This window comes from Xanthomonas vesicatoria ATCC 35937 (genome assembly GCF_001908725.1).
GTDB lineage: Bacteria > Pseudomonadota > Gammaproteobacteria > Xanthomonadales > Xanthomonadaceae > Xanthomonas > Xanthomonas vesicatoria.
In genome coordinates this window covers 1,839,506-1,897,176 of record NZ_CP018725.1, presented here as the reverse complement: position 1 = coordinate 1,897,176, position 57,671 = coordinate 1,839,506, and the positions used below count along the sequence as shown (strand labels likewise).

The 57,671-nt window shown below is 63.6% G+C and carries 40 protein-coding genes, 1 other RNA gene and 5 pseudogenes (2 of these 46 running past the window's edge); 33 read left to right on the top strand and 13 right to left on the bottom strand.

From position 1 onward, the window contains the following. The 3 genes from BJD12_RS08225 to BJD12_RS08215 all read left to right on the top strand — a co-directional run. On the top strand, positions 1-1,642 hold the 3' portion of the coding sequence (locus BJD12_RS08225) for a winged helix-turn-helix domain-containing protein (RefSeq protein ID WP_005990849.1). The gene continues 704 nt to the left of window position 1, outside the view; 1,642 of the gene's 2,346 nt are visible here — the last part of the coding sequence; the start codon falls outside the window, past its left edge; the stop codon is at positions 1,640-1,642. Between the two features lie 110 nt (positions 1,643-1,752). Next, complete coding sequence (locus tag BJD12_RS08220; protein WP_005990847.1) at positions 1,753-2,646, top strand: helix-turn-helix domain-containing protein; 894 nt, start codon at positions 1,753-1,755, stop codon at positions 2,644-2,646. Positions 2,647-2,694: 48 nt separating this feature from the next. After that, a complete protein-coding gene (locus BJD12_RS08215) occupies positions 2,695-5,583 on the top strand; it encodes a TonB-dependent receptor plug domain-containing protein (RefSeq protein WP_005990845.1) in 2,889 nt (962 codons plus the stop codon). A gap of 467 nt (positions 5,584-6,050) precedes the next feature. Here BJD12_RS08215 and BJD12_RS08210 read toward each other — a convergent pair whose 3' ends face one another. After that, positions 6,051-7,166, bottom strand: coding sequence for an HDOD domain-containing protein (locus BJD12_RS08210; RefSeq protein WP_005990843.1), 1,116 nt, complete (start codon positions 7,164-7,166; stop codon positions 6,051-6,053). 147 nt (positions 7,167-7,313) lie between these two features. Continuing rightward, positions 7,314-7,850, bottom strand: a complete 537-nt coding sequence (gene ppa / locus BJD12_RS08205) for an inorganic diphosphatase (protein WP_005990841.1) — start codon at positions 7,848-7,850, stop codon at positions 7,314-7,316. Positions 7,851-8,046: 196 nt separating this feature from the next. Here ppa and BJD12_RS08200 point away from each other — a divergent pair, with 196 nt between their 5' ends. Beyond that, positions 8,047-8,529 carry a hypothetical protein gene (locus tag BJD12_RS08200; protein ID WP_039422767.1) on the top strand — a complete coding sequence of 161 codons (483 nt, stop codon included), beginning with the start codon at positions 8,047-8,049 and terminating at the stop codon, positions 8,527-8,529. A 271-nt stretch (positions 8,530-8,800) separates the two neighbouring features. Here the strand turns inward: BJD12_RS08200 and BJD12_RS08195 are convergent, their stop codons facing one another. Continuing rightward, on the bottom strand, positions 8,801-10,828 hold the full coding sequence (locus BJD12_RS08195) for a sodium-translocating pyrophosphatase (RefSeq protein ID WP_005990837.1): 2,028 nt from the start codon (positions 10,826-10,828) through the stop codon (positions 8,801-8,803). A gap of 250 nt (positions 10,829-11,078) precedes the next feature. On the opposite strand from BJD12_RS08195, the gene BJD12_RS08190 reads away from it, so the two are divergent. Both BJD12_RS08190 and BJD12_RS08185 read left to right on the top strand, forming a co-directional pair. Continuing rightward, on the top strand, positions 11,079-11,603 hold the full coding sequence (locus tag BJD12_RS08190) for a hypothetical protein (protein ID WP_005990836.1): 525 nt from the start codon (positions 11,079-11,081) through the stop codon (positions 11,601-11,603). Between the two features lie 520 nt (positions 11,604-12,123). Then, the gene (locus tag BJD12_RS08185; protein ID WP_229006082.1) at positions 12,124-12,714 is read left to right on the top strand and encodes a hypothetical protein; all 591 of its coding nucleotides are present in this window, start codon (positions 12,124-12,126) and stop codon (positions 12,712-12,714) included. Between the two features lie 345 nt (positions 12,715-13,059). Here BJD12_RS08185 and BJD12_RS08180 read toward each other — a convergent pair whose 3' ends face one another. Beyond that, positions 13,060-14,316, bottom strand: coding sequence for a 6-phosphofructokinase (locus tag BJD12_RS08180; protein ID WP_005990832.1), 1,257 nt, complete (start codon positions 14,314-14,316; stop codon positions 13,060-13,062). Between the two features lie 159 nt (positions 14,317-14,475). Between BJD12_RS08180 and BJD12_RS08175 the strand changes: the two genes are divergently transcribed. From BJD12_RS08175 to BJD12_RS25230, 5 genes and pseudogenes are all read left to right on the top strand, one after another. After that, positions 14,476-15,039 carry an adenylate kinase gene (locus BJD12_RS08175; RefSeq protein WP_005990830.1) on the top strand — a complete coding sequence of 188 codons (564 nt, stop codon included), beginning with the start codon at positions 14,476-14,478 and terminating at the stop codon, positions 15,037-15,039. A gap of 341 nt (positions 15,040-15,380) precedes the next feature. Continuing rightward, entirely contained in the window at positions 15,381-16,748 is a 1,368-nt protein-coding gene (gene mpl, locus BJD12_RS08170; RefSeq protein ID WP_172797274.1) for a UDP-N-acetylmuramate:L-alanyl-gamma-D-glutamyl-meso-diaminopimelate ligase, read from the top strand. Continuing rightward, complete coding sequence (locus BJD12_RS08165) at positions 16,748-17,344, top strand: LON peptidase substrate-binding domain-containing protein (RefSeq protein WP_042827845.1); 597 nt, start codon at positions 16,748-16,750, stop codon at positions 17,342-17,344. Before mpl ends, BJD12_RS08165 begins: the two co-directional genes overlap by 1 nt. Before the next feature lie 284 nt (positions 17,345-17,628). Further along, positions 17,629-18,513 (top strand): bestrophin family protein, encoded by an 885-nt coding sequence (locus BJD12_RS08160; protein WP_005990822.1) that lies wholly within the window; start codon positions 17,629-17,631, stop codon positions 18,511-18,513. Between the two features lie 207 nt (positions 18,514-18,720). Further along, positions 18,721-18,973, top strand: a pseudogene (locus BJD12_RS25230) (hypothetical protein); the annotation flags it as partial. A 146-nt stretch (positions 18,974-19,119) separates the two neighbouring features. Here BJD12_RS25230 and BJD12_RS08155 read toward each other — a convergent pair. After that, positions 19,120-21,207 (bottom strand): bifunctional DedA family/phosphatase PAP2 family protein, encoded by a 2,088-nt coding sequence (locus BJD12_RS08155; RefSeq protein ID WP_005997201.1) that lies wholly within the window; start codon positions 21,205-21,207, stop codon positions 19,120-19,122. 162 nt (positions 21,208-21,369) lie between these two features. Here BJD12_RS08155 and BJD12_RS08150 point away from each other — a divergent pair, with 162 nt between their 5' ends. The 5 genes from BJD12_RS08150 (at position 21,370) to BJD12_RS08130 (ending at position 25,493) form a co-directional block, all read left to right on the top strand. After that, positions 21,370-22,029 carry a serine/threonine-protein kinase gene (locus tag BJD12_RS08150; RefSeq protein ID WP_039422453.1) on the top strand — a complete coding sequence of 220 codons (660 nt, stop codon included), beginning with the start codon at positions 21,370-21,372 and terminating at the stop codon, positions 22,027-22,029. Between the two features lie 138 nt (positions 22,030-22,167). Then, positions 22,168-22,983: an SDR family oxidoreductase gene (locus tag BJD12_RS08145; protein ID WP_005997198.1), complete on the top strand. Its 816-nt coding sequence runs from the start codon at positions 22,168-22,170 to the stop codon at positions 22,981-22,983. Between the two features lie 326 nt (positions 22,984-23,309). Then, entirely contained in the window at positions 23,310-24,296 is a 987-nt protein-coding gene (locus tag BJD12_RS08140) for a YiiG family protein (RefSeq protein ID WP_005997197.1), read from the top strand. 119 nt (positions 24,297-24,415) lie between these two features. Continuing rightward, positions 24,416-25,357 (top strand): YiiG family protein, encoded by a 942-nt coding sequence (locus BJD12_RS08135; protein WP_005997196.1) that lies wholly within the window; start codon positions 24,416-24,418, stop codon positions 25,355-25,357. Between the two features lie 60 nt (positions 25,358-25,417). Beyond that, a non-coding RNA gene (locus BJD12_RS08130) (sX9 sRNA) lies at positions 25,418-25,493 on the top strand. A gap of 43 nt (positions 25,494-25,536) precedes the next feature. Here the strand turns inward: BJD12_RS08130 and BJD12_RS08125 are convergent. Continuing rightward, positions 25,537-26,409: an ion transporter gene (locus BJD12_RS08125; protein ID WP_005997195.1), complete on the bottom strand. Its 873-nt coding sequence runs from the start codon at positions 26,407-26,409 to the stop codon at positions 25,537-25,539. Positions 26,410-26,481: 72 nt separating this feature from the next. Here BJD12_RS08125 and BJD12_RS08120 point away from each other — a divergent pair, with 72 nt between their 5' ends. After that, on the top strand, positions 26,482-27,708 hold the full coding sequence (locus BJD12_RS08120) for an acetylornithine transaminase (protein WP_005997194.1): 1,227 nt from the start codon (positions 26,482-26,484) through the stop codon (positions 27,706-27,708). A 653-nt stretch (positions 27,709-28,361) separates the two neighbouring features. On the opposite strand, the gene BJD12_RS08110 is transcribed toward BJD12_RS08120, so the two are convergent. Further along, positions 28,362-29,006, bottom strand: coding sequence for an HAD-IA family hydrolase (locus BJD12_RS08110; protein WP_074059534.1), 645 nt, complete (start codon positions 29,004-29,006; stop codon positions 28,362-28,364). A 364-nt stretch (positions 29,007-29,370) separates the two neighbouring features. On the opposite strand from BJD12_RS08110, the gene BJD12_RS08105 reads away from it, so the two are divergent. The 6 genes from BJD12_RS08105 to azu all read left to right on the top strand — a co-directional run bounded on the left by BJD12_RS08105 (position 29,371) and on the right by azu (position 36,176). Then, complete coding sequence (locus BJD12_RS08105; RefSeq protein ID WP_172797219.1) at positions 29,371-31,653, top strand: TonB-dependent receptor; 2,283 nt, start codon at positions 29,371-29,373, stop codon at positions 31,651-31,653. A 67-nt stretch (positions 31,654-31,720) separates the two neighbouring features. After that, on the top strand, positions 31,721-33,328 hold the full coding sequence (locus BJD12_RS08100; RefSeq protein ID WP_005997191.1) for a flavin monoamine oxidase family protein: 1,608 nt from the start codon (positions 31,721-31,723) through the stop codon (positions 33,326-33,328). Further along, complete coding sequence (locus tag BJD12_RS08095) at positions 33,325-33,750, top strand: c-type cytochrome (protein WP_005997190.1); 426 nt, start codon at positions 33,325-33,327, stop codon at positions 33,748-33,750. The genes BJD12_RS08100 and BJD12_RS08095 overlap by 4 nt, the downstream gene beginning before the upstream one ends. 22 nt (positions 33,751-33,772) lie before the next feature. After that, positions 33,773-34,276 carry a RidA family protein gene (locus BJD12_RS08090; RefSeq protein WP_005997189.1) on the top strand — a complete coding sequence of 168 codons (504 nt, stop codon included), beginning with the start codon at positions 33,773-33,775 and terminating at the stop codon, positions 34,274-34,276. A gap of 30 nt (positions 34,277-34,306) precedes the next feature. Next, a complete protein-coding gene (locus tag BJD12_RS08085; RefSeq protein WP_005997188.1) occupies positions 34,307-35,518 on the top strand; it encodes a pyridoxal phosphate-dependent aminotransferase in 1,212 nt (403 codons plus the stop codon). Between the two features lie 208 nt (positions 35,519-35,726). Beyond that, positions 35,727-36,176 carry an azurin gene (gene azu, locus BJD12_RS08080; RefSeq protein WP_005997187.1) on the top strand — a complete coding sequence of 150 codons (450 nt, stop codon included), beginning with the start codon at positions 35,727-35,729 and terminating at the stop codon, positions 36,174-36,176. Positions 36,177-36,324: 148 nt separating this feature from the next. On the opposite strand, the gene BJD12_RS08075 is transcribed toward azu, so the two are convergent. Then, positions 36,325-39,093 (bottom strand): winged helix-turn-helix domain-containing protein, encoded by a 2,769-nt coding sequence (locus tag BJD12_RS08075; protein ID WP_005997186.1) that lies wholly within the window; start codon positions 39,091-39,093, stop codon positions 36,325-36,327. A gap of 641 nt (positions 39,094-39,734) precedes the next feature. Next, complete coding sequence (gene hemL / locus BJD12_RS08070) at positions 39,735-41,024, bottom strand: glutamate-1-semialdehyde 2,1-aminomutase (RefSeq protein WP_005997185.1); 1,290 nt, start codon at positions 41,022-41,024, stop codon at positions 39,735-39,737. A 306-nt stretch (positions 41,025-41,330) separates the two neighbouring features. Here hemL and BJD12_RS25225 point away from each other — a divergent pair, with 306 nt between their 5' ends. The 7 genes and pseudogenes from BJD12_RS25225 to BJD12_RS08040 all read left to right on the top strand — a co-directional run bounded on the left by BJD12_RS25225 (position 41,331) and on the right by BJD12_RS08040 (position 49,875). After that, entirely contained in the window at positions 41,331-41,552 is a 222-nt protein-coding gene (locus BJD12_RS25225) for a hypothetical protein (RefSeq protein WP_162096973.1), read from the top strand. Beyond that, positions 41,489-41,977, top strand: a pseudogene (locus tag BJD12_RS25220) (carboxypeptidase-like regulatory domain-containing protein); the annotation flags it as partial. The gene BJD12_RS25225 and the pseudogene BJD12_RS25220, both read left to right, overlap by 64 nt. Positions 41,978-42,405: 428 nt before the next feature. Further along, a complete protein-coding gene (locus tag BJD12_RS25215) occupies positions 42,406-43,956 on the top strand; it encodes a TonB-dependent receptor domain-containing protein (RefSeq protein ID WP_324250516.1) in 1,551 nt (516 codons plus the stop codon). 48 nt (positions 43,957-44,004) lie between these two features. Beyond that, positions 44,005-44,316, top strand: a complete 312-nt coding sequence (locus tag BJD12_RS25210; protein WP_155759267.1) for a hypothetical protein — start codon at positions 44,005-44,007, stop codon at positions 44,314-44,316. Then, a complete protein-coding gene (locus BJD12_RS25205) occupies positions 44,307-44,510 on the top strand; it encodes a hypothetical protein (protein WP_074059349.1) in 204 nt (67 codons plus the stop codon). Before BJD12_RS25210 ends, BJD12_RS25205 begins: the two co-directional genes overlap by 10 nt. A gap of 493 nt (positions 44,511-45,003) precedes the next feature. Continuing rightward, positions 45,004-46,449 (top strand): hypothetical protein, encoded by a 1,446-nt coding sequence (locus BJD12_RS08045; RefSeq protein WP_228860943.1) that lies wholly within the window; start codon positions 45,004-45,006, stop codon positions 46,447-46,449. Between the two features lie 585 nt (positions 46,450-47,034). Beyond that, complete coding sequence (locus tag BJD12_RS08040; RefSeq protein WP_042828742.1) at positions 47,035-49,875, top strand: HrpF/NolX family T3SS translocon protein; 2,841 nt, start codon at positions 47,035-47,037, stop codon at positions 49,873-49,875. Between the two features lie 48 nt (positions 49,876-49,923). Here BJD12_RS08040 and BJD12_RS08035 read toward each other — a convergent pair whose 3' ends face one another. From BJD12_RS08035 to BJD12_RS23765, 4 genes and pseudogenes are all read right to left on the bottom strand, one after another. Next, positions 49,924-50,784 carry an IS3 family transposase gene (locus BJD12_RS08035; RefSeq protein ID WP_005992929.1) on the bottom strand — a complete coding sequence of 287 codons (861 nt, stop codon included), beginning with the start codon at positions 50,782-50,784 and terminating at the stop codon, positions 49,924-49,926. Beyond that, positions 50,781-51,074 (bottom strand): transposase, encoded by a 294-nt coding sequence (locus BJD12_RS08030; RefSeq protein ID WP_058562726.1) that lies wholly within the window; start codon positions 51,072-51,074, stop codon positions 50,781-50,783. The genes BJD12_RS08035 and BJD12_RS08030 overlap by 4 nt, the downstream gene beginning before the upstream one ends. A 146-nt stretch (positions 51,075-51,220) precedes the next feature. Continuing rightward, positions 51,221-52,083, bottom strand: a pseudogene (locus BJD12_RS08025) (IS1595 family transposase); the annotation flags it as partial. 20 nt (positions 52,084-52,103) lie between these two features. Next, positions 52,104-53,029: pseudogene (locus tag BJD12_RS23765) on the bottom strand (IS1595 family transposase). A 1,784-nt stretch (positions 53,030-54,813) separates the two neighbouring features. Here BJD12_RS23765 and BJD12_RS07995 point away from each other — a divergent pair. The 3 genes and pseudogenes from BJD12_RS07995 to xopF1 all read left to right on the top strand — a co-directional run. Continuing rightward, positions 54,814-55,767: pseudogene (locus BJD12_RS07995) on the top strand (IS30 family transposase). Between the two features lie 71 nt (positions 55,768-55,838). Next, positions 55,839-56,270 (top strand): Hpa3 family type III secretion system protein, encoded by a 432-nt coding sequence (gene hap3 / locus BJD12_RS07990; RefSeq protein WP_039424946.1) that lies wholly within the window; start codon positions 55,839-55,841, stop codon positions 56,268-56,270. Beyond that, positions 56,267-57,671, top strand: partial view of a type III secretion system effector XopF1 gene (gene xopF1 / locus BJD12_RS24185; RefSeq protein WP_005994461.1) — the 5' portion only. The gene runs 614 nt beyond the window's last position; the window shows 1,405 of its 2,019 coding nt (coding positions 1-1,405); it begins with the start codon at positions 56,267-56,269; its stop codon lies beyond the right edge, outside the window. The genes hap3 and xopF1 overlap by 4 nt, the downstream gene beginning before the upstream one ends.

Here is a 57,671-nt window from a genome sequence, read left to right as displayed (position 1 = left end):
GTCGCCCGACGGCAGCATGGTGGCCTACGCCTCGTTGACCAATGATCGGCCGGGAACTTCGATCCTGGTCAAAACTACCGACAACGCTTACCCGCGCGTGCTGGAAACGCCTGCGCCCGGCATCTCCGACCGGCTGCCCGCCTGGTCGCCGGATGGGCGCGAAATTGCGTTCTCCCGGCAGGCACCGGATGGCAGCTGCAGGATCATGATCGCCGCTGCGGCGGGTGAGTCTGCCGCACGCGAAGTGGTGCGGTGCGATGGCGCGGACATGCTCAGTTTTAGCTGGTCGCCGGACGGCCGTGCGTTGCTGTTCGGCAGCATGACCGGCGCGCGCGGGGCGCCCCGGATCCGGCGTCTGGATCTGGAAACCGGGCAATGGCATGCGTTGTCGTATAACGCGCAGCCAGCCGACTTCGACTATGCGCCTCGCTATTCCCCGGACGGGCAGTGGATCGTGTTTTTGCGTAATCCGCAGCTGGGTGATCTGTGGCGGATACCCGCACAAGGCGGCAGTGCAGAGCGGTTGACGCACGACAATGCCGATATTCGTGGATGGAGCTGGCTGCCGGACGGCAGCAGCCTGGTCTTCGGGCGGCGCGTGGATAGCGAGGCGCGCCTGTATCGACTCGATCTGGTCGACCGCAGCCTGCACGATCTGGGCGTGGACGATGCGCAGGCGCCGGACGTGGCGCATGGGCATCTGGTGTTCGTGCAGCGCAAACCGCAATTCGGTGTGTATCAAGTCATCCATGACCCCATGAACGGTGGCTACATCCGGCGTCGCCTGTTTGCTTCCAGTGGGCGCGACGACCAGCCGATGATTGCGCCGGACGGGCGTCAACTCATCTTCGCGTCCAACCGCTCCGGTGCGTATGGATTGTGGTGGGGCGATGTCGGCAAACCTGGTTCGGTGCGGTTGATCGAAGGGATACGCCCGGATGCGCGGCAGGCTGCCGATTGGTCGGCCGATTCGCGGCAGGTGTTGGTCAGCGGCAGCGACGCCGATGGGCACGCTGCGCTCTTCGAAGTGACGCCCAGTACCGGAAAGACGGTGCGCCTACCCGTGCCGCAGGCGCGGCCATTGCAGGCCATCCATCTTCCCGATCCCAAGCGGTTGCTGGTGGTAGGTGCCGCCGACGACGGACACACCTTCGCCACGCTGTATGACCGCAGCAGCAACCCGTGGCGCGTACTGGCAACGTTGCAGGACGTCTCGCAACTGCGTCTGGATCGCACCAGCGGGCAGGTGCTGTTTACGCACCTGAGTGGAGCAGGGCTTTGGAAGATCGCACCAACCCTGGCCGCCGACACCATGCAGCCGGTCGACCCGCAGCAGCCATCGCGTTGGCGTTATCGCAGTTGGGCACCGGGAACCCAGGAGCAGGTGCATTACCTGTCCTCCAATGACAGTTGCGCGACACACGACAGCACGCTCGGCGGCGGTCGTACGCAGTGCCTGGATGTTGCGAAGTTCACCACCATCAACGGTTTCAGTGTGGATCAGCGCAGCGGTGCGATGTATGTGGCACTGGCCGAAGAAGATGGCAGTGCGATTGCCTACATGCCGCTGCCGGAGGGCCCATCGGTATCCGTCGGCTTCATCTCCAACTTATTGATGATCTTAAGGAAAGTGGCTTCGTAAGTCCTTCGGAAAGGCTTCGTGGCAATTTCGGCAGACCTTCGTCGAAACTTCCTGACTGACGCCAGATTCGGCAAAACACTACGCCCTCTTTTGTACAAGGGGCTGCCAACATGCAACAGGTCATCACTGCCGATCGCGGGCTCGCACTCTCGTTGGATGGTGCCAGCGACGCGACATCGACGACCTGTCTGGCCGTCTCGCGTCTGGGCAGCATCCGCACCACCACTGCGACATTTACCTTGTGGGTGCAGCTGCGTGGCCGTGCATGGGTGGAGTCCAAGGAAGGCCGTTTTCGGCTGCGCGCTCGCGACTGGATCGCCTTCGACAAGGACTCGCACCCCACGGTGCAGGCAGATCGCAGTGCGTTGTGCGTGGGCGTCAGCCTGGACGGCAGCAGCTTGCAGTCGTTGGCCGAATTGACCGACGCGACGCTGTATCCGGGGCGTAGTCAATTGTCGCGCAGCGACCTGCGGATTGCATTGCGGCTGTGGCGTAACGCAGCAATGCAGAGCGGCAGCGCCTCCGCGCGCCCGCTGTTGCTGCATCTGGCAGCAATGCAGCGCGGGTTCGTCGAACAGGAGCAACGTTGTCCCGGCCGTTCGCGCAGCCGCCGTCGTCAGGTGTTTGGCCGCATGCAACGTGCTCGGCTCTATCTGGAAGGCAACAGCGACCGCGTGGTGCGCATTAGCGAACTGGCGCAGCTGACCAACTTCTCCAGTTGGTATGTGTCCAAGACTTTCCAGAGCTTGTACGAAGAAAGTCCGCAGGCCTTGTCGGCGCGCTTGCGCCTGGAGCGGGCCTCGGATCTGCTGCGTGATACCTCGATGATGATCGGCGAGGTTGCCGCTGCCAGCGGCTTCGACAACTGCTGCAGCTTCGCACGCGCATTTCGTGCGCGTTTCGGCGTCTCCGCATCGCTCTATCGCGACCAGACGACCAATTCGCCAGATTCGGCAAAGCCACGTAGCGTGACGCGCAAAGCGACGGCGTTCACGCAAACGTAATTTGCACGGGGGCGCTTAACGCGCCACTAACGAACCCTGGAGAGATTGATGAACCTTCGCACTTCCGCAGTGCGGCTGGGCCTGTTGCCCGCCGGTATTGCGATCGCGTTGACGCCGGCTTTTGCCGCCAATGCACAAGAGCAGTCCGCCCCGTCCACCACGACGCTGGACCGCATCGAAATCACCGGCTCGCGCATCCGCTCGGTCGACGTCGAAACCGCACAGCCGGTATTCACCGTCTCCCAGCAGGACATTCAGAAGTCCGGCCTGGTCAGCGTTGGCGACATCCTCCAGAACCTGTCGATTGCCGGTACGCAGACCTACAGCAAGGCTGCCGTGCTGACCTCGGACCCGGAACAGGGCGGCCAGTACGTCAACCTCTACAACCTGGGTGAGAACCGTACCCTGGTGTTGGTGAACGGCAAGCGTTGGACCAGCAGCCTGTCCGGCCTGACCGACATGTCCACCATCCCGAGCTCGCTGATCGAGCGCATCGAAGTCCTGAAGGATGGCGCCTCGGCGATCTACGGCTCCGACGCCGTGGCCGGTGTGGTCAACATCATCCTGCGTCAGAACTACGACGGTGCAGAGGCCTCGGCGTACTTCGGCCAGAACGGTCGTGGCGACGGTTCCAAGGAGCAGTACTCCTTCACCGCCGGCACCACCACCGACCGCTCCTCGCTGGTATTTGGCGTCAACTACACCAATGAAGATCCGGTGTGGGCCAAGGATCGCGCGCTGACCCGTTACTCGGCCGGTCCGAACCACATCGAAGACAGCCTGAGTGCGACCGGTCCGTGGGGTCGCTTCACCTCCAACGACCAGACCTACATCCTCAACCACACCGGTTCGTTCGACGGTAAGGGCGTGGGCGCGGATTCGCGCAACCTCACCAACTACCACAACGACATCACCACCGACGATTACTACAACTCCGTCGATCAGATGATGTTGCAGCAGTCCAGCCGCAACAAGTCGATCTTCACGACCGGCAGCTACAACCTGACCGATAGCCTGACCTTCAAGTCGACCGCGATGTACTCAGAGCGCGACTCGAACCGTCAGATCGCCGGCTACCCGCTGCAGGCATCGTCGCAGCCGCAGTTCCCGGTCGCCATCAGTGGCGGCAGCTACTACAACCCGGTTGGCCAGGACATCAACAGCTGGTTCCGTCGTACGGTTGAATTGCCGCGCACCACCGAAAGCAACGTCAAGACCCTGCACTTCGATGCAGCGCTGGAAGGTGTATTCGACGTCGGCAGCCACGGCTGGAACTGGGACGTGGGCTTCAACTACAACAAGTACGATGTGACGCAGGTTTCGCGCGGCAACATCAACCTGCTGGCGTTGCAGAAGGCATTGGGTCCGTCGTTCCTCAATGCGCAGGGTCAGGTGCAGTGCGGTACCGCAGCGGCTCCGATCGCGCTGGGCACCAGCAATGCGCTGGGCCAGTGCACCCCGTTCAACATCCTGGGCGGCCCGTCGGCCTCCACGCCGAACGCGCTGCAGTACATCAATGCACTGGGCCAGGCCACGCAGCAGAGCCTGAGCAAGCAGTGGACCGCCAACGTCACTGGTGGCCTGTTCGATCTGCCGGCCGGTGAACTGGGCTTCGCCGCAGGCGTCGAACACCGCGAAATCAGCGGCTACGACTATCCGGACCAGCTGTCCAGCGCCGGTTACACCACCGACCTCGCGGCACAGGCCACCGAAGGTCGCTACCAGACCAACGAAGCGTACCTGGAGTTGTTGATTCCGGTGCTGAAGGATCTGCCGGGCGCCAAGGAACTGTCGTTCGATGTGGCCGCGCGCTACAGCAACTACAGCCGCTTCGGCGACACCACCAACAGCAAGTTCAGCTTTACCTGGAAGCCGATCGACGACCTGCTGGTGCGCGGTACCTACGGCACCGGTTTCCGTGCGCCGACGCTTGACGATACCTTCGGCGGTGGTTCCCAGAGCTTCGATGACTTCACGGACCCTTGCGACGCAACCTTCGGCTCGCTGGGTAATGCCGGTGTGGCGGCGCGTTGCGCAAGTGAAGGTTTGGCAGGCAACTTCCGGCAAACTGACACTGCGAACAACCCAGTAACCCAGCGCGACGTGCAGGGTAATGCTCCGTTCAATGCAGGCGTTGGTAATGCTGAGCTGGAGCCGGAATACAGCATCACCCGTACCGTCGGCATGGTGTACAGCCCGCATTGGGTGCAGGGCTTGGACTTCTCGCTGGATTGGTACCGCATTTCGATCTCCAACATCATCACTTCGCTCACTGCAAATGATGTGTTGAACAACTGCTACCTCAACAACCTGGCCAGCTACTGTGCCGACTACGGTCGCGACCCGATCAGCGGTCAGGTCACCACGCTGAGCCGCGGCAACGTCAACCTGGGTCGTCTGGAAACCGAAGGCTACAACTTCGGCGTGCGTTACCGCATGCCGGAAACCGCCTACGGCAAGTTCGCCGTCAACCTCGACACCAACTACCTGGCGACCTACAAGTCGCAGGCCGAAGCCGGTGCCGAGTGGGCCAACGCGGCCGGCTACTGGAACTACCCGCGCGTGCGTGCCACCTTGGGTCTGGACTGGTCGCTGGGTGCGTTGTCGGCCAACTGGAACCTGCGTTACTACGGTGGTTTCCGCGATTACTGCTGGGATGCAGCGGCGGGCATCGAGTGCAACAACCCGAACTACCAGACCCCGAATCCGGGCTGGGGCGGCGGTACCGGTTCCAACAAGAAGGGCTCGATCTCCTACCAGGACGTCTCTGTTACTTGGCAGGCTCCATGGGACGGCAGCGTGACCGTTGGTGCCCGCAACATCTGGAACAAGCAGCCGCCGGTGACCTACTCGATCACCAACAGCAGCACCGCGGCGATCGATCCGATGCTGGACTACGACCGCTTCCTGTTCGTGCAGTACAACCAGCGCTTCTGATCATCGAAGCGTCGTAAAGAAAAAGCGGGCCGAAAGGCCCGCTTTTTTTATGTCCGTGTTCGACTGCGTTCAAGGTGTGGCGGTGCGTGTGAGTCGCCGCGGTTGGCGGTGTAGCGGTGAAGGCTTGCAGGCTGTAGGAGCAAACCTGGAAGCGCTGCCAACCGGAGTCTAAGTGCAGGCGCATGCCACAAAAAATCGATTCCCTACGCGCGTGCGTGGTCACGACTTTCCAGCTACGGGTGTTGAGTCCGATCGCCATAACCTTTGTCTGGCTCGGACTGCAGGTGTCCCAGGTCTGCATCGTCTGTCGCGAATCACCCTTGAGCGGCGTCTGTCGTTGCAGGCCGGCAGTAGCGCCTACTGTCCATCCCACGCGCGTCATCACGCGGCTGCAAATGGCCAAAGAAAAAGGCGCGATTCCATCGCGCCTTTTTGTTACTTCAATCACTGCCTCTGGCGGCCACCATTCAAGCCTCGGCAAGGCCAAGCAAGGTGTCGGCCTGCTCGCGCCAGGTGGGCAGGCGAGAGATCACGCCGACCTTGGACAAGTACTCCTCGTCCACTGCTTCGCCGCTGGCTAGCGCCGTGGCCACATGCACCGCGCCGGTCACCCAGAAGCTGCGCAGGCTGGAGCGCTGCGGGTGGCGATGGAAGGCCACCGCTTCGATGATCGGCATCGGCAGGCCCCACAGGCCGAGCAAATACGCGCCGGCTTCGGTGTGGCCCAGGCGGTCGTCGCCGCCTTCGGCAGGCGGTTCGCGCTCGTCACGCACGCCCGGCAACAGCAGGCCGATGTCGGCCAGCAGGGCGGCCGTGGAGCCGAGTTCGGCGCTGGTCGGCGGCAACACCTTGGCGGCCAGGCGCGAGGAGAGCAGGGCGCGGCGTTGCATCGCACTGCGTTCTGCCGGGGTGAGCGTCTGTACCGAAAACACTTCGCTGGCCAGCACCAGATCGCGCAGCGTCGCCACGCCCAGGCGGGTCACCGCCGTTCGCAGATCGGTGATGCTGCGGCCGCCGGAAAAGAACGCGGAATTGCACAGCTGCAGCACCTTGGCCGCGATCGCCGGGTCGCCGGCGATGAGCTTGGCGATGTCGGCCGCATCGGCGCCATCGTCTTCTTCCAACGCGTGCATCAGGCTCAAGTACAGATGCGGTGGCGAGGGCAGTTTTTCGATACGCCCTATGGCTGCGCGCAGGCGTGGATTGCTGAGCAGGTCGCGCAGTTCTTCCAGACTGGTGACTGCTTCGAGCAGTACTTCCGGTGCCAGCGGCATCGGCAGGAATCGATGGGCGACGCCAATGATGCGTGCCGGCGGTGTGCGCTGGCCATCCTGGGCATCGATGAGGGCGATGCGGATCGTGTCCGGGCGCAAGGTACGGATCTGCCCAAGCAACGTAGCGGCGGTCAGGTCCGGCAACACCGGGGCGACAATGACCGCATCGAATGGCGACAATGCGGCAGCTTCAATCGCCGAATTGCCATCGGCCACGCGATGCGCCTGCCACTGGTCGCCGAGATCGGCGACGTAATCGGCCAGGTCGGACGGAAGGCTGGCTTCGTCCCCAACAAACAGAATACGCAAGACACTTCCCCAGAAGTCACCGGCGGCAGGCGCCGGCTAAACGCAGCTCGGCAATGTACCCAATCTACCGACCGCGGTCACCGGGATCACGGCAAAAGCGTGATCCCGGTCGCTCCGCACGTGCGGAGAGATGTCACGGCCAAAGGCTCAGGGCGCGTCGGAATTATAGCGTTCCACCGATTCGACCAGGATACGCTTCGCCTCTGCTGCGCCGCCCCAACCGTCGAGCTTGACCCACTTGCCTTTCTCCAGATCCTTGTAATGCTCAAAGAAGTGGCCGATGCGCTCCATCCAGTGGCTGGACACCTGGTTGATATCTTCGATGTGCGCGTAGCCGGAGAAGATCTTCTCGATCGGCACCGCCAGGATTTTTTCGTCGCTGCCTGCCTCGTCGCTCATGCGCAGCACGCCGACCGGACGGCAGCGCACCACCGAACCGGGGACCAGCGGCAGCGGCAGGACCACCAGCACGTCGGCCGGATCGCCGTCGCCGCACAGCGTGTTGGGGACGTAGCCGTAGTTGCAGGGATAGCGCATCGGGGTCGACAGGATGCGGTCGACGAAGATCGCGCCGCTGGCCTTGTCCACTTCGTACTTGACCGGCTCGGAATCCTTGGGGATTTCGATGACGACGTTGATTTCTTCCGGCAGATTCTTGCCAGAGGTGACCAGTTCAAGGCCCATGCGGGTAGCTCCGAGGCGTCAGCAGTGTGTGGAGCGCGATTCTACGCGTTCGGCTGTTGCGCTGCAGCGACACTGAATGGGCAATCTTCTGAGGGCCCGACGCGGCATAGCCTGCATTCATCACGGGCGGCCGGCTGATCGTGGCGCCCGGGCACACGGCGCACGCTGCAGGCTCATCCACTGCTCGGAAAATGTCATGTCCAGGCTAGCGCGCTTACTCGTCGTACTTCTGCTTTCCCTTGCTGCCCAGGCCGCTGCTGCGGCGTCCCCACCGCCGACCTACGTGGATGCTGTGGACTGGCCCGCCAATGGCGAGGGCTGGGAGGCCTTCATCGATCTGGAGCAACGGCTGGACCGCGATTTCGACAATATCTGCGGCGACACCTTCTGTGGCGGCGAATTCAGCGACTACCAGCCGCTGCGCTTTCGCTGCTCGGTCCATCGCATCACCGGCGAGGTACTGAGTTGCATCTGGACGTTCGGTGCCAGCGAGGTGAGTGTGGATCCCCGCAGCGGTTACCTGCGCTCGGACAGCCGCGTCTGGCGCTGTACCGCACCACTTAAAGCCGGCACCCGCCTGGACGAGATGTATCGTGCGCTTGCAGTGACCAACCCGCTGTTCGAGCCGCTGCCGGGCGGCGCGCCGCCGATCTATGACGGTTTGATTGGCTGCCTGTGAAAGCTGGCCGAGGAGCGAGCTCTCCAGGAGAGGGCGGGGCTCTCCAGCGAGAGCCCCTTCTGCGGACAGCAGGTGGGCATCAGCGCGGCCAGAGAGCGTCATGCGGCTCCCGAGGCGGACTTCGTCGATGAGCGCCGGCCCAGCGCATCTTCAAAGCAGGCCGTCGTCAAGGGCAATGCATGTGCAGAGACGCGGCGCCACACTCTGCCTCACGGTCTGCCGCCTCCTGTAAGGCGTGGCCGCAGGGCTTGTCGCCTGTGGCCGCGCGCCGCTACAGCAGTGGCACGAGTAGCAAGGCCACGATATTGATGATCTTGATCAACGGATTGATCGCCGGCCCAGCGGTGTCCTTGTATGGGTCGCCCACGGTGTCGCCGGTGATGGCCGCCTTGTGCGCCTCGCTCCCCTTGCCGCCGAAATGGCCGTCCTCGATGTACTTCTTGGCGTTGTCCCAGGCGCCGCCACCGGTGGTCATCGAAATGGCGAGAAACAGCCCGGTGACAATGGTGCCGATCAACAAGCCGCCCAATGCGCGTGGTCCCAGTAGCAGCCCGACCACGATCGGGACCACCACCGGCAACAGCGAGGGCACGATCATTTCGCGGATTGCCGAACGTGTCAGCATGTCCACCGCACGGTCGTATTGCGGTTTGGCGGTGCCGGCCATGATGCCGGGGATCTCGCGGAACTGACGGCGGACCTCCTCGACCACCGCGCCGGCCGCGCGGCCCACCGCTTCCATCGCCATTGCACCGAACAGGTAGGGGATCAGCCCGCCGATCAACAGGCCGATGATCACCGTGTGGTCCGACAGATCGAAGGCGAAGACCTCGGTGGGATTGGCCGCCTGCAGGTTGTGGGTGTAGTCGGCAAACAGCACCAGTGCTGCCAGCGCGGCCGAGCCGATCGCATAGCCTTTGGTGACTGCCTTGGTGGTGTTGCCGACCGCATCCAGCGGGTCGGTGATCGCGCGCACGTCCGGCGGCAGTTCGGCCATTTCGGCGATGCCACCGGCGTTGTCGGTGATGGGGCCATAGGCATCCAGCGCCACGATCATGCCGGCCATCGACAACATCGCCGTGGCAGCGATTGCAATGCCGTAAAGACCACCGAAATGGAACGCGCCCCAGATCGCTGCGCACACCGCGATCACCGGCAGCGCGGTGGATTTCATCGAGATGCCCAGGCCGGCGATGATGTTGGTGCCGTGGCCGGTGGTACTCGCCGCTGCAACGTGCTGCACCGGTTTGTATTGCGTGCCGGTGTAGTACTCGGTGATCCACACGATCAGGCCAGTGAGCACCAGGCCGATCAGTGCGCACGCATACAGCGGCGTGGCGCCGTGGACGTTATTGCGCATCAGCGATTGGGTAATGGGCCAATAGGCCAATGCTGCAAGCACGCCCGACACGATCACGCCTTTATAGAGCGCCCCCATGATCGAGCCGCCGGCTTTGACCTTGACGAAGGCTGCGCCCACGATCGAAGCGACGATCGAGACACCGCCCAACACCAGCGGATACAGCACCGCATGGGGCCCGGTCTCGGCCAGGGTCAGGCTGCCGAGCAGCATCGTGGCGATCACGGTGACGGCATAGGTTTCGAACAGATCCGCCGCCATGCCTGCGCAGTCGCCGACATTGTCGCCAACGTTGTCCGCAATCACAGCCGGGTTGCGCGGGTCGTCCTCGGGAATGCCGGCCTCGACCTTGCCGACCAGGTCGGCCCCCACATCGGCCCCCTTGGTGAAGATGCCGCCACCCAGACGCGCGAAGATCGAAATCAACGACGATCCGAACGCCAATCCGACCAAGGCATGCAGATTCTGCTCCAGCGGCAGCCCCATCGTTTGCAGTACCGCAAAGTAACCGGCCACGCCAAGCAGCCCGAGGCCGACCACCAACATGCCGGTGATCGCGCCGCCGCGGAACGCCACATCCATCGCACGGCCGATGCCATGCCGCGCCGCCTCGGCGGTGCGCACGTTGGCGCGCACCGACACGTTCATGCCGATATAGCCTGCCAACCCCGACAACACCGCACCGAGCGCAAACCCAATTGCCGTGTACCAGCTCAGAAACAGTCCGACCAAGACGAACAGCACGCCGCCAGCGATCGAAATCGTGAGGTATTGGCGATTGAGATACGCACGCGCACCTTCCTGGATCGCCGCCGCGATCTCCTGCATGCGTGCGTTACCGCTCGGCTGCGCGACCACCCAGCGCGCCGAGACGATGCCATAGACGATTGCCAAAACCGCACAACCCAGCGCAAGCCACAACCCGTAGTGTTCCAGCATGACCCCTCCCAAGAAAATGGATGTCGTCCGGTCGGGACGAACCAAGGGCGATGCACACAACGAGTGGACTGACGAATACGGACTCGACGGCCGCATGGCCGTAATGCGCGTCGCGAATGTTCAGGTGGCCGGATCGCGACCGAGTATGCGCCGCAGCTTGCGTAGCTACCAGCGTCCAGGCTTTGGCGCGTCGTTCAGTTGTGGCATGACAGCCTGCGGCCAACGTGATTCGGTCGACCCAGGAGTGTCCATGTCCCACCATGCTGCGCAAAAATATGCTGCGATGCTCACAACGCTATTGCTGACGGGCCAAGCATTTGCGGCCGATCCCACGCCCGAGCTCAAGCAGCGCGCGCCCGGCACAGCGCAAGCGGTCGGCGCAGTGCATACCTTGCGCCAGATTCCGGAAGCCTGCGCGCGGCTTGAGGGCGTGTTCACCGGCAATGCTGCACAGCCATACACATTCTCGGTGGTACGTAGCAGCCCCACCTGTCAGCCACGCGCGCGCTTCGTGGATTTCGCCAAGGCCGCGCCGAGCGTCGCCTCGGGGTGGATCTTCAATGATGTGATCCGCGTACCGAGTGCGGCCTGCCCGGCGCAGCAGGCGGTCGTCCGCGTATGGCGCAAGCCGGTGGAGGCGAAGCCGCAGCTCGATGGCCAGGGCCAGTCACGTATCTATCTGGAAGACGCCAAGCAACAAGCGGCCGCAGGCAAGATCCCGCAGGTGGCGATGTTCGCTGCGCAGATGACGATGGAAGGCAAGGCGTGTCAGTGACAGGTGCGGCACAACGCGGGTGCGTTGTGCTGTTGAGGTACACACGTCCACATGGCATGCCGGTCCGTAGCGGCTGCCATGCAGTCGACGCGCGTCCAATAGGGTGACGCCGGTGTTGTTATCGATGCCGCTGCCTTGGCTGGGCATGCACATCGAAGCAGTGATCCAACCGTCGCTCACGTTTTAAGAAGCGCAGGCGCACCGGGTTTATTGGCGCAGGGTGACCGCCCTGCGCATTTGGAACGACACTGGCACCGGCAGGCAACGGCGTGGGGCGCACGTTCGCGCCGACACTGGTCGGCGTCGGCTTGTGCCGCGCGTACACTCAGGACCCGGCACGCCAGTTGCCCGTATCTGATGCGCGCCGGCAACGATTTGTCGCTGCGCTTGGCGCTGCACCGAATCGCGCAGCAACTCCGTTGATTTCCTGAGAAGGTCTATGAAGGTATTGCGTTATTCCCCGGGTCTGCTTGCGTTCTTCGCCCTGTGGCACCCGGCACCGGTGCGCGCGGCGGCGAGCATGGTGGTCGACGATGCCGGCGTGACACCGCGTGGCCAATGTCAGCTGGAAGCCTGGTGGCGTGCAACGCCAGGTAGTGCATCGACCACAGCGGTACCTGCCTGCAATGTCCTGGGGACGGAGTTTTCTTTAGGAGTGACTGATGTTCGGTATGGGTCTACTGCGCTCGATATCGGGGCCAAACACACGCTGCGCGATCCGGAGCAGCATGCCTGGGGGCTGGCAGTAGCGGTCGGGCTACAGCGTGCCTGGCACGAGCCGCAGCACCGCGCGAGTTATCTCACCGTTCCGCTGACGTGGTCGCTTGGCGCAGATGCGGTCACGCGGATTCACGTTAACCTTGGTGTAGTCGCAACGCATGCCGGGTCCGATGCCACCACTGCAGGAGTTGGTCTGGAGCAAGTGCTCACGCCCCAATGGACAGTGTTGGCCGAAGCATCCGGAGATGATCACAACGGGCAGAGCGCACAATTTGGCATGCGTCGGCTGATGGGCAAGGCGTCCAGCGTCGACCTGGTTGTCGGGCGTGACCACGCAGCAGCATCACGCGGATGGATCACGCTGGGGGTCAATCTGGCAATGTCGCCGTGATCTTTCTGACTCAGCGCAAGGCAGGCGCGCCTGGCGTCCATCCCCGCGCGCTGTGCCGGCTCATCAAAGGTGAGGTCCTGTCGTTGTTCGATTACCGTGATCTGCATTGCGGATTAGGGCATGCATTGCGATAGGGAGAGGCAAATGTGCACTTGATAGTCAGCGGACCCTGCTCGGTAATCACGGCTCTCTATATACCGAGTGGCTCAGTAGGCAACCGCCGCCTGACGGCAGTTGCCTGCTTTTATAGAGCACCACAGTCGGAGATTCCGTAGAAAGCCCAGTGTCGGATAGAGTGGGCGTCCAGGCATAGATGCGTTACGGGGGGCGCCCGCACCGGGGGGCTTACCTCTCCCACACCGGCAATTTCTTCGCCACCGCGACATTCTTCAAACTCACATACTTCGGCAATCCATCGCTGCCATAGGCCAGCGGGGCTTCGCCCTTGATCAATGGAGCGAAATAGCGGCGCGCGCGCTCGGTGATGCCGAAGCCGTCCTTGCGCAGGAAGCTGGGCGGCATCTTCTTTTCGTGGTTGGCCACCTTGTGCAGCGGGGCGGGCACGATCTTCCAGCGGTAGGGGGCGTCGCTGACGCGTTCGATCACCGGGATCACCGCGTTCATGCCCTTGAGTGCGTATTGCACGGCGGCCTTGCCGACGGCCTGGGCCTGTTCCCAATCGGTCCTGGAGGCGAGGTGGCGCGCGGAACGCTGCAGGTAATCCGGCAGCGTCCAGTGCACCTTGTAGCCGAGTTCCTGCTTGACCTGCGCGGCCAGGAACGAGGCTACGCCGCCGAGTTGTGCGTGGCCGAACGAGTCGGCCGCGCCGCCTGCGTCGGCGACGAATGTTCCGTGCGCGTCCTGGATGCCCTCGCTGGCCACCACCACGCACCAGCCGACCTTCTCGACGACCTGTTTCACCTTGGCCAGGAACACGGCCTGATCGTAGGCGCGCTCGGGCAGCAGGATGATCTGCGGTGCGTCGTCCGGGCCTTGCCCTGCCAGGCCTGCCGCTGCGGCAAGCCAGCCGGCGTGGCGACCCATCGCTTCGTAGATGAAGACCTTGGTCGAGGTGTCGGCCATGGCGGCGACATCCAGTGCGGCCTCGCGCACCGACACGGCGGTGTATTTGGCGGCGGAGCCGAAGCCGGGGCAGGTGTCGGTCACCGCCAGGTCGTTGTCGATGGTCTTGGGCACGCCGATGCAATGCAGCGGGTAGCCGTAAGCCTTGGCCAGCTGCGAGACCTTCCAGGCGGTGTCGGCCGAATCGTTGCCGCCGTTGTAGAGGAACCAGCGCACGTCATGCGCGCGCAATACATCGAGCAGGCGTTCGTACTTGGCGCTGTCTTCCTCGAGCGATTTGAGTTTGTAGCGACACGAGCCGAATGCGCCGCCGGGTGTCTGCGCCAAGGCGGCGATGGCAGCGGCGGACTCTTTGGAGGTGTCGATCAACTCCTCGCGCAGGGCGCCCAGGATGCCGTTACGGGCGGCCAGGACCTTGATCTTGCGCGCCCGCGCTTCGGTGATGACGCCCGCGGCGGTGGCGTTGATGACGGCGGTGACGCCGCCGGATTGGGCATACAACAGGTTGCCAGTGGACATAGGGGGACGGGCTCCTCACATGGAAACATGGCGCAGGGGACAGTGCCGGGACATTCCCCGGATGGGGTAAGCTGCACGACCATACGGTCAGCGCCGGCGAAGGCTTGAGTCTAACGCCGCCAACCGCAACGCGTTTTTATTCGAAAGTGGAGTCCACTGATGCGATTGGTTCTGTTGGGACCGCCCGGTTCGGGCAAGGGCACCCAGGCGACACGTCTCAAAGACACGTTTGAGATCCCGCACATTTCCACCGGCGACCTGCTGCGCGCCGAAGTGGCCGCCGGCTCGCCGCTCGGCCTGAAGGCCAAGGAAGTCATGGCACGGGGTGATCTGGTGTCCGACGACATCCTGCTCGGCATGCTGGAGTCGCGGCTCGGTCAGCCCGATGTCGCCAAGGGGTTCATCCTTGATGGCTATCCGCGCAATGTGGCGCAGGCCAATGCGCTGGACAGCCTGCTCGGCAAGATCGGCCAGCCGCTGGATGCAGTGGTGCAGCTGGACGTCGCCAGCGAACTGCTGGTCGAGCGCATCGCCGGGCGTGCCAAGGCCGAAGGCCGTGAGGACGACAATCCGGAATCGGTGCGCAAGCGTCTGCAGGTCTATACCGATTCCACCGCACCGGTGATCGGCTTCTACGAGCAGCGCGGCAAGTTGGCGCGCGTCGATGGCGTTGGGTCGCTGGACGAAGTGCTGGAGCGCATCAGCAAGGCGCTCGGCCGCTGAGTCACACCCGGGCCGGGCGCAATGCCCGGTCCTGTCTAGCGCGTCCGCTGGCCGCGTCGTCTGCAGGTCCAGATCCCAATAAAGAAAAACCCCGGCCATACGAGATGACCGGGGCAGAATAACGCCAGTAGTGAGCTTGCTCAGAGCCCCGACAGCATGAGCTCCCTGGGGATTTGGTCTCTTGGGGAGTAGAACCAAAGGGTGCTGCGACTGGCGTTCAGCATAGTGAGGGATGTGACGCAGTTCGCATATCGGGAAATTCCCGACAGTACGGTAGGAGTTTCCCGACAGCTGCGCCGCGTGCGGATCCGAATGTCCCGCAACTCCGGTGATCGGCGACAATGTGCGGCATGAGCAAACTCCACATCCTCGGCATCGCCGGGACTTTCATGGGCGGTGTGGCCGCCCTCGCGCGTGAGCTGGGCTGGCAGGTAGAAGGCAGCGACCAGGCGATCTATCCGCCGATGTCCACCCAGCTGGAAACGCTCGGCATCGCGCTGGCCCAGGGCTACGCGCCGTCCAATATCTCGCCGGACGCTACCGAGGTGGTCATCGGCAACGCCTTGTCGCGTGGCAATCCGGCCGTGGAAGCGGTGCTGGATGCCGGCCGCCTCTATAGCTCCGGCGCCCAGTGGCTGGCCGAGCAGGTGCTGCCGGGCCGCGACACGCTGGCGGTGGCCGGCACCCATGGCAAGACCACCACCACCACCATCCTGAGCTATCTGCTCGAGGCGGCAGGCCGCGCGCCGGGCTTCTTGATCGGTGGGGTGGCCGAGGACTTCGGCGTCTCCGCACGGCTGGGCCAGGGCCGCGAATTCGTGGTGGAGGCCGACGAGTACGACACCGCGTTCTTCGACAAGCGCAGCAAGTTCGTGCACTACCGGCCGCTGGTGGCGATCCTCAACAATCTGGAATACGACCACGCCGATATCTTTCCGGACGTGGCCGCCATCCAGCGGCAGTTCCATCATCTGGTCCGCACCGTGCCCGCACGTGGGCGGCTGATCGTCAATGGCGAAGACGCGCGGCTTGCCGAGGTGTTGGCAATGGGATGCTGGACGCCGGTGGAGCGCTTCGGTTTCGATGCGGCGTTGGAATGGAGCGCGCGCTTGATTGCCGCCGACGGCAGCACGTTTGCGGTGGCGCATCGGGGAGTGGAGATCGGCCAGGTGCAGTGGCCGCTGGTTGGGCGGCACAATGTGCTCAATGGGCTGGCGGCGCTGGCCGCCGTGCATGCGGTGGGCGTGGATCCGGCAACGGTGATGCCGGCGCTGGCGCAGTTCCAGAGCGTCAAACGGCGATTGGAAGTACTGGGCCAGGCGCGCGATATCACTGTCTACGACGACTTCGCGCATCACCCCACCGCCATTGCGACCACGCTGCAGGGGCTGCGTGCGAAGGTGGGTGCGGCACGCGTGCTGGTGGCGATGGAGCCGCGCAGCAATTCGATGCGGTTGGGCGCGCATGCCCAGGCATTGGCGCCGTCGCTGCACGATGCCGATGCGGTGGTGTTTCTGCACCGCCCCGAATTGCCATGGGATGCGGCGCCGATCATCGCGCAGGTGCGCGGGCAGGCACACGTGGCGCATGACGTGGAAGCGCTGTTGCAAACGCTGGGCGACATCGCGCAGCCGGGCGACCACGTCGTGTTCATGTCCAATGGTGGGTTCGATGGCGCGCCGCGTCGCTTCCTGGCGCAGCTGTCATGATGGCGCCGATTTCCGACACTGCCGACACCAGCGCCTTGCCGCTGTTTCCGCTGCACAGCGTGTTGTTGCCGGGCGCGGCGATGGGGCTGCGCGTGTTCGAGCGCCGCTATCTGGATCTGGTGCGCGAGTGCGGGCGCAACGGCACCAGCTTCGGTGTGTGCCTGATCCTGGAGGGCAACGAGGTTGGTGTGCCGGCAACGCCGGCGGCGTTTGGCACCGAGGTGCGCATCGAGGACTTCGATGTGGGCGCCGATGGCGTCCTGGTGCTGCGCTTGCGCGGCACGCGTCGCTTTCATGTGCAGCGCTCGCGTATCCGCGATAACGGGCTGTTAGTAGGGGAGGTGAGCTGGTGCGAGCCCGACCCCGACGACGAATTGCGCCCCGAGCACAGCCTGCTGGCCACCGTGCTCGAGCGGATGCTCGAACAAGTGGGCGGCGAATTTGCCTCGGTCGGTCCAGGGCTGCTGGATCAGTCCGCGTGGGTGGGCTGGCGGCTGGCCGAACTGCTGCCGTTGACCGAACAGCAACGCCTGTCGTTGTTGCAGCAGGATGACCCGCATCGACGCCTGGACCAGTTGCTGGCCTGGATGCCCTGAGCGCGCTCACAACGTCTCGCGGCAAACCACTTGGCGCGGCTGCGCATCGGCTCCGAAGGCGGTAGACGTGGAGAGGCGATGCATGCCGGTGACTAGTCTCGGCCGCGCCTGACGGATGATCGCGCAGGCGTGTCTTGCTCTCGCGAGGCAATCGTTTCGATCGCCCCCGTCACCGCACTTGCACCGCCGTGGCGGCAGACTCATCACGCTTGAGTGCGCTATCGATGACATCCATGCACTGGATGCACGCAATGGCGACACTCGTTTCAGTGAGGGAGTGAGCCTTGATCATCGATGTCAAACCGCGTGTGGCGGATGTGTTCAACCAGGTCTGGCGGACCCTGGCGGTATTGTTTGTCTGGGACGTGTTGATCACGATCATCTATTACGTGTTGCCGTTCCGCGCACCGGCATTGCCGCTGACCATTTTCGGTTCGGCACTGGCGTTATTCCTGGGCTTTCGCGCCAATTCCACCTATCAACGCTGGTGGGAGGGGCGGGTGCTGTGGGGACAGATGATCAATGCATCGCGCAATCTGGTGCGCTTGAGCGTCAGCATCCTGTCTGCGCCGGAAGCTGCAGCACTGGGACGCACAATCGCGCTGCGTCAGATCGCCTACGTCAATGCATTGCGCTGCCAGCTGCGTCGCTTGCCGGTGGCGATGGCGTTGGAGCCGCGGCTGGACGCCGACGAAGTGGCCGCGGTGATCACCCGCACGAACGTGGCCAATGGCTTGCTCGACACCACAGGCCGCGCGGTGGAGCAGGCGCGCCGCGATGGCTGGATCGACAGCATCCAGCAGGCCAGCGTCGAGCGCATCCTGGTGGATATGGCCAACGCGCAGGGCGGGATGGAGCGCCTGAAAAACACCCCGCTGCCGTATCAATACCGCTTCTATCCGAACCTGTTTACGCGGCTGTTCTGCGTGTTGCTGCCGATCGGCCTGGTGGAAACGCTGCAATACGCCACGCCGGTCGGTTCCACCGTGGCTGGCTTGATGTTTCTGGCGGTGCTGAAGATCGGCGATGAGCTGGTCGACCCGTTCGCCAACACCATCCACGACCTGCCGCTGGATACCATGTGCCGCACGGTGGAGATCGATGCGCTACAGGCCATTGGAGAACCGGCGCCGGAGCCGATGCAGCCGGTGGATGGCGTGTTGTGGTGAGGCATCGTGTCAGGCCAATGCGCCCTTTGCATCGCCGAATTGCGCTGATTCGCACTCTCCCGTTCGCCTTGAGAGGCGATTGAAAGATGCGAGCAGTTGTAGAACGGCCAACTGCGAGTTTTCTGCAGGGCCCTTGCCCGCCCACCCTCGCGGGACACGCTGCAAGTACGTCCTTGTAAGCTCTTACGCGGCATCCATGCCGCGTAAGGTCCCGCGACGGTGAGCGGGTATGGATCAGTCAAGTTGGTCGGTGCGCATCGTGTTCAAGCGATAGCAAACCATGCGAGGCAAGTCACCAGGCGGCGCAGTGTTCTCTGCTCTTCGGTAGATCAACGACAAACCTTCTAGTGCGGTGTCCTCGCCGCTTGCGGGACCGTTGGCGGCATGGATGCCGCCATCGAGCCGCCAGGGATGGGTTCACGGCGTGTCCCGCGGGCGGCGAGGGCACCGCGCGCTCGACTGGCTAAGCGTTCACGCTGAAAAGTCAGCTATTTCCACAGGACGTCAGCACGCTACCGCTACCGATACAGCGTTCAAGAGGCGTTGCTGACACTCCATATCGACACGATCGCGCGATTGCCGGCCAATCGCCTGTTGCCCAATCGATCAACGGCGTTGTTGTGGCGGATCTGATGCAGCTGGAGCGAACGCAGCGGTTTGCGTCTGCGCTGCAGCGTTGTCGTTGTTTCCGCCACGCACCGCACTGCCCGAGGTACTGTCGATCAGGATCACTGGCACCTGCGAGCGGCGGCGCTGCCCCACGCGATGCGGCAACGGGCCGAGTGCGTCGCGCAATGCGCTCAGTGCAGGGTCCACGCCGCGCAGCGGATACCACAGGCCGATCAGGCTGAAGTGACGGCTGTAGCGCAAGGTCTGCGTGCTGCCTACCCACAGTGGCTGCGCATCGGGTTGCAAGCGCGCGGCGGCCGGCCACAAGCGCAATACATGCACATGGCCGGGCGCGGCGTGACGCACCATCAACAAAGCTTCGACCTGGGTATCCAGCGTGGCAGGCAGGATCGGCACTTCGTCCGGGCGGCCGCTCACTTCCAGAAGATGCAGCGCTTGCTCCCAGCCGGCCTGCGGTTGTGCCCGCCAGCCGCGCGCTTCGAGCTGGCGTTGCAGCGGCGCGAGTGGGCCCGCTACCTGCACGTCCAGCGGCCAGCGTTGGTCGTCGTCGAATTCGTTGCGGCGTGCCGGCAGCAGCCGCCATTGCCCCTCCCACCAGTCGCTGGCGGGCAGGTCCATCAGCAGCGGCGGTGGCGGCTCGAACTTGGCCAGCTTGGTGTCGAGATTGCGCGGCGCAAAGAAGAGGGCGCAGCCCACGAACATGCCATAGAAGATCCACGACACCGGCTTGACCCAGAACGCGCGGGTGGCGCGGCGGCGATATGCAATGCCCAGCACCAGCAGCCAGAAGATGCCGAACAACATGCCGCCGACCACGTCGCTGAGCCAGTGCGCGCCCAGGTACAGGCGCGCGAAGCCGATCAGCGAGACGATGGCGCCACTGACCAGATACGGCCAGACGCGGCGGCGGCCGGGCAACTCGCGTGCGATCAGCAGCGCAAAGAAGCCAAAACCAATCGTGGCCATGGTGACCGCCACCGACGGAAATCCGAAACCGCTGCTGGCGGCCGGTGGGCGCACCACCTGCACGGTCGCGCCCAGCAACTGCGTCAATGCAAGGCCGAAGGCCAGTGCGATCACCCAGTGCGTCACCGCCATCCAGCGTCGGCGCCAGGCCAGGTAGCCCATCGCCGCGGCGATCGCCGGCAACAACACCTGCCAATCGCCCAGCGAGGCCAACGCCACCAGCGGGTAGTCGGCCAGCGGGTTGCGCAAGGCAAGCATCAGATCGTGCACGGCCAGGTCCACGCGCAGCGGCTCACCGTGTGCCAGCACCACCATCAGCAACACGAACCAGCCCCAGCCCAGCAGCAACAGCATCAAGGCCATCATCGCCAGCGGCACCGACTCGCGCCGGCGTGGGTCGAACACGCTGACCGACCAGTTGCCCAGCACCGGATGCCGATGCGACCACTCCAGCAACCGCGCCAACAGGGCATCCAGGTGGCCTGCCGACCAGCGGTACGAATACAGCACCACCGCCCAGGCCAGGCCGATCACCGCGGCCAGCAAGGTGACCACCACGAACAGGCGCCCGGCCACTGCGGCCACCGCATCGTAGGCGGTGCCCAACACCCAGCCTGGCACCAGAAACAGCAGCGCCCACGAGATGCAGGCCAGCCCGCTGGCGAACAGATAGCGTTTGAACGGCATGTGCGACATGCCCGCGATTGCGGGCACAAACGGCCGCACGGCGCCGACGTAGCGCGCGATCAGGATGCTCTTGAAGGCATTGCGCCGGAACAGCAGCTCGCCGCGTTCCAGCAATTGCGGATAGCGGCGGAACGGCCAATACGTGTGCAGCTGGTGGCCCCAGCGATGGCCCACCCAGAAGCTCAACGCATCGCCGACGAACGCGCCCAAGGCTGCGCACACCATTGCATACGGCCCGTTGATCTGGCCGAGCCCGATCAGTACGCCGATGGCGAACAGCAACGGCAGCGCGGGCACGATGGCGCCGAGCACGATCACCGCATCGCAGAATGCGATGGCAAAGATCACCACGCCAGCCAGGGTGGGGTGGTGTCCGATCCACTCCAGCGTGGCGTCGATCCATGAGTTCATTCCCGAATTATAGGTGGGCATGGCGACGACTGACTTGCGCCATGCTCACATCGGGCGGTCGGCTTCACCTGCGGTTGCACCCAGGCGGCCGTGCGCGCCGATGTCATCGGCATGTCCGTCGACAGTGGTATGGCGATGCCGGTCGCCCGCCTACAATGGGGAATGAGTCACGAGCCCGCCGGCAATCTCCCGCTGAAGTCCGATACGTTCGGGCGCATCTTGTTGATCCGCGACGCTGGCCGGGTGTTCGTGCGGCGCGACCTGAGCGTGGCGCCATGGGGCCTGCGTGGTGTTGCCTGGTGGCTGGCGCGTCGTGAAGCGCTGGCGCTGCGGCAGCTGGATGGCCTGCCGCACACGCCGCGCTTGCTGCATTGGGACGGGCGCCATCTGGACCGCAGCTATCTGGCCGGCAATGCGATGTACCAGCGCCCGCCTCATGGCGATCTGGCGTATTTCCGGCAGGCGCGCCGGCTATTGCAGCAACTGCATCGGTGCGGCGTAGCTCACAACGATCTGGCCAAGGAAGCCAACTGGCTGGTGCAGGACGATGGCAGCCCGGCGGTGATCGATTTCCAGCTGGCGGTGCGCGGCCACCCACGCGCGCGCTGGATGCGTCTGCTTGCACGCGAGGATCTGCGCCATCTGCTCAAGCACAAGCGCATGTATTGCCCGGCCGCGATCACGCCGGTGGAACGCCGCGTGCTCAAGCGCAGGTCATGGGTGCGCGAGCTATGGTTCGCCACCGGCAAACCGGTCTACCGCTTCGTCACCCGACGCGTGCTGCATTGGGAAGACAACGAAGGGCAGGGGCCGAAGCCCTGAGGGGCCGGGAATCGAGAGTAGGGAATCGGGAATGGGTAAAGGCGCATTGCGGACCTGGGGGTTCGTCGGCGAACGGTCGAAGCGCTAAGCTCTTGCGATTCCCGATTCCCGATTCCCGATTCCCGATTCCCGATTCCCATGACGTTACAAGGCAAAACGCTCTTCATCACCGGTGCCTCGCGCGGGATCGGGTTGGCGATCGCGCTGCGCGCTGCGCGCGATGGGGCCAATGTGGTGATCGCGGCCAAATCGGCAGTGGCCAATCCCAAACTGCCCGGCACCATCCATAGCGCGGCGTCAGCCGTCGTGGCGGCTGGTGGAAAAGCGCTCGCGCTCAAATGCGATATCCGCGACGAAGCGCAGGTGCATGCCGCTGTCGCTGCCGCCGTGGAAGCGTTTGGCGGCATCGATATCCTGGTCAACAACGCCAGTGCGATCTGGTTGCGGGGCACCTTGGATACGCCGATGAAGCGCTTCGACCTGATGCAGCAGGTCAATGCGCGCGGCAGCTTTGTGTGCGCGCAAGCGTGCCTGCCGCATCTGTTGAAGGCGCCCAATCCGCATATCCTCAGCCTGGCCCCGCCACCCTCGTTGAACCCGGCGTGGTGGGGAGCGCATATCGGCTACACGCTGGCCAAGATGGGGATGAGTCTGGTGACGCTGGGGTTGGCCACCGAATTTGGCCCGCAGGGCGTGGCGATCAATGCGCTGTGGCCGCGTACGGTGATTGCCACCGATGCGATCAACATGCTGCCGGGCGTGGACGCCGCTGCCTGTCGTCGCCCGGAGATCGTGGCCGACGCGGCGCACGCGGTGCTGACCCGCACCGCGGTCGGTTTCCACGGGCAGTTCCTGATCGATGACGAAGTGCTGACGCAGGCCGGCGTCACCGACTTCAGCGGCTATGCGGTCGATCCGTCGCGGAACCTGTTGCCGGATCTGTTTCTCGACTGAGCGGCTTGCCGGACGCCTGTGCGCACCGAAAGGCGGGCACGGCCGGTGCTCGGCGGCCTGTACCGCTCATACGCTGCGGTGCCGAGTACGCCGTCCACACCCGTCTGTCGATGGCTCACCCTGGTTTTGTCGCCCCAAGCGCGACGCAGATGGCCGTCTGCGGATGCATCGATTCACCAACGCCGCGGCAACAGGAACGGATGGCCACGGCGTATGACTGCATGCCGCGCAGGAGAACAACGTGCCGGCCGCTCCGATCCGAGCACGACGATTTCACGCCGCAGTTTGCTATCGTGCGCGGCTGAAACCGTTTCCAACAAGGATGTTTGCTTGTGTCCCTGAAGTCTCGCGCGTTTGCGCCCGCCCTGTTCGTGCTTGCGCTCTGCGCCGGCTGCAGCAAACAAACCACGCCAACCGACACTGCGCCCGCCAGCAAAGGCACCGATGCGCCGAGCGATGCGCAGCAGGCGCTCAACACCAAACTTGGCGCGTACATCGATTGCTTCAACCGCCTCGATCTGCAGGTGCATACCGGTGCCAAGCATTACACCGGCTGGATGGACGATGCGGCCACCGGCCCCAGCGGGCGCGAAACGGGTGTTGCCGGTCCTTATGACATCAGCGACTACGACATGAAGGAATGCGATGCGCCGGTCAGCGCGGCGGCTGCGGCGCAACCGTCGCTACCGGCGCTGGATGCAGCGGCCCGGCAATACCATGCGGCCTTGCAGGCGCTGCGGCCCATCAGTCATCAGGTGGCCGATTACTACGCGCGTCAGGATTACGAGGACGACCAGTTCGCCAAGGGCAAGCAACTGCACGCGCCATTGATGACGGCGCTGGAGCGCTATGCCGAGGCCAGCAGCACGTTCAGTGCCGAGCTTGAAACGCAGAACGATGCAGCGCATCGCGAAATGCTCAAGACGCTGGAGCGCGAGGAGGGACGCACGCGCGAGTATTACCGCCTGTCGATGATGCTCGATGCCAAGCAACTGACTGACGTGCTGCAGGAGGATCAGTTCGATACCGCACGTGCAAACACGCTGTTGGAGGGCTTCAACCGCCTCTCCGACGAGGCGCATGCCAAGGTGGCCGACCAGGAGCCGGACAAACTCAAGTGGAACAGCTTCGAAACCGCTGCGGAGGACTTCCGCAGGCAGGCCAAGGCGCGGGTGAAACGCGTGGTCGACAAGACAGCCTACAGCCGCATCGAACAGGGTTGGCTCGATAGCCCCTCGTTAGCCCCGGAAGGATCGCCGCGCAAGTTGCTCAACACCTATAACGCGCTGGTATCCGAGAGCAATCGGCAGTAACTGCCGGCGTCATTGCACGATGCAGCGCGCGAGGCCGCACGCCCCGCGCTGAGGACGTATGCGCGATCAGCGCTCGCTCGGGTCAGCCCATTTCTTCATCACCGCACAGGAATCATCGCATGCGCCATCCACGTCGTTACGTACCACTCAGCTCAGCGATTGCACTTGCCGCGCTGCTTGCTGGCTGCCAGAAAGACGCGCCGGTTGCAGCCGCACCCGATGCCGACAAGATCAATGCCTACATTGCCTGCTTCAATGGTGTCGAACAGCCGCTGCACGAGAGTTACCAGACCTATATCGGCTGGATGAAGGACCCGCAGGCTGGGCCAACGGGCAAGGAAGCCACGATCCGCGCGCCGGGCACGGTGTTGTCGCATCGGGTCGAGGCCTGTGGCGCACCGATGACTGCCGCATTGGCGCAGCAGCCGGCCAACGCCGAACTCGACCCGGTGGCGAAGACGTATCAGCAGCGATTTGCCGCGCTCAACGAGCGCATCGGCGAAGCGGCGCGCTACTACGATCGCGAAGATTATGTGCGCGACGATGGCAAGGGCATGCGTGCGCTGCACGCGCCGTTGATGCAGGCCTATGCAGCGTTCTTCGAGGCGGGCGAAGCGATGGATGCGGCACTGGATCGCAACGAAGATACCCGGCGGCAGGCGCAGATCGATGCGATCGAAAAGGAAGAAGGCCGCAGCGCGTCCTGGTATCACTTGAAGATCACCGGCGAAGGCAAGCGCCTGGTGCAGGTGCTGGATAGCGATGCGCCGGATCTTGCGGCAGCGCAAAGCCAGCTAGTGCGCTACCAGAGCATTCTGGAAGAGGCGCAGAAAGCCAAGGTGGGCCAGGGCGATGCGATGTGGGGCCATATGGAACGCTCTGCCGACAAACTGGCGCGCGAGTCCGGACGCCTGGTCGAGCGCATCCGCACCAATACTCCGTTGACCAAGAGCGAGCAGATGCTGCTGGAAAGTGGCTCGATGCCGCCGGGCGGCACGCGTCAGGCGGTGCTGGCCAGCTACAACGATCTGATCGACATGAGTAACCGCATGTCGCAGTAACGGCAGCTAATAAACGAAGGTGCTCACCGCCAGGCGGGCGCGGTGAGTGTTTGGTGCGGCATGTGCCACCCATACGATCCGATGCTGAACGCGCCGTCCGCACCAGCTGACGACTGCTCGCTACATTTTGTTAGCCGCTCTACGTGCAGCGCTCAGCGCCTGGGCGCTGCCGCCCTGCATCAGCCGTTGGCGATGTCCGGCAGCGGCTCGGCACATTGCCGGCAATAGCGTGCGTCGGCGGCGTGGCCTTCCAGCCCGCAACGGGCGCAGTTGCGAATGTCGCGTCGGCCGGTGTGGCCGCCTTCGCGCAGCGTGGTGGCAAGTTCGGCGGTGTAGATGCCGGTGGGCACGGCGATGATGCTGTAGCCGATCAGGATCAGTGCCGAGGTGACGAAGCGACCCAGCGTGGTTTGCGGCACCAGATCGCCGAAGCCCACTGTGGCCATGGTGACGATGGCCCAGTACATGCTGGTCGGGATGCTGGTGAAACCGTGTTGCGGGCCTTCGATGACATACATGGTGGCGCCGGCGATGACGGTGATGGTGAGCACCGTGAACAGGAATACCAGCACCTTGCGGCGGCTGCGCCATAACGCGTCCACCAATTGCCCGCTTTCCTGGATATAGCGGGTGAGCTTGAGGATGCGGAACAGGCGCAAGATGCGCAGCACGCGCACCACCAGCAAGGTCTGCGCACCGGGCACGAAGAACGACAGATAGCTGGGCAGGATCGACAGCAGGTCAATCACGCCCCACACGCTGAGCGCGTAGTGCAGCGGACGCCGCACCACTGCCAGGCGCAGCGCATATTCGACGGTGAATAGCACGGTGAACGCCCATTCCAGCGGCACCAGCCAGTGCGCCGAATGCGCGTGGATGCGCGGCACGCTGTCGATCATGATCACGATCACGCTGGTCAGGATTGCCACCACCAGCATCAGGTCGAAATTGCGCGATGGACGCGTGTCGTGGCGATAGATGATGTCGAACCACTGCCGGCGCCAGCCGTCGGTGGTGGCGGGAGTGAGCTGAGGATCGGAGAAAGGGCGCATGCGCGCATTGTGCCGCAGGCCGGCGAATGCGCGAGAATGCGGGTTCTCCCTCCGCTTCTGCGACCCACCATCATGAGCACCGCTGCCGATTCGCCCCTGTCCCTCGCGCACTACTACCTGCCGGTGTATCGCCCGCGCCAGGTGGTACTGGAGCGCGGTCAGGGCAGTCGCGTCTGGGACGATGCGGGGCGCGAGTATCTGGATCTATCTTCCGGCATCGCGGTGAGCGGGCTGGGCCATAACGATGCGGATCTGGTGGCCGCGCTTACCGAGCAGGCCGGCAAGCTGTGGCACACCAGCAACATCTTCTACAGCGAGCCGCCGCTGCGGCTGGCCGAGGAGCTGGTCGGCGCGTCGCGTTTTGCCGAGAACGTTTTTCTGTGCAACTCCGGTACCGAAGCCAACGAGGCGGCCATCAAGCTGGTGCGCAAGTGGGCCAGCAGCCAGGGCCGCCCGGCCGACAAGCGCGTCATCGTGACGTTCCGCGGCAGCTTTCACGGCCGCACGCTGGCCTCGGTGACCGCCACCGCGCAGCCGAAATATCAGGAAGGCTACGAGCCGCTGCCGGGCGGGTTCCGGTATGTGGATTTCAACGACGTGGCAGCGCTGGAAGCAGCGATGGCCAGCGGCGATGTGGCGGCCGTGATGGTCGAACCGATCCAGGGCGAGGGCGGAGTGATGCCGGCGGCGCCGGGATTCCTGGCCAAGGTGCGCGCGCTGTGCGATCAACATGATGCCTTGCTGGTGCTGGACGAAATTCAATGTGGCATGGGCCGCACCGGCACCTTGTTCGCGCATTGGCAGGAGCAGGTGACACCGGACATCGTGACGCTGGCCAAGGCGCTGGGCGGCGGGTTCCCGATCGGCGCGATGCTGGCCGGCCCCAAGGTGGCGCAGGCCATGCAGTTCGGCGCGCACGGCACCACCTTCGGCGGCAATCCGCTGGCGGCCGCCGTGGCCCGCGTGGCGCTGCGCAAGCTCGCGTCGCCGGAGATTGCGGCCAACGTAGAGCGTCAATCGGCTGCGTTGCGCGCGGGGCTGGGGGCATTGAATGCCGAGTTCGGCCTGTTTGCACAGGTGCGCGGGCGCGGCCTGATGCTCGGCGCGGTGCTGGCACCGGCGCATGCCGGGCAGGCCGGTGCGCTGCTGGATCTGGCGGCCAAGCATGGCTTGCTGGTGCTGCAAGCCGGCCCGGATGTGCTGCGCTTCGTGCCGGCACTCAATCTGACCGACACCGAGCTGGTCGATGGCCTGGCGCGTCTGCGTCTGGCGATTGCCGAGTACGCCGCGCAGCGGTGATGGATACCTGCGTGATGCGAAGCGCTGAATGATCTGGCTTGTCTAAGTGAGTGGGCGCAGTCTGGCGGCAGTGATTACGTGACGTGCGGAGCGTTTGATTTTGATCGTCGCATCGTGCGTTCGAGGCTCGGCGCTTGCTGCTGAGGTTGTCGCCTCCTGCCGTACCCTCACCCCAACCCCTCTCCCGATGGGAGAGGGGCTAGTGGGTGCGTTTTGCTGCGAATGGTCTGGTTGAGGACTGCGCACGAGTCACCGCGGTTTTCGCGCGCAGGAGGGCACGCTGGCGGATTGGGCGTCGATGACTGCGTGCGTGGCCCGATCCACCGCAACATGCGTACACGCAGTTAGCGTGTTGTTTGGCCGCGCATTCGCTTGCAGAGCGAGGCTAGGTACCGTTGGCCACTCGGCTGAGCGTTGACCTTTCAAGAACGCCAGCGAACGCTGTTCCGACTCCCGACTCCCGACTCCCGACTCCCGACTCCCGACTCCCGACTCCCGACTCCCGACTTCCGACTTCCGACTTCCGACTTCCGACTTCCGACTTCCGACTCCCACTTCCGACTCCCACTTCCGACTCCCACTTCCCACTTCCCACTTCCCACTTCCCACTTCCCACTTCCCACTTCCCACTTCCCACTTCCCACTTCCCAATCTCATCCCAACCCATACCGCTTCAACACCCGCCGTAACGCGCGCGCATCGCGCACGGTATCGGCATGCAAGCCGGCGGCGCGGGCGCCGCGGACGTTGACGAACAAGTCATCGACGAACAAGGTGCGCGCCGGTTCCGCATCCAGCTGCGCCAGCGCGCGCTGGTACACCTCCAGCTGCGGTTTTCTGCCGCCAAGCGCACCGCTGCACAGGATGCGGCCCTGCAATAACGGAAACAGCGACGGCACGATCTGCACGATCGCCTCCGCCATCAGCGGGCCGTTGTTGGTAAGCACCGCCACCGCGGTCGTCGTCGACACCGCCAGCACCTGCGCCACCGCTGCGGGGTCGGCGCGGCACGCTGCTACGCGCGCCGCAATCCAGGTGGCGCGGTCGATCGGCTGTCCCAACCCATTGCTCAATTGGGTCAGGTAGGCCTGTGTATCGATAGCGCCGGCATCGTAGGCGCGTTCCAGTCCCTGCTCGAACAGCACCTGCTGCACGCGCTGCGGCGTGCATGCGGCCGCAGTCGCCAGGGCGGCCAGTCGGCGCGGGCGCGAATAGCTGGCCAATACGCCATCGAAATCCAACAGCAGCAAGGACGGGGGGTAGATGGCATGGGCGTGCTCGCGAGGTGGGCGCCGCAGCGTTGTCGATCTGCCGCTGCATCGCAAGCATGCGGGATCTCCTATGCCCGGATACGCGCAAACGGGTAGGCGCGTGACGCGCGACCGCAGGCGCCCGCGCACGGCGCGCGCGAACGCTTGATCGCCAACGCCCGGCGCCTGCGCAAGCACGCCACGCCGGGCATCTGCGCTGCGTATTCAAACGTTCCAGCACGGAAAGAACCTACCCGCATGCGCAGACCCTACCCTCCGCACCGCGTCTGCGGCGCAACCGCGCTGGGTATGGTCGATCCGTGCCGCATCTGCGGTGTCAGCCGGTCTTGGGGGGCGGGTCCGGTCACTCAGCACGCACCACACTCCAGGGGTCGATTGCATGCCTAAGCGCTTGAAGACCGATCAGTTGGCGGCCGCACTGGCCGCCGTTCTCACCGCCGCAACGCGTCGCCACACGCTCGCCTCGATGACCTTGCTGGTGGCAGGCACGCCAGGCCTGCCCGCGTTCGCCCAGGAGGCACGCACCCTGGATGCGGTCAGCGTGGTGGGCACCGGGTCCACCCGCACCACCGCCTCCATTTCGATGGACGAGATCCAGGCCCAGGTGCCTGGCGTGGCACCGCAACAACTGCTGGCCAGTCTGCCCGGCGTTAACGTGCAGACCACCGACCCGTTCGGGCTGTACGAGTTTGGCGACTCGATGACCATTCGCGGATTTTCCGCCAACCAGATCGGCGTGACCCTGGACGGCATTCCGATCGAGACGTTCGACACCCGCGAAGGTGGGCCGATCACCCGCTACGTCTCCAGCGAAAACCTGCTCGATGTGACGGTGTCCGCCGGCTCTGGCGATGTCACCCAGCCCTCGTATCACGCACTTGGCGGTGCGATCCGCTACACCAGTCTTCCGCCCAAGGGAGGCGATACCTGGAGCGGCAATCTCACCCAGACCATCGGCTCGGACGATCTGGTCCGCAGTTTTGTCCGTCTGGATACGCAGGATTGGTGGGCGGGCGGGCCGAGTGCGTACCTCTCGGCATCGCGCACGCAGGGCGGGGTGTGGGACATGGAACCGGCCACGCAAAAGAGCGATCACTTCGAAGCCAAGGTGCGTCAGGCCTGGGACGCCGGCAGCCTGACCTTGGGCTGGATCTACAACAACCGCAAGGATTACGACGTGCAGTCGTACAACTCCGACGGTTCGGTGTCGTGGGATCTGCACGAACGCATCACCGGTAACCCGGAAGTGGACGCCGAGCATTACAGTGAGTGGCAGAACGGCCGCCGCGACTCGCTGCTGAGCCTGCACGGCGATTTCCTGTTCAACGACGCCATCGGCTTCACCTTCACCGGATACTACGAAAACAAGCACGGTTACGGCGTCGGCGGCACGCCGCCGAGTACTGCCACCGGGTTGTACAACGATGCGATTGCCGGCACCCCCGGGCGCACCGATATCGCCATCAACGACCCGCAGATCGTCGATGCCAACGGCAATGTCACTCGCGCCGGTGCGATGACGCGGCGCGAAGAAATCATGGGCGGCGATCGCTACGGCTTGACCACGGCGGTGGCCTGGGAGACCGAGCACAACAAGCTGGAAGTGGGCGCCTGGTACGAAAGCTACGACTTCGATCAGGTGCGCCCGCTGTACAACCTGGACCCGGCCACCGGCGCCTTGCTCAAGAACGCCTTGCCGATCGTGATCTATTACGACAACCACTTCTCCACCGAGGTGAAGCAGCTCTACGTCAAGGACACGCTGCGCCTGCTAGACGACCGGCTGACCATGGAGTTCGGCGCCAAGGGGCTGGATGTCAAACGCGACTACAACGGCATCGCCAATCTGGACGACTTCAACGTCGGTGTGCGCCGCGATGTGACCATCAAGAACAGCGACTGGTTTCAGCCACAGGTCGGTGCGAGCTTCCAGCTGGCCGAAGGCGTGCAGGTGTTCGCCAACTACGCGGAAAACTTCAGTTCCGCGCCGCGTCTGGCACTGACGTCCGGTGCCTTCAATCCGGACATCGCGCCGGAAGAATCCACCAACATCGATATCGGCATCCGCGCCGAATCCAGCCAGTGGAGCGGTTACATCGCCGCCTACAAGATCGATTATGAAAATCGCATCATCGCGCTGACCGACCCGGACCCGCTGGTGGTGGCCCCCACCGTCTACGCTAACGTCGGCGACGTGCAGACCTACGGTGCGGAAGTCTCCGGCATGTGGAAGCCGGCGCCGGGCTGGCGGCTGGGCGCATCGCTGACCTGGAATCAATCCGAATTCCAGGACAACTATTTCGGCCCGGTCAGCGGCGCGCTGGTGCAGGTGGAAGGTAACGACGTACCGGACGCGCCCAAGGTGATGTTCAGCGTCAACGGCGGCTGGGAAGGCGAGCATTTCTTCGCCAACCTCGACACCAAGTACACCGGCAAGCGCTACGGCGACACGCTCAATACCGATCAGGTGGATGCCACCTTCATCGTCAATGGCAGCGTCGGTTATCAAGGCGGCGATGCCGGCTTTGTTGCCGGTGGGCGGTTGCAGCTGTCGGTCTACAACCTGTTCGACAAGGACGATGCGATCGGTGCGGTGTTTCCCAACGAAAGTTCCGGCTCGTACCAGCTGATCGCGCCGCGCCAGCTGTTCGCGAGCCTGTCTTACCGATTCTGAGTGATCGACGCGGCCGGCAGTGCAGCCGGCCGCGCGATTGTCCATGACATGCAGGGGATGTGCGTTGATGCAAGGCAATCACACTGGGGCGATGACGCGGCGGCAGTTGCTGGCGCGCATCGGCATGACCGCCGGCGGCGCGATGATGTATCAGGCGATGAGCAGCCTGGGCATGGCGGCCGAATCGCGCTTTACCGGGCCGTTGCAGCTGGATGGCGACCCGAAGGGCGCATCGGTGCTGATTCTGGGTGCGGGCCTGGCCGGGATGACCGCTGCCTTCGAATTACGCAAGGCCGGTTATCGCGTGCAGGTGCTGGAATACAACGGCCGCCCCGGTGGCCGTAACTGGACGCTGCGCGGCGGCGATCGCTATACGGAACTGGGCGGCGCCACGCAGCATTGCCAGTTCGACGACGGGCTGTATCTCAATCCCGGGCCGTGGCGCATTCCCCATCACCACAAGGCGGTGTTGAGTTATTGCAAACAGTTCGGCGTGGCGTTGGAAGCCTTCAATCAGGTCAACTACAACGCGCTGCTGCATAGCCAGAAAGGTTTCGATGGCAAACCGCAGCGGTTCCGCGCGATCGATGCCGATTACAAGGGCCATGTCTCCGAGTTGCTGGCCAAGTGCACGCAGCAGCATGCACTGGATACGGCAGTCAGCCGCGAAGACCAGGAAGTGCTGCTGGAATCGCTGCGCACCTGGGGCGCGCTCGATCACAGGTTCGGCTACGTCAAAGGCAAGGACAGTAGCGAGCGACGCGGCTTTGCGCGTTATCCCGGTGGCGGTTTGTCGGGCAAGCCTGAGTTCTCCGAGCCTTTCAGCGTGCAGGACGTGCTGCTTTCGCGGCTGTGGACAACGCTGGCGGCCGGCAACAACTACGAAATGCAGACCACCATGTTCCAGCCGGTGGGCGGCATGGACCAGATCGGCAAGGCGTTCGCGCGCCAGCTCGGCGATGCCATCACCTACAACGCCAAGGTCACCAAGATCGATCAGGACGGCAACGGCGTGCGCGTGTCCTGGCAGGACGCCACGCGCGGCGGCGAAGAGCGCGTGGCCAGCGCCGATTGGTGCATCTGCACGATTCCGTTGTCGGTGCTCAGCCGGATTCCGACCACCGCCAGCGATGCGATGACCACCGCGATCGGCAGCGTGCCGTATGCCGCGTCGGTCAAGGTGGGCCTGCAATTCAAACGGCGCTTCTGGGAAGAGGACGAAGCGATCTACGGCGGCATCAGCTATACCGATCTGCCGATCACCTTGATCAGCTATCCCAGCACCGGTTACCACAGCGCCGGCAAGGGCGTGCTGCTCGGGGCGTATGTGTGGGGATTGGACGCCTACCAGTTCACTTCGATGTCCCCCGAGCAGCGGGTGCGCAGGGCGGTCGAGTACGGGACGCAGTTGCATCCGCAATATCCGCGCGAATTCGAAAACGGCATTGCGGTCGGTTGGCACCGCGTGCCGTTTACGCATGGCTGCTTCGGCATGTGGAGCGAGCAGGCGCGCGCCGAGCATTACGAGCCGCTGTGCCAGATCGACGGCCGCCTGGCGCTGGCGGGCGAGCATGTGTCCTATATCCCGGCCTGGCAGGAGGGCGCGATCCTGTCGGCGCACGATGTCGTCGGCCGCCTGCATCGCAAGGTCATTGCCGGGGGAGGCCGCGCATGAATCTGTTGCCACGTGTGTTTGCTGCGGCCGTTGCGCTGGTCATCGGCGCTGCGCTGCTGCCGCCCGGTCTGCGAGATGCGCAGGCGCAAAGTTCCGACGCCACCGTGTTGTATCCGCAAAAGGGGTTCGCCACCGCGTCCGGCGAGCATGTCTACAGCGCGGTCTGCCAGGGCTGCCACATGCCGGCAGGCAGTGGTGCACAGGGCGCCGGCGAATACCCGGCGCTTGCCGGAAACCCCAAGCTGGCGGCCGCGCCCTACGTCACCATGATGGTGCTCGACGGGCACGCCGGCATGCCGGGATTTGGCGACATGCTCACAGACCGTCAGGTGGCCGAGGTGGTGAGCTATGTGCGCACCCATTTCGGCAACGACCATGCCGAGCGTGTCACTGCCGACGACGTCAAGCTGCTGCGCCACTGATTCTCTCTTCCAAGGAGTTGCCATGTTCCGTCCCGCCGTCAATGCCCTCGTCGCCACCGTCGTCTTGTCTGCAGGCCTCAGCGCCGCAGCTGCTGCCGAGGTAATCCGTCACAAGATTCCCAACAGCGATTTCCCCATTGCCGCAGCGGTGGAAATCCCGGCCGGCAAGGCCACCGTGTATGTCAGCGGCAAAGTGCCGGCGGTGGTGGACGCCAGCGCGCCGAAGGATTCAGCGGCCGCCTACGGCGACACCAAGGCGCAGACGGTGAGCGTGTTGAAGCAGATCCAGGAGCAGTTGAAGTCGCTCGGCCTGGGCATGGGCGATGTGGTGAAGATGCAGGTGTTTCTGGTCGGCGACCCGGCGATGGGCGGCAAGATGGACTTCAACGGGTTCATGGAAGGCTACCGCCAGTTCTTCGGTACCAAGGAACAGCCCAATCTGCCGGCTCGCTCGGCCTTCCAGATCGCTGCGCTGGGCAATCCGCTGTATCGCGTGGAGATCGAAGTGGTTGCCGTGCGTCCTTGAACTTGCGTCGTTGCCTTGCCGGAGAGCGCCATGAAGACCGCCGTATCGCGTCGCAGGTTCCTGCGTGATTCCGCCCTGTTCGCCGGTGCCGCCGGTGGCGCGGGGACCGGTGCATTACCGCTGCTTGCCAGCGCCGCCGAACGCACCGCTGCCATCGCGCCACCCACCGCTAGCGCGCTGCCGTCGGTGATGATCGGCTCCAACGAGTTCCCGGATGGCCCTTCCGCAGCAGCGGTCAGGGCCATTGCGCAGATCGCACCGCAAGGCGGGCGCTACCTGCGCGAGGTCCAGATGGAGCTGATGACCACCCTGGCGGCCGAGCTCAAGCTGCCGGTGAACCATCTGATGGCCTATGCCGGCTCCACCGAGCCGTTGGACTACACGATGCTGGCCTTTACCTCGCCCAGCGCGGCGCTGGTCACCGCCGACCCGACCTACGAGTCGGGGTGGCGCGCAGCCACCCGCAATGGCGCCACGTTGATCAAGGTGCCGTTGCGCAAGGATTTTTCGCATGACGTCCAGGCGATGTGCGCCGCCGATGCCACTGCCGGCGTCATCTACATCTGCAATCCCAACAACCCGACCGGTTCGGTGACCGCGCGCAAGGACCTGGACTACGCACTGGCGCACAAGCCCAAGGGCAGCGTGCTGGTGGTGGACGAGGCCTATATCCACTTCGCGCAAAGTACCCGCAGCGTGGTGGACATGGTGGCGGCGGGCGAAGACGTGGTGGTGCTGCGCACCTTCTCCAAGCTCTACGGCATGGCCGGCATTCGCCTGGGCTACGCCGCGGCACGGCCGGAGTTGTTGGCCAAGCTGATGTTCTACAGCGTCAACAGCCTGCCAGTAACCGCAGCCGCTGCGGGTCTGGCAAGCTTGCGCGACCCAGAGTTAGTGCCGCAGCGCCGCGCACGCACTGCGGCCACGCGGCAGGACGTCATCGATTTCCTCACCAAGCAGGGCTACGCCTGCACGGCATCGGAGAGCAACTGCTTCATGGTCGACGTGAAGCGGCCCGCGGCCGGTTTCAAGGACGACATGGCCACCTTTGGTGTGTTCATCGGCCGCAGCTGGCCGGTGTGGCCAACCTGGTCGCGGATCACGGTGGGCACCGAGGCGGAGATGGCACGCTTCAAACACGCCTTCGTGCAGGTGATGGCCGGCAAGCGCGGCCCGCTGCCTCTGCCGCCGGCCATAGCCGATGTGCACGAGCCAATGCGGGATTTCTTCCGCTATGCGTAATGTTGTCTGCGCGACCGAGGCGCGGTGATGTATCGGCGCGGCTGTCGCGTTGTGCCGGATGTCTGTCGCCGACGCATCTGGATCGCCGCACGCAAATACCATGCGGCTGTGCAGCACTGCTTTGGCAACGGGAAGGCGTTACTCTGACCGCACCGACGCAAGCGAGTGTGGGCCGTTTGCAGGTCTTTCTTATCGCAGGAGTAATGCCTTGAAATTGTTCTCGACGATTGCCGTGCTTGGCGTGATGGCGATGGCGCCCTCGGCCTGGGCACGGACGTGCGCGGTGACCATCACCGGCAACGACCAGATGAAGTTCGACCAGAGCGCCATCACGATCGCGCGCGACTGCACCCAGGTGGATGTGACGCTCAAGCACTCCGGCAAGATGGCCGCCACGGTGATGGGGCACAACTGGGTGCTGACCAAGTCCGCCGATTTTCAGGCGGTTGCCAATGCCGGTGTGCGCTCGACCATTGCCGACAGCTATCTGCCCAAAGCCGATGCACGCGTGATCGCGCATACCAAGGTGGTCGGTGGTGGGGAAAGCACCACGGTCAGCTTCGCGACCAGCAAGCTGACCAAGGGCGGTGCCTACACGTTCTTCTGCTCGTTTCCCGGGCACTGGGCGATGATGAAGGGCACGTTGAGCTTTGGATGATGGTGGGCGCTTGGCGCCGCTGTCTATCGTCTTTGTCGCATGACGCATCTGCCTGATTAGGCGACGGAAGCCGCATCACCATGCGTGCGCGTGGTGGTGTTGCGGTGACCGCCAGTGCAGCAGACATCAAGAATGATGCGCACGCCGCTCAACGCGGCGGTGCATCCAATGCCTGCTGCGTGTCTTGCGCGCGCAGCACACCACGCTGCAGCGCCTGCGCCAAGGCACTCTCTCGGCTACGCGCGTCGAGCTTGCGATACAGATTCTTGAGATGGAATTTGACCGTGTTTTGCGACAGGTGCAGATGGCGGGCGATCTGTTTGTTGGAGTAGCCGCGCGCCAGTTGCGCCAGCACTTCCAGTTCGCGCTCGCTGAACACATCGCTGGCGGGATCCTCGTCGCCACTGAGGCGTTCGAGCAGCGCCTGGATGGTCAATGCGCGCGTGGTGCCGCCGACGGTGTGCGGGTCGTGCTGACGCAGCGAGCGCAGCATCGCCTTGGCCGGCAAGCCGAGTTCGACGATCGCCTGCCAACTCTGCGTCAGCGCCACGTGGTCCAGCGCGCTGTACAGATGCGGCAGGGCTGCGAGCAGCTCGCCACGCTGCTGCAGCACCAGCGCGATGCGCGCGCGGGTGCGCGCCAGATGCCAGGCATTGTCGTTGCTCAGGCAGGCCTGCTCGATCTGGCCGAGAATGCTCAGCGCCGCATTGCTGCGCCCGGCCAGGCGATGCCAACGTGCCAATGCAAAGCCCATCGCCGCACGATCGCGCCAGCGATGCGCCGAGCGCAGGGTGTGCGCCAGCCCCGACTCCCCGCCAGTGCGCGCGATCACCACATCGATCGCGGCGTTGCCGGGGTGTTCCAGCAGCAACATCAGTCGCCAGGCCGACGCCAGCTCGGTCAGTCGCGCCAGCTTGCGCCCATGCGCGACCTGCTCGACATCCTCAAGCAACACCAGCGCGCTGCGCCCGCTGTGATCGCGCCCGCGCTCCAGGCCCAGCGCGGTGTCGTACGCAGCTGCCAGCACGTCCACGCCGCCATCGTGCTGCTCAAGCAGCTCCAGCGCCGGATGCAGCAGGTCGGCGGCATCGTCGTGGTGACCGCGCTCGTAGTGCACTTGCGCGAGCAGACAGCTGCCGGCCGCTTCCAGCACGCGGTCCAGTTGCGGCGTACGTGCGCACCCGTTCAGCGCTTGTCGATAACAGGCTTCGGCATCGCCGAGCCGCCCACGGTAGAAAAAGCTCTGGCCAAGCGAGAGCAGCGCCTGACTGGCACCAAGCTCGCTGCCGCCGCGGTGCATCTCATCGCGTGCAGCCAGCGCATAGCGCTCGGCCACTGCAAAGCCGCCCTGTGCCAGCGCGGTGTTGGCGCAAATGCACAGCAAGGTGCCGCGGCCCAGATGATCGTCTTCGTCCAATGCGTTCGCCTGCGCGGCGATTTGGGTCAGGCCATGCGGATTGCCGCAAATTTCGTCCAGGCGGTCGCGCAGCAATGCCACCACCACGGTGTAATCGCGCTGCAGCGGCTCGCGCACGGCAGCCGGGAAGTCGCGGAAGCGTTCCAGCAACAGCCGGGCATGGCTGAACTCGCCCAGTTTCAGATGCAGATACGCCTGGGTGAGATTCAGTGCCGGGGTATCGCGGATGCTGCGATGGTCGAAATGACGCAACAGCGCGCGCACCGCATGCACGCCGTGAGTCAGCAACAACTGCCAGGTGCCGGCGCGCGCGATGTAGCTGGCGGCCAGGTCGCCGCAGTCGCCGCGGGCTGCATGGCGCACGGCGTCAGCCAGATGCTGGTGCTCGCCAAACCAGCGCGCCGCGCGCTGATGCAGGTGCACGGTCTGGCCTGGGTAGTCGCGTTCGAGCAATTGCTGCAGGAAGTCCGCAAACAACGGGTGATAGCGGAACCATTCGCGCTCGCCATCCAGTGGCACCAGCAAGCCATGGAAATGTTCAAGTCGCGCCAGCAGCCGGCCGCTGTCGTCGCGTTGGCGCACCGCATCGGCAAGCGCGCCGTTGACGCGTTCCAGCAGGCTGGTACGCAGTAATAGGTCGCGCGTGTCGGCGTCCAGATCGTTGACGACCTGTTCGGCCAGATACGCGGCAATCTGCGCGCTGCGCCCGGAAAAACGCGCAGCCACGTCCTGCTGGCGTTGCGCATCGCCTGCCAGCCATAGCCGCGCCAGATGCAGCGCGACCGGCCACCCTTCGGTGTAGCGCACCAGCTCGTCGAGCACGGGCGCGGAAATCTGCGGTCCCAGCAGCGCGCGTGCTTCGTCGTTGTCCAGCGCCAACTGCGCGCTGCCAAGGCGGCTGAGTTGCGCCTGCAGGTCCAGCCGCGCCAGCGGCAACGCCGGCACGCGGCGCGTGGCCAGCAACAGATGCAGCCGCCCGCTACTGTGTTCGATCAGGCGCAACACCAGCTCGTCCACCGGGCCGCTGCCAATCCGATCGTAGTCGTCGAGAATGACGCTGATCCGCCGCGGTGCGCTGCGCAGTGCGCGGATCAGCACGGTGGCTGCGTCGCGTGGGTCCTGGTCGCGGTTGTGCATCACCCCGGTGCACAGCGCCGGATCGGCGCCCGCGCCCTGCAGCGCTAACGCAAGGTGGCCAAGAAAACGTGCTGCATCGGCATCTTCTTCATCCAGCGACAGCCAGGCCACCGCATCACCGTGCGCACGCTGGCGCGCATGCCATTGCGCAAGCACGGTGGTCTTGCCAAACCCGGGCGGGGCCAGCAGCAGGGTGAGCGGGCGTAGCTGCGCCTGATCCAGCGCCGCCAGCAAGGCCTCGCGCACCACCGCAGCCGGGCGCGGCAAGGGCGGCTCCAGTTTGCTGGCAAGCAGCCAATCGGGAGGAGCGTGGTCGCGCGACGGTGACCGGCGCGGGGTGAGCAACGCAACAGGCTTGAGCATGAGGCGAGAGCGGCCGTGGCAAGCGTCAGCAGCGCGTCGGCTCGACACGCTGCACAACGTGTTGAAACAGCGGCGACGGCCGGCATGTCACCAAGACGGCGACAACGACAGGATCGGCTGCTTCGAGGGTCCCCACCCATGCCCGTCCGTGAGCACCTTCCAGAAAAGTATGACAGCAGCAAGACAAAAGCAAAGCGCGCAGGGGCTAACTGCCGTTGCCGTCTCAGGCGAATGTGCAGGCTGTGCGCTGGGTCAAGCACTGTTCGCCCCGGCGGGCCGATCAGTGCGGTCGGGTCGAGGAATGGCTGCGCCTATTCATTGCCGCAAGCGCATGCCGGCGGCTCCACGCGTACCGGCCGGTCACTCTGGTCCGCATCGGCCGGGCGGGCGATGCGGTGCCTTGTCAGTGGCCGTTGTTGTCACCGGGCAAGTGAGCATGTCCGCGTAAAAGCGGCTGAGGCGAACGTGCATTGCAGGCCCGCCACGTGCAGATGCATCGCTTGCCACGCCGCCGCGCTATCCGGCCTGCAGCGGCGCCTCCACCCTTGCCACCGCCCCTGCGTCGATGCCGTGGTCGTCCGCCGGCGTGGGCTGGCCGTGGCCGGCGATCACTCTGGCAACGCGCGTCGGCGAAGGCGCGCTTAGCGTGCGACGTCGGCAAATGCCTCGCGCGCCGCCGCCAGCGTGGCATCGATCACCGCCGCATCGTGCGCACTGGACATGAAGCCGGCTTCGTACGCCGACGGTGCCAGATACACGCCCCGCTGCAGCATCGCGTGGAAGAAGCGATTGAAGCTGGTGGTGTCGCAGGCGATGGCCTGCGCATAGCTCTCCACGATTTCGTCGGTGAAGAACAGCCCGAACATGCCACCGACCTGATTGGTGGTGACCGCGATGCCGGCGGCGCGCGCGGCATCTTCCAGCCCCTCGCACAGCACGCTGGTCGCCTCGCTCAGGCGCGCATGGAAGCCAGGTTCCTGCACCAGCTCCAGCATCGCCAGGCCCGCGGCCATGGCCACCGGATTGCCCGACAAGGTGCCGGCCTGATAGATCGGCCCGGCTGGTGCGATCTGCTCCATCAGGTCGCGACGGCCGCCATACGCGCCTACCGGCATGCCGCCACCGATGATCTTGCCGAAGGTAGTCAGGTCCGGCGTCACTCCGTACAGCGCCTGCGCGCCACCCAGTGCGACGCGGAAGCCGGTCATCACTTCGTCGAAGATCAGCAGCGCGCCATGCCGCGTGCACAGCGTGCGCAGATGCTGCAGATAGCCGGCCAGCGGCGGAATGCAGTTGGCGTTGCCCACCACCGGCTCGATGATCACCGCCGCCACGTCGGCGCCGATCTCGTCGAACAGGGCGGTGGCGCCTTCGAAGTCGTTGAAGCTCAGCGTGGCGGTCAGCTCGCTCAAGCCTGCCGGCACGCCCGGCGAGGTCGGCACGCCCAGCGTCAGCATGCCGCTGCCGGCCTTGACCAGGAACGAGTCGCCGTGGCCGTGATAGCAGCCTTCGAACTTGATGATGCGATTGCGCCCGGTGGCGCCGCGCGCCAGGCGCACCGCCGACAGGGTGGCCTCGGTACCGGAGTTGACCATGCGCACCATCTCGCAGGACGGCACCAGTCGGGTGATGGTGTCGGCCATGGTGACCTCGGCCGCGCATGGCGCGCCGAACGACAGCCCATCGCGGATGGCGCGCTCCACCGCTTCGCGCACGGCGGGGTGGTTGTGGCCGGCAATCATCGGGCCCCACGAACCCACGTAGTCGATGTAGCGGTTGTCGTCGACGTCGTACAGATACGGGCCGTCGGCGCGCGCCACGAAGAACGGCTCGCCGCCGACCGACTTGAACGCCCGCACGGGTGAATTGACGCCCCCGGGCAGCAGGGTCTGTGCCTGTGCGAACAGGGCGTGGGAGCGGGTGTGATTCATGCGCGCAGATCCTTGAGGAATACCGATTGGGGGCAGCGAGGCCCGGCAGCGGGCATCGCGTCCGCCATTGTCAGGCCTGTGGCCTCGCGCGCCTACCCGGCAGTGGCCCGCCTACCCGCCGGAGCCGTCGGGTAGGGGAACTTGGCTGCCTATGATCGAACGCGACGGTATCGACAGTTTGGGCATCAGCTGATGGCGTGCGGTCATTGGCGCCCCGCCGCCGATGTCCAGAAAGTGTGATTCCGGCGGCCGTTGGCCCCGTTCATTTAGCCGCATTGCCGGCAGTTTCCATCTTGGGGAGAACGCATGAACCGTAGTATCCAGAAGCGTGCCTTGGCGTTGGCGTTGGTGGTGGCCATCGGCAGTGCACACGCGCAGTCGACCACCGGCAGCATTGTCGGCAGCGTGGGGCAGGGCAATGGCACCAGCGTGGTGGTGGAAAACAACAGCGGCCTCAGTCGCGAGTGCCGGTGGATGCGCGCGGCCGTTACACCGCCGGTAACCTGCCGCTGGGCACCTACAAGGTAACGGTCAAGCGCGACGGCGCGGTGGTGGAAACCCGCGAGAACGTGGCCATCACCGTCGGTGCCAACACCGATGTGTCGTTCGCTGCCGCCAACGCCGCGGGGAGCGGCGTGCAGACCCTCGACAGCGTCACCGTCAATGCCGCCAGTCTTGCCACGATCGACGTCAGCAGCGTGGACACCCGCACCGTGGTCACCGCCGAACAGCTGCAGCAATTGCCGCTGGGGCGTACCGCCGAGGCGATCGCGCTGCTGGCACCGGGGGTGGTGGTCAACAGTGGCGGCTTCGACAACGGCCCGCTGGGTGGTTCGTTGCCCAGCTTCGGCGGCTCGGCCGCCAGCGAAAACGCTTATTACCTCAACGGCTTCAACACCACCACCATCAGCAATAACCTCGGTGGTCTGACCCTGCCGTATGGCGCCATCGACCAACAGGAAATCTTCACCGGCGGCTACGGTGCGCAATACGGCCGCGCCAATGGCGGCGTGATCAACCAGATCGGCAAGCGCGGTACCAACGAATGGACGTTCGGCGCAGCGGTGATCTGGGAGCCGAACGGCTTGCGCGCCAACCAGCGCGATATCTATTGGCGCCCGGACAGCCAGGCCAGCACCGTCAATAACGCTGCCTACCGGTATGCGCGCGCGGCCAACGGCCTGTACCAACCTGCCAGCGAGGCCGAGGCCAACCAGACCACCTACAGCGCCTATGTCGGCGGGCCGATCATCCAGGACAAGCTGTTCTTCTTCCTGGCCGCCGAGCAGGTGGATTCGGACGGCGTGCGCGTGGGCACCAATCGCGACACCGACAACGGCCGTACCGGCGGCCTCACCGACTACGACTACAAGCAGAAGCGCTGGTACGCCAAGGTGGACTGGAACATCACCGACAACCACCTGATCGAGGTGACCGGTGCCAGCGACGAGGCCGAAACCAACGGTTCGATCTATCGCTACGACTATCTGGCGCGCCAGCGCGGCAGCTACTTCACCGACGAATCCACCTGGAAAACCGGCCCCACGTTGTTCACCGGCAAGTACACCGGCTACATCGGCGACAACCTGACCGTGACGGCGCTGTACGGCAAGATGACAACGCCCGACGAGCTGACCCCGTTCAACTACGACGCCGCTGGCGGGCCCGTGATCAGCAGCGCCGCACTGCAGAACCCGGCCTACACCGGCGGCACACCGCGTATCGGCAACCAGTTGGTCACCTCGGTCAGCTCGCCCGACCGCGAGTACAAAAAGACAATCAGCGCCTGAATCTGGAATGGCGTCTCGGCCATCACACGCTCAACTTCGGTATCGATAACCAGAAGTCCGAAGGCATCGATGTCGGTTCGGTGCTGTCCGGCCCCGGCTTTGCGTGGACCTACGGCCAGACCAATGATCCCAACGGCCTGGCGACCGGCGGACTGGTCAGCCAGTCGGCCAACGAAGCCGGCGGCATCGGCGCCCCCAGCCCGGGCCTGGTCGATCCGGTCAACGGCTCCAGCGGCTATTACGTGGTGCGCAACATCAACACCAGCCTGTATTCGTACGAGGCCAAGCAGCGGGCCTACTACATCGAAGACAAGTGGCAGGTCACCGACAACTTGCTGCTCAGCATCGGCCTGCGCAAGGACGAGTTCACCAACTACACGCCGTTCGGCGACCCCTATATCGAAGTGGACAATGCCTGGGCGCCGCGATTGGGCTTTAGTTGGGACGTCAACGGCGATTCCAGCCTGAAGGTGTTCGGTAACCTCGGGCGCTATTACCTCGGCCTGCCGCTGTCGGCGGTGAGCCTGTTCACCCCGGCCACCACCACCGATACCTACTTCACCTACAGCGGCATCAATGCCGACGGCACGCCGGTGCTGGCGCAGCAGCTGGGCTCGGCGGTGTCGGCCAACTCGCGCTTCGGCCGCATTGCCGATGTACGCACCGCGGTGGCCAAGGACATCGAAGGCGAAAATCAGGATGAAGTCATCCTCGGCTTCACCAAGCAATTGGACAGTGGCTGGGTGCTGGGCGTGCGCGGCACGCATCGTCGGCTCAATGCCGGCATCGACGACCAGAACTACGACGTCTCCAACACCGCGCTGATTGCCGCCGCGGCTGCGCAGGGCGTCACCATCGACTTCTCGCAGGTCGCCGGCGCATCGCTGATCAATCCGGGCCAGACCAATACCTGGGGCGTGATCGGCACTGATGGCCAGTTCCATGAAGTGTCGGTGAGCCGCGAAGCGGCGGGGTTCCCGAAGTTCAAGCGCAACTATTCGGCAGTGGAATTCAACCTGGAGCGCCCGTTTGACGGCAAGTGGTACGCCAAGGTCAACTACGTCTGGTCGCATAGCTACGGCACCACCGAAGGCCAGGTGCGGTCAGACCTGTGGCGCACCGGCGGCGCACTGGGCAGCTAACAGGGCCAGGCCTCGGTCTCGACCACGCAGAGCTGGGACCACCCGGCATTGATGGAGCATTTCAACGGCGATCAATCCAACGACCACCGGCATCAGCTCAAGCTGTTCGGCTTCTACCAGTTCAACCCGCAATGGGGCGCCTCGGCCAATTTCAGCCTGATCTCCGGCGCGCCGCAGAATTGCCTGGGCAACTACTACGGCACCGAGTACAGCGGTCGCGATCCGGCCGGCTACGGCGGCAGCGCGATCACCGGGGGCCGTACCACTACTGCTACAACCCGGAAACCGGCACCGGCAGCGCATCGCCGCCAGGCTCGCAGGGCCGCCTGGGCTGGATCGCCCAGCTCGACATGGGCGTGACCTACAAGCCGGCGTTCGCCGACGGCAAGCTGGCGCTGCGCTTGGATGTGTTCAACATCACCAACGAGCAGACCGCCACCAACATCTACCCGTTCTCGCAGCTGCCGGACAACACCACCAACCCGCTGTGGAATCAGGTGGTGGCCTACCAGGCGCCGCGCTCGGGCCGGGTGACGTTGAGCTACGACTTCTAAGCGCCGTTTGCGGTGAGGTGAGTCCAGGCAGCGACGCGTTTTCCCACGCAGCGCTGCTTTTTTTGGGGGCGGGGTGGCAATTCAACCCGCTTCAATCTTCCGGGTTGAACAAGCGACATGCGCAGCAAGCAACGCGCGCCGCGCTGCGTCGGCCGTTGCCCGATCTTTCGCATCCCCGCTCTGCGTTTCGCAGCGGCCAGCAGGTCTGGTGCCAGGCGTCGGCATACTGCACCGTGCCGCCGTCTCGATGGCAGAGAGAGACCTCGTCGTGCTGCAAAAATTGCGCTGGAGCACCCCCAAACCCCATCCCGTTGCCGATCATGGCAACGCGCCGTCCACGTCGGTTCCCACGACGTCAGTGGTTCCGAGTGAACCGCCAGAACTGGGTCGTGCGCCCAGGCGGCCTAAGGGCGCGGCCAGGCAGCGTCCCGCAGCGCGCAGCCCGGTGCGCAGGCAGCCAGCTGCCACGGGCCATCGGCCAGTGCCGCCCACGGTGGAAAGCCTTCCACCCAGTCAAGGGGGCGAGATCCAGCTCCATTCATCCGATAGCCGCCCGCTGCCTTCGCCAGAGGTGCCGCAGCGCCCGTCGGTTCCTCGCCAGACGCTGGGCGCGTTGTTGGCCAAGGAGCGAAATCAGGAACAAGCCGCGAAGGCGGAGCAGGCGCAGCTGGTCAAGCAGGCCCGGCGCCAGGCGCTGACGCAGCTGATGCACACTGCCTTGCCCGACGGTGGAAAGACCATGAAGCGGCTGAGGGCGCGGGCGGCCAGAGTGCAACCGGTCACCGTGGCCGATCGATGGCAGATGATCCGCAAAGGTGCTCCCCAACCGATGCAAGGCGAGCGAAGGATGGCGTTCGAGGCACTGCTGCGCAGCGATCTGATGGCGATCGCTGATGCCGGCCAGCTCGATCCCTTGGTGGCGGTCGACAAAATGGCCGAAGCGCTGGACGAGGCCATTCTGGGCCAGGGCATTCTGGCCAGCGACCGGCAACTGCTCGATGACGTGGTGAATGGCTTGTCGATCGATCGTCTGTACACGCGGCTGAATCTGAAGATGACAGACGACACCATGCCCGCTTTCACCAACGCGCAGGAGCAGGCGCCGAGAGAGCTGGGAGCTGGCCGGTCCAATACGGTGTACGAGGTTCAGATCCGTAATACGGATGGCACGGCGATGAACGCGGTGTTCAAGCCGCTCAGCCACGAGCCGCCCGATCCGGAAGAGTGGAGCGTGGTTGCCAGATTGACGGGCATTTCCAGGGAAGACCCGCAAACGGCAATGCGCAATCTCGCAACCGTGGCCTATGCAAGGAAGCTCGGTTTTCACGTGATCGTTGACACGCGCGTGGCGCCGATCAACTTGGGGCAAGACCCCTTCAACCCCGCGCTGGGCCTGATCATGGAGCGCGCTCCGGGAAAACCCGCCGAAGAGGTTGATGCGTCCATGCTGGCCCAGGCGAAGGTGTGCGCTGAAGTGATGAAACTGCAGCTGCTAGACCATTTGACGGGCGAGGCCGATCGCCACGACAAAAACTACTTCATCCACGTCGAGTCCGATGGTCGCGCCAAGGTCACGGGCATCGACAACGACAACTGTTTCGGCGCGGAACTGACCGCCCCGGACGCGGCCCAGCCGGACCTGGAACATCCGCAACGAAGGGCATTTCATGGCACCGCGTTGCCGCCGGTGGCAGATACCGAGATGGAGCGGGCCATCCTTGCACTGACCGAAGAAGACATTCGCTCACTGCTGCAAGATAAGCTCAACGATGCCGAGGTCGCTGCCGCCATCCAGCGCTACCAAGGCGTCCGGCAGCATCTCATCGGCCTGCGAAATGCCGGCCTGGTGATCGAGCCGCACGACTGGGGCCGGGCAGATGTGCAGCAACGCCTGACCCCGGAGAACAGCTACCTGGGCCGCGAACGCGAGTATGCGTAGATTCGCGGCCGGCTAGTCCGTGCCGCGACGGCGCTGCTTTGCAGGCGATAGCGGGCAACTCTTGCGGCCCGCTTGCAGACGCTGCCGATCAGAACATCGCCAGCCCCGATTTGGCGGGCAGGCAGCTGCAGGCTGGCCAATAAAGAACGCAGCGCGTATGCCGTGGCGCACCGCTGCGGCACGCGCATGGAGGTGGCGTATTGCGCTAGCACCGCTGCTGCGCTGTGTGTGCACGGAGCGGCGTGGTGATGCTGTGTTGTGCCACGAGCGCCCAACGCAGCACTGGCCACCAGGCTGGATCTTTCACGCTTGAACAACGCTGCTGGGTGACGCAGATGGCTGTAGTGCGCTCTCCCGTTCTCGGTCGGCGTCTATCAGATTGCCTTGGGCTGATGTAGGGCAACGGCCTCGCCCACACATTCTGTTTTCTGCGTTTTTTTCGCCAAAATAGTTCATCGGCGCGTGCATCTGATTTTGGCGGTGGCAACATTTGTGCTCGCCGCACGAGACATGCCCGTGTGGCCGTATGAGCAGTTACTCATATGCAGATGCTCTGTCCTGCTTTGCCACTGCGAGGCCGCATACATGTCGCTCAACACGCTTTCGACCGGGAACACCAATGGTCTGTATCTACCTCCAATGGATGACTCATCGTCCTCGGGGTTGATCGGATGCGATTCGTCGATGAACGACTCTGATCTGTTGCTGGCGATGGATAATCTGTTCCTGGAACAGATTTATCGCTTGATCGCAGCCGTCTACGGCAACGGACCAAGCAACGGACCAAGCAACGGCGTTTCGGGGCCGGGCACACCTTCAGCCGACGATATTCAAGCCGGCCAGCCGATCGAGCAACGCACGTCGTGGCCGACGCTGCCCACTCCGTTCGACGCCAAGGACATCAAGGGAGACGACGCGCCACCAGCCATGCCTGGGTCATCGGTGACCTGGGACGGCGGCACGCTGACTCCGTCGCAGCTTCAGATCGTTTCCACGCTCAACCAGCATAGGGACAAGATGCCGGTCGAGTTCGCCAAGCTCGACGAAAAGATCAACGACCCGTCCACCCCGCCCGACCTGAAAAAAGCACTGGAAGGCTTGAAACAGGATCCTGGCCTGTTCTTCGCCATGGCATCTCAGGGCCACGGCAAGCACCACCACGACGACCAGGGCAAGTGCAACGGCAGACTCATCGCCGACAACCTCTACGACTTCGCCGACCGCCATCCGCAGGTGTCTGCGATGGGTGGCAAGAACGCGACCTTCAATCCCGAAAAATTGATTGGAAAGACGCCGCCTCCGGCGGCAGAGGGCTCAACGGTCACCTGGGACGGCGGCACGCTCACGCAGTCCCAACTGGATATCGTCTCCACGCTCAATCAGCATCGCGACATGACGCCGATCGAGTTCGCCAAACTGGACGAAAAGATCAACGACCCGTCCACCCCGCCCGACCTGAAAAAAGCGCTGGAAGGCCTGCAGCAGGATCCTGGCCTGTTCTTCGCCATGGCATCCCAGGGCCACGGCAAGCACCACCACGACGACCAGGGCAAGTGCAATGGCAAGCTGATTGCGGCCAACCTCTACGACTTTGCCGATCGCCATCCGCAAGTCACTGCCATGGGTGGGAAGAACGCGACCTACAACCCCGAAAAAATGAAGGGCCGCGACCTGCCGCCACCGGTCGACGGCTCTTCGGTCACGTGGGACGGCGGCACGCTCACCCAGAACGAATTGGAGATCGTCACCACGCTCGATCGCCACAAGGACAAGCTGCCGCTGGCGTGGGCCGATCTCGATGCGAAGATCAACGATCCCGCGACACCGCCGGATCTGAAGAAGGCATTGACGGAACTGCAGAACGATCCACGGTTGTTCTTCGCGATCGGCTCGCAAGGCGATGGCAAATGCGGTGGCAAGATCAAGTCCGGCGACCTCAGCAAGTTCTCGGCAGGTCACTCGCAGGTGGCGGAGTACGCCACCAAGCAAGCAAAAGGCTACACGCAGAACTATGTGGCGTCGGACAGCCCGGACAAGGCCCAGCCGACAGTCATGACCGAAAGCGACGCGATGCGCGAGTTCTATCGCTACTCGGACTATCTGCCGAAGGACCTGAACCAGGATGCATTCAAGCAGCTGGTCGAAGGCGACAGCAATACCCAAAAGTGTCCGCCGCAGGTCATTGCCGCCGCACAGTATTTCCGTGAGCATCCGGATCAGTGGACGGCGCTGGCGGGAGATTCGGGCTCCATGAGCACCCCGGATTTCCTGCAGAAATCCGCATCGCAGATGCACCTGACAGCGCCCGAACTGAAAACGCTGGACACGATCAATAGCCATCGGGACGCGTTCTTCGGCGACGGCAAGGAGGTAACCCGCGACAAGCTCGACAAGATCATCAATGACGATAAAGCCGACCCCGCCGTGCGCGACGCCGCCAAACAGCTATCGGCTGACCCGCTGCTGTTCGGGTTGTTGAACAACTCGATCACCGGCTACAAGAAGCCGCACAGCTTCTTTGGCGGTGGCCATGTCGTCGACTCGGGCAAGATCAGCGACAAGGATTTTCAGCAGTTCTACGAGCACATGACGGCGGCCAACAAGACTGTGGATAAGGCGCCGGCCCACGCGGCCACATCGCCCGAGCAGAAGAAGGCTGTCGACGACATGTTGATGGGCAAAGCCGATCAACCTGACATCAAGAAGAAAAAGAAGGACATCGGCACCGTCGGCAAGGGGCTGCATGAGTTCCTCAAATGGGACAGCAAGATTCTGGACTGGGCTTCAGTAGGCCTGAGTGCGCTGAACGGCATCCCCGTGATCGGCGAGTTTGCAGACGCAGCGTCGCTGGCATTGGAAGGCGAAGCGCAGGCGGCACAGGTTCTCGACACTGCACTGCAAGGCGGCGACATGTCGCTTGCGTGGAAGCTGGCCGGTATCAACATGGCGGGTGCAGTCGTGGGTGCAGTGGGTGGACCAACGGCCAGACTCGCGGCCAAGGGAGTAGCCAAGGGAGCAACCGAGGGTGCTGCCAAGGCGGCGAGCGAGGGAGCAACCAAGGGAGCAACCAAGGGCACGACTGAGGGAGCAACCAAGGGTACGACCGAGGGAACAACCAAGGGCACGACCAAGGGCACGACCAAGGGAGCAACCAAGGGTGGGAAACCCAGCGATGCGGTCAAAGGCTATGTAGTGGGAAGCACCATCAGTAAATCTTTTGAAATGCTAAAAATTCCCGTGATGGCAGGCCTGCATTACGAAGAAGTGCAACTGGACAAGGAGAAGAAAAAAGGCGACATCCGCCAGAATCTGGAAGACGCAGGCGGCATACCGCTGGGTAAGCAGAGTATCCCTAAGGACGTTGCCGACAACTTCGAGGCAGACACAAAGGAGAATCTCAGGAATCTGAGGGGCCGCCGTAGGTAGTAATCGTTATCGAGCGATGAGCCACCCCCGATTTCTCGGACAGGTTAATTAGGGAACAACAGCCATCTTCTCGAACTCGGCCGGCGAGCGATAGCCCAGCGCACTGTGCAACCGCTGCCGGTTGTAGAACACTTCGATGTACTCGAACACTTTCCCGCGCGCTTCGTCGAGACTGGCGAAGCGCTCGTGGTGCGTCAGTTCCTGTTTGAGCGAACTGAAGAAGCTCTCCATCACCGCATTGTCGTAAGGCATGCCCTTGCGGCTCATGCTTGCGACCAGCCCAGCTTCTTGCAACTGCCGCTGATATGCACCGCTGGTGTATTGCGTGCCCTGGTCACTATGGTGGATTGCGCCCTGCGCTGGCCGTCGGCGGTGCAGCGCCATGGCCAGCGCAGCGCTGGCCAACGCCTGATCGGCCCGCTGGCCCATCGCCCAGCCCGCGATCTGCCGGCTGTGCATGTCTAGAACTGCCGCCAGGTACAACCAGCCCATCCGGGTCGGGATGAAGGTGATGTCCGCCACCCACACCCGATCTGGCCCCGGACTGACGAACGGCCATGCCAGCCGGTTAGGCGCTACCGCCGCACGCTGGTATGTGCTGCGCGTGCGCAGATAGCGTTGTCGCCGTTTGGTGCGGATCGCATGTGCCTGCCGCAGGCGCCGCACCCGATGCCGGCCGCATGTCTCACCTTGCTGACGCAACGCGCGCCACAGGCGCTCGCTGCCATACGCCTGGCGGGTTTGTGCGTGCAACTGCTCGATCCGCTGCAATAGCCGGGCATTCTCCTGTGCGCGTGGCCCCGGACGGCGAGCGCACCACGCGTAATAGCCGCTGGGCGACACGCCCAACGCATGGCAGAGCCAACGCACCCGGTAACCCCGCTGATCTCGGATCCAGGCGTACTTCACGGTAGCTCCCGCGCAAAGTACGCCGCCGCTTTTTTTAGGATCTCGTTCTCTTGGCGCAGCCGCTCGTTCTCGCGCTGCAGCTTGGCCAGTTCATCCGGGTTGGCCTTGGGCCGGCCACTGCCGCCAAAGGCGCCAGCGCCCTTCGCATCGAGATCCATGGCCCACTTGTAGAGCCGGTTGCGCGGGATGGCTAACTCCCGCGCGATCATGGCCGCTGGCCGATCTCCCGCCTTGAGCAACCGCACTGCTTCCCGCTTGAACTCCGCTGTAAACCGCTGCCGCTTCTGCATCGAACACCTCCCTGCGAGGATTGTCCTCGCTTTCAGGTGTCCGAGTTATCAGGGGTGGCTCACGATGACCTTGTTCAACTGAAGTGCAATCACAAGGAATGGCTCGATTGGCCAGGCACATGCGGGCACCTGAGTAGCCCTGTTTCTCAGCTATGAAAATTGCTGGCCATCCGCAGAGCCGGCTCGGGACAGGACTTGCAACGCATCATCGCCGTGGCGAGTCGTGGCAGCATCTCTGGCAAGCGGAATCTGCGATTGAAACGGTAGGCCGCTTCGGCAGATACCGCCTTGCGTGTTGGCCTTGCGCGATGGCGTGATAGACGCTGCTGATGGCGCGCTTGAGGTTGCCCAGCACCACGGTGACCCAACGGGCATCAGCAGCATCTGTCGGAGCACGACCGCCGCCAGTGTCCAGCTTGGTGTGCGCGTAGCCGCCATCTTCTAGCCGGCGGAAGCAGGCCAACCCGTCGGTATAAACCTCGCATTCGGGCGCCAGGCGACGCGCAGTCCAGTCCGTGAGCGAGGCATTGTCGAAGGTACGCACCGGCTCGATCACCACAAAGCTCGGCGCGGTGAAATTGGCATCGGTCTGCACGGCAATCAAGAACGGCTGCGTGTTCTGCGATCCGCGCCCAGCCTTGCCACCATTGCGCTCACCGCCGAGGTAGGCATCGTCGATCTGCACGAACCCGGATAGTCGACGCGTGGCTTCGCGCTCGGCCATGACCTGCATGATCTTGTGCTTCATCCGCCAAGCACTCTTGTAGTTGTTGCCCAGATGATGCATCAGCTCCAGCACGGCCATGTTGGTCTTGGTCGAGGTCAACAGGTGCAAGGCCAGCATCCATGTGCGCAGCGGCAGCTTGGTGCCTTGGAACATCGTGCCAGCGATCAGGCTGGTCTGATGCCGGTACGCGCTGCATTGATAGTAGATGGCGCCACCGCGCTCGAAGCGCGAGCGCCCACATCCAGCGCAGCAAGGGCAGCGAAATCCCTGCGGCCAACGCCATTCCTGATTAGCCCCGTCCCTCAGCCATGAAAGTTGCTTGCCATGCGTAAAACCCGCTCTGGGCAAGGCTTGCAGCGCATCAGCGCCGTCGCCAGTCGCGGCAGCATCTGCTCCAGGCGAAATCGGCGGTTGAATCGATAGGCCGCTTCGGCCAAGTAGCGCCGCGCGTATTTGGCTTGGCGCACCGCATGGTAGGCGCCGCTGATGGCACACGTTTGACGTTGGCCAACACCACATTCAACCAACGTGCTGCCTGGGCTTGGGTTGCGGCACGACCACCGCCGGTGTCCAGGGTGGTATGAGCATGCCCGGCATCCTCCAGGCGGCGAAAGCACGCCAGGCCGTCGCTGTAGACCTCGCATCCCGGTTCCAGACGCCGCGCGATCCAGTCCTTCAGCGAAGCGTTGTCAAAGGCCTTCACCGGCTCGATCACCGCAAAGACGGGATGTTCGTGGTTGTGGTCCACTTACACTGCGATCACGAACGGCTGTTTGTTCTCCGAACCGCGTCCGCGCTTGCCCCCGGTGCGTTCACCGCCAAGATAAGCGTCGTCGATCTGCACGAATCCGCTGAGTTTTCGCGGCGCTTCGCGCTCGGTGATCGCCTGCATGATCTTGTGCTTCATGCGCCAGGCCGCCTTGTAGTCCACTCCAAGATGCCGCTTCAACTGCAGTGCCGCCAGGTTGGCCTTGCTGGACGTCAGCAGGTAGATCGCCTGCATCCACAGGCGCAAGGGCAGTTTGCTGGACTGCAACAGCGTGCCGGCACGCACGGTGGTTTGATGCGGGCACGCACGGCATTGGTCGTACACCTGCTCACCGCGTCGAAAGCGCGAGCGTGCGCGGCCTTCGCACTGCGGGAAGCGAAACCCCTTCGGCCAGCGCCATCGATACAACGCCCGATAACACTTGGCTTCGGTGCCGTAGCGATCCACGAACTCGGTCATCGACAATCCCGGTTGAAACTGCACGATATTGATGCCATGTCCCACCTCCGTCGCCGCTAGGTGAGACCATTGTCCGACCGCAGCGTCTCAGATCCTGCAACGACCGGCTGAGAGATGGGGCTAATCAGGACGCCATTTGTAGAATGCACGGTAGCACTTGGCTTCCGTGCCGTAGGCCGCGCAGAACTCCGGCATCGACAATCCAGCTTGGAACTGCACTGCTTGATGCTCATTGCGCCCCCTCGTTGGCTTCAGGTGACAACAGCGTCACCCCGGCTGGCGCAGATCCTGCGATTGCTAGCTGACAGTCGGGGCTAATCAGAACTCCACTTGGCGGTGAAGGGCTCAGGTCAAGTCGCCTGGACCCCTTCACAACCCTTGGTGTTGCAATTGAGAGTTGAACTCGTCGCCCTATTCTTGGTAAATAGAAAATCCGCCCCGGATATTTTTACTCTTAAGCGGTGTGCTTGAAAGCATCTGACGCAACAAATTAGACGGGAGCATGCGTCCTTTTACAGGAAGTCGGTAGTTCGCGCACGTCCGTGTTTGCAACTTCATCCGCATCGATCGATACTGGGCAATGGGTTATCGCCGTAAACCTTTCCACTGCTTTACCTAGTGGCATCGAAGGGATATTGATGCGCACCTTCTTTTCTTCACAGTGATAAAAAACTTGGCTCTTGTGCATCAACCATTTGAGATGCAGCCGTAAGGGTCAATAGCCCAAGGCAAGTAATAATTTTTTTCAATATTATCTCCAGATATAGGTTACTACTACTGAGTAGAAGAAATTGCTGTTGCAATTATAATTCTATGTGGAATTTACTGAATAGGCCCGAAATGCCAGGACCCAGAATCAATCTCAGACAACCAGAAAAGTGACGTCATCATCACCTCCGTCACCCACACCGGCAGGAATCAGAAAACCGCACAAACGTCAAAAGCTTCGTTTCTGATGCCATGCCTTCTCAGTTAGAAAATCTGTGAATCTAAATTGAGAGGAGCATTACCATTGCTGCGTCACGCTGAGGTGCAAATAGCATCTATCCTTGGCGTTGCAATAGACTATATCTTGGAGATTGTTATTTATGACAAGCCCGATTCGTGGTGCATCAAGTAGCAACTATCATTATTCTGTGGCAAGCAGTCCAGAAAGCTCGCCACCACAGCAGAGACAGCCGGCAGGCCTCCAGCCGTCTGCTGAGTTCACAGGTCTGGAGCGAATGAGTGGTCGACGTCGGCGGCCTGCAGAGATCTTCAATGTAAGATTCTCGACGGATAATCCCGCTATTCATGAAGTACCTTGCGAGGACCGAAAGCCTGACATCGTTCTCCAAGAGGACACTGAACTTAGTCGGAGAGCGGGCATGCTTTACGGTGGGTACCCGCAAGGCCTTCCCAGTGATGTTAAGAAAAGTATTAAGAAAGATTATAAGCTCTATAATGAATATAAAGATATTCTGAAAAATAAGGGATATAAAAGTTAGGAGCTGAGAGAAATACTTCCTGACAGGCGGGCAAGTTATCTACCCTCTCACATGAACGCTGAAATATTGCAGCGCGACCTGAGTGGTAACCCGTTTAGAGCGCTAACAGACGTAGCGAGCGGTCGTCAGGTGGGTGCGGACGGTACATGAGGACTCCGAGTACCGGCCGCGCCCGCCTGGTGGCCACGCAGTAGTTTTTTAGCTGTCGCGAATATAACTCTCAATCGCAACACCAAGGGCTATGAACCGGTCCAGGCGATTTGACCTGAGCCCCTTCACCGCCAAGTGGAGTTGCCCATATCATCCAGTCGCCTGGACCTGTCGGGACGATACGATCTGCATGCCCTGCACAAAACTGGTCTATCACTGCGTGCGATCGCCGATACTTTGGAGCGTGCACCGAGCGCGACCAGCCGCGAACTGCGTCGCAACCGGCATGGCAGTCGGTATACCCCTGAGCAAGCGCAGCGCGCCAGCCAACAGCGGCGCACGTAGGCGAGTCAACGCCCACACATCGGTGCCGAGCGCATCGTGCATATCGAGGCCTTGCTGGCCGAGGACTTCTCCTGCACAGATTGCCGGCCGCACCGGCTTGGCCAGTCACGAATGGATCTATCGGCATATTTATTCCGATCAGCGTGGTGGTCGCCAGCTGTTCGGGCACTTGCGCCGCGCCGCCGCAAGCGCCGTCGACGGCGGCGTACGCGATGGTCGTGGCCAGCTAAGGATCGGCGCAACTGGAAGGAACGTCCAGCCGTCGTGGAGCAGCGTCACCGCATTGGCGACTGGGAGTTGGATACCCTGCGTGCCTCGCACGGAAAGGCCGTGGTGGTCAGCATGACCGAGCGGCGCAGCCGCCCGCATCTGCTTGCCTTCTCCCCCGATGGCACCGCCCAGAACGTGCGTAACGCCATCGTCCAACGCCTGGGTAAGCGACGCCAGCACGTGCACACTCTGACCGCAGACAGCGGCAAGGAATTTGCGGACTATCGGCTCATCGCTACCGCGCTGCAGGCTGATGTTTACTTTGCCGATCCGTACTCGCCCTGGCAACGTGGCAGCAACGAAAGTGCCAATGGCCTCACACAGCAATACTTGCCACGACACACCGACTTCAGCACCATCACCGACGAGCACCTGCGATGCATCGAACAGCGTCTCTCCAACCGACCACGCAAGATACTCGGATTCAAAACGCCCCTCGAAATCTCCTCCGAGGAAATCAAAAATAGCGTTGCGAACCAGAGTTGAATTCGCCTACCGATTTGGTGCTGCGGCAACGCATTGCAGTCTTCCACGGTGAGTTTGAGACGATCTTGAAGATGGAAGATCACCGCGCATCCAATACCGCATTTTTCTTCAATCTAGGAGCCGGCCTCGGCCTGCCTGGCGAGCTTGTGCAACGTCTTGGCGAAGGCGAGGCCATCCTTGGGCCTGCAGGTATGCTTTGCCGCCTCCACACGCAGATGCAGCAGGGCGAGCTCACGGCGTTTCCGGAGGTGATCCTGCCATTGGCCGCACGCGAGCTCGGCGGCGATGAGGTGGCGACGCTGCTGGCGCTGCAGGAATACTTGCTGACGCAATACGGATGGCGGCTCACGCTCTCGGTTGGGCTGCTGTGTGCCTGCCCGCTGTTGCTCGAACGCGCGCCCTATGCGGTGGCCGCCGCGCTTGAGCGCGGGCAGGTGGTTGCACGCGTGGTACTGGATGCGCTGATGACGCAGGCCGGTGGTGCGGCCGAGGTGGCCTCATGAAGCTCACCCGCGACACCGCCACCTCTTCCGATTTCCGCACGGCCTCTGCGACCCACGCACGTCCAGCGCAGGCCGAGGACGCTGCCGTATCGCAACAGTTGCCGTCGCCATCCGGGCCGCTGGAAGGCCTGCCCTCTCCGGGGCAAGGCCTGCGCGACCGTCGCGCACCGTTTTCGCGTCGCGTGGCGGCCGACGCAGACCGTGCAGGGTCTTCCCTTGGTGGATCGCAGCGCTCGCATTTGTCGCCGGGCTCGAGTATTTCCGATGCTTCGTTTTATAGCGCGCGGATGAGCCTTCCCTCGTTGGAGGTGGCCTTGCCAGAGGCATCTGATACGCCCGGGACCCACGCTGAGCACAGCGCCCAGGCGGTCGATCGCGGCAGGGCGCAGATGCGTGTGCGCCTGGGCGCACTGCCATTTGCAGAGCCCTCGCAGGAGCAGGAGGCGCTGCAGGCCGAGTATCTGGCATGGGCAGACGCGCGCCTGCAGGAACGCGTTGCAGCGTTTGGTCCGGATGCCGGATACCAGGTGGTCGGCGACATGAAGGCGGTAGGTGCGAAAAAGGCCGCGCTGCCAATCGCTTACGAGTGCCTCAGGGCCTTTGTCATCGGTGCGATGCGGAACCCGTTCGGTGCTGCGGCAAGCGTGGCCTACGACGACACGCGCGAGCCCGGATCGGAGTCGCTGAGTACTGCAACACTGTTTGGCGCAGTGGCGGGCCTGGTGTCCTATACCAGCGATACTTTATTGATCCCGGCAATGGATCGGCGTGCGCGCGTTGCCAACTTGCCGCGGTTCCAGGCCATTGACTCCAAGATCCTCGTGCCCGACCCGCCGCCTGTCCTTGTGGAAATCACCGACGAGGGTAAACGTTTCACACGCCCCGGCGAAGGTAGCGCCGCGACGCTTGCCGAGCTCAAAGTGCAGATGTATGACCTGCGGACTGGTGTCACACAGTGGCAATCGACCCTGGACGACAAGTCCCTGGATACCTTGCTGCTCAAGCCTACGATCAATGCAGGATTCAGTGCAGCGCGGCGGACCTCGGACGACCCGGGCACGCGCACGCCGGCTGGCCAACTGGCCTTGAGCGCGCTCGTCACCGGTGGGGCAGGGGTCGTGCAGAAGGCGATGCTCGAAACCGGCAAGGCCGTTGCGCGTACCGGCCAGATGACCGTTCCCGATCTGCTTGGCGGGCAGCAGCGGCTGAATCTGTTTTCGCTGGCGTTGCCGGACAAGGAGCGCCGGCCCGCGCAATGGTCCGATGCTGCGCATTTCCCCTCCCATTATCTGGTGGAGACCGGGAAGGAGACCCTGGCGTTGGCCAAGCAGGCGTTAAGCACCACGAATGCGATCACCACTGCCGTGCGCGACGTGCTGGTACGTCACATGCTCGGCAACG

Coding starts and splice junctions, on each gene's coding strand:
- BJD12_RS08135 (WP_005997196.1), top strand. CDS start 24,416: ATGCGCCATCCACGTCGTTACGTACCACTCAGCTCAGCGATTGCACTT.
- BJD12_RS25205 (WP_074059349.1), top strand. CDS start 44,307: ATGGGCGTGACCTACAAGCCGGCGTTCGCCGACGGCAAGCTGGCGCTG.
- BJD12_RS08120 (WP_005997194.1), top strand. CDS start 26,482: ATGAGCACCGCTGCCGATTCGCCCCTGTCCCTCGCGCACTACTACCTG.
- BJD12_RS08095 (WP_005997190.1), top strand. CDS start 33,325: ATGAATCTGTTGCCACGTGTGTTTGCTGCGGCCGTTGCGCTGGTCATC.
- BJD12_RS08175 (WP_005990830.1), top strand. CDS start 14,476: ATGCGATTGGTTCTGTTGGGACCGCCCGGTTCGGGCAAGGGCACCCAG.
- BJD12_RS08195 (WP_005990837.1), bottom strand. CDS start 10,828: ATGCTGGAACACTACGGGTTGTGGCTTGCGCTGGGTTGTGCGGTTTTG.
- mpl (WP_172797274.1), top strand. CDS start 15,381: ATGTGCGGCATGAGCAAACTCCACATCCTCGGCATCGCCGGGACTTTC.
- BJD12_RS08125 (WP_005997195.1), bottom strand. CDS start 26,409: ATGCGCCCTTTCTCCGATCCTCAGCTCACTCCCGCCACCACCGACGGC.
- BJD12_RS08100 (WP_005997191.1), top strand. CDS start 31,721: ATGCAAGGCAATCACACTGGGGCGATGACGCGGCGGCAGTTGCTGGCG.
- BJD12_RS08155 (WP_005997201.1), bottom strand. CDS start 21,207: ATGAACTCATGGATCGACGCCACGCTGGAGTGGATCGGACACCACCCC.
- BJD12_RS08075 (WP_005997186.1), bottom strand. CDS start 39,093: ATGCTCAAGCCTGTTGCGTTGCTCACCCCGCGCCGGTCACCGTCGCGC.
- BJD12_RS08180 (WP_005990832.1), bottom strand. CDS start 14,316: ATGTCCACTGGCAACCTGTTGTATGCCCAATCCGGCGGCGTCACCGCC.
- ppa (WP_005990841.1), bottom strand. CDS start 7,850: ATGGGCCTTGAACTGGTCACCTCTGGCAAGAATCTGCCGGAAGAAATC.
- BJD12_RS08150 (WP_039422453.1), top strand. CDS start 21,370: ATGAGTCACGAGCCCGCCGGCAATCTCCCGCTGAAGTCCGATACGTTC.
- BJD12_RS08085 (WP_005997188.1), top strand. CDS start 34,307: ATGAAGACCGCCGTATCGCGTCGCAGGTTCCTGCGTGATTCCGCCCTG.
- BJD12_RS08185 (WP_229006082.1), top strand. CDS start 12,124: ATGGTGGTCGACGATGCCGGCGTGACACCGCGTGGCCAATGTCAGCTG.
- BJD12_RS08030 (WP_058562726.1), bottom strand. CDS start 51,074: ATGCAGAAGCGGCAGCGGTTTACAGCGGAGTTCAAGCGGGAAGCAGTG.
- BJD12_RS08200 (WP_039422767.1), top strand. CDS start 8,047: ATGTCCAGGCTAGCGCGCTTACTCGTCGTACTTCTGCTTTCCCTTGCT.
- BJD12_RS08190 (WP_005990836.1), top strand. CDS start 11,079: ATGTCCCACCATGCTGCGCAAAAATATGCTGCGATGCTCACAACGCTA.
- hemL (WP_005997185.1), bottom strand. CDS start 41,024: ATGAATCACACCCGCTCCCACGCCCTGTTCGCACAGGCACAGACCCTG.
- BJD12_RS08090 (WP_005997189.1), top strand. CDS start 33,773: ATGTTCCGTCCCGCCGTCAATGCCCTCGTCGCCACCGTCGTCTTGTCT.
- BJD12_RS25225 (WP_162096973.1), top strand. CDS start 41,331: ATGAACCGTAGTATCCAGAAGCGTGCCTTGGCGTTGGCGTTGGTGGTG.
- BJD12_RS08220 (WP_005990847.1), top strand. CDS start 1,753: ATGCAACAGGTCATCACTGCCGATCGCGGGCTCGCACTCTCGTTGGAT.
- BJD12_RS08040 (WP_042828742.1), top strand. CDS start 47,035: ATGTCGCTCAACACGCTTTCGACCGGGAACACCAATGGTCTGTATCTA.
- BJD12_RS08215 (WP_005990845.1), top strand. CDS start 2,695: ATGAACCTTCGCACTTCCGCAGTGCGGCTGGGCCTGTTGCCCGCCGGT.
- BJD12_RS08145 (WP_005997198.1), top strand. CDS start 22,168: ATGACGTTACAAGGCAAAACGCTCTTCATCACCGGTGCCTCGCGCGGG.
- hap3 (WP_039424946.1), top strand. CDS start 55,839: ATGGAAGATCACCGCGCATCCAATACCGCATTTTTCTTCAATCTAGGA.
- BJD12_RS08165 (WP_042827845.1), top strand. CDS start 16,748: ATGGCGCCGATTTCCGACACTGCCGACACCAGCGCCTTGCCGCTGTTT.